30 protein-coding genes are annotated in these 41,781 nt (G+C 73.7%); 8 read left to right on the top strand and 22 right to left on the bottom strand.

Features of this window, described 5'->3' with window-relative positions; translation table 11 throughout:
• A partial coding sequence (locus HCN56_RS25720; RefSeq protein ID WP_209312363.1) for a hypothetical protein occupies positions 1-202 on the bottom strand: 202 nt, incomplete at its 3' end.
• Between HCN56_RS25720 and HCN56_RS04865 the strand changes: the two genes are divergently transcribed.
• Positions 188-469 (top strand): HPr family phosphocarrier protein, encoded by a 282-nt coding sequence (locus HCN56_RS04865; protein WP_167968222.1) that lies wholly within the window; start codon positions 188-190, stop codon positions 467-469. The genes HCN56_RS25720 and HCN56_RS04865 overlap by 15 nt on opposite strands.
• A gap of 355 nt (positions 470-824) precedes the next feature.
• Here HCN56_RS04865 and HCN56_RS04860 read toward each other — a convergent pair whose 3' ends face one another.
• From HCN56_RS04860 to HCN56_RS04850, 3 genes are all read right to left on the bottom strand, one after another.
• Positions 825-1,523: a GntR family transcriptional regulator gene (locus tag HCN56_RS04860; RefSeq protein ID WP_167968226.1), complete on the bottom strand. Its 699-nt coding sequence runs from the start codon at positions 1,521-1,523 to the stop codon at positions 825-827.
• A 428-nt stretch (positions 1,524-1,951) separates the two neighbouring features.
• Positions 1,952-3,319: a M16 family metallopeptidase gene (locus HCN56_RS04855; protein ID WP_209312362.1), complete on the bottom strand. Its 1,368-nt coding sequence runs from the start codon at positions 3,317-3,319 to the stop codon at positions 1,952-1,954.
• Between the two features lie 20 nt (positions 3,320-3,339).
• Positions 3,340-4,704, bottom strand: coding sequence for a M16 family metallopeptidase (locus tag HCN56_RS04850; RefSeq protein WP_167968220.1), 1,365 nt, complete (start codon positions 4,702-4,704; stop codon positions 3,340-3,342).
• Positions 4,705-4,944: 240 nt separating this feature from the next.
• Between HCN56_RS04850 and HCN56_RS04845 the strand changes: the two genes are divergently transcribed.
• Positions 4,945-7,386, top strand: a complete 2,442-nt coding sequence (locus HCN56_RS04845; protein WP_167968219.1) for a DNA gyrase/topoisomerase IV subunit A — start codon at positions 4,945-4,947, stop codon at positions 7,384-7,386.
• Between the two features lie 65 nt (positions 7,387-7,451).
• On the opposite strand, the gene HCN56_RS04840 is transcribed toward HCN56_RS04845, so the two are convergent.
• Complete coding sequence (locus HCN56_RS04840; RefSeq protein WP_312871054.1) at positions 7,452-8,681, bottom strand: CobW family GTP-binding protein; 1,230 nt, start codon at positions 8,679-8,681, stop codon at positions 7,452-7,454.
• A gap of 206 nt (positions 8,682-8,887) precedes the next feature.
• Complete coding sequence (locus tag HCN56_RS04835; protein WP_167968217.1) at positions 8,888-10,030, bottom strand: citrate synthase/methylcitrate synthase; 1,143 nt, start codon at positions 10,028-10,030, stop codon at positions 8,888-8,890.
• A 145-nt stretch (positions 10,031-10,175) separates the two neighbouring features.
• Between HCN56_RS04835 and HCN56_RS04830 the strand changes: the two genes are divergently transcribed.
• A complete protein-coding gene (locus HCN56_RS04830) occupies positions 10,176-11,429 on the top strand; it encodes a citrate synthase (RefSeq protein WP_167968216.1) in 1,254 nt (417 codons plus the stop codon).
• 97 nt (positions 11,430-11,526) lie between these two features.
• Positions 11,527-12,477 carry a ferredoxin family protein gene (locus HCN56_RS04825; protein ID WP_167968215.1) on the top strand — a complete coding sequence of 317 codons (951 nt, stop codon included), beginning with the start codon at positions 11,527-11,529 and terminating at the stop codon, positions 12,475-12,477.
• Between the two features lie 95 nt (positions 12,478-12,572).
• On the opposite strand, the gene HCN56_RS04820 is transcribed toward HCN56_RS04825, so the two are convergent.
• Complete coding sequence (locus HCN56_RS04820) at positions 12,573-14,696, bottom strand: DNA gyrase/topoisomerase IV subunit B (RefSeq protein ID WP_167968214.1); 2,124 nt, start codon at positions 14,694-14,696, stop codon at positions 12,573-12,575.
• A gap of 487 nt (positions 14,697-15,183) precedes the next feature.
• Between HCN56_RS04820 and HCN56_RS04815 the strand changes: the two genes are divergently transcribed.
• Complete coding sequence (locus HCN56_RS04815; RefSeq protein ID WP_167968213.1) at positions 15,184-15,414, top strand: DUF7455 domain-containing protein; 231 nt, start codon at positions 15,184-15,186, stop codon at positions 15,412-15,414.
• 207 nt (positions 15,415-15,621) lie between these two features.
• Here the strand turns inward: HCN56_RS04815 and HCN56_RS04810 are convergent, their stop codons facing one another.
• The 5 genes from HCN56_RS04810 to HCN56_RS04790 all read right to left on the bottom strand — a co-directional run bounded on the left by HCN56_RS04810 (position 15,622) and on the right by HCN56_RS04790 (position 21,882).
• A complete protein-coding gene (locus tag HCN56_RS04810; RefSeq protein ID WP_167968212.1) occupies positions 15,622-16,458 on the bottom strand; it encodes a serine protease in 837 nt (278 codons plus the stop codon).
• 416 nt (positions 16,459-16,874) lie between these two features.
• Positions 16,875-18,419 carry an RNA polymerase sigma factor gene (locus HCN56_RS04805; protein ID WP_312871053.1) on the bottom strand — a complete coding sequence of 515 codons (1,545 nt, stop codon included), beginning with the start codon at positions 18,417-18,419 and terminating at the stop codon, positions 16,875-16,877.
• Between the two features lie 309 nt (positions 18,420-18,728).
• On the bottom strand, positions 18,729-19,685 hold the full coding sequence (locus tag HCN56_RS04800; protein ID WP_167968210.1) for a FadR/GntR family transcriptional regulator: 957 nt from the start codon (positions 19,683-19,685) through the stop codon (positions 18,729-18,731).
• Positions 19,686-19,866: 181 nt separating this feature from the next.
• Positions 19,867-20,622 carry an NUDIX hydrolase gene (locus tag HCN56_RS04795; protein WP_167968209.1) on the bottom strand — a complete coding sequence of 252 codons (756 nt, stop codon included), beginning with the start codon at positions 20,620-20,622 and terminating at the stop codon, positions 19,867-19,869.
• A gap of 30 nt (positions 20,623-20,652) precedes the next feature.
• On the bottom strand, positions 20,653-21,882 hold the full coding sequence (locus tag HCN56_RS04790) for a DUF4192 domain-containing protein (protein WP_167968208.1): 1,230 nt from the start codon (positions 21,880-21,882) through the stop codon (positions 20,653-20,655).
• A 142-nt stretch (positions 21,883-22,024) separates the two neighbouring features.
• Here HCN56_RS04790 and HCN56_RS04785 point away from each other — a divergent pair, with 142 nt between their 5' ends.
• The gene (locus HCN56_RS04785) at positions 22,025-24,199 is read left to right on the top strand and encodes a RecQ family ATP-dependent DNA helicase (RefSeq protein ID WP_167968207.1); all 2,175 of its coding nucleotides are present in this window, start codon (positions 22,025-22,027) and stop codon (positions 24,197-24,199) included.
• A gap of 80 nt (positions 24,200-24,279) precedes the next feature.
• Here the strand turns inward: HCN56_RS04785 and rnhB are convergent, their stop codons facing one another.
• The 4 genes from rnhB to nrdR all read right to left on the bottom strand — a co-directional run bounded on the left by rnhB (position 24,280) and on the right by nrdR (position 29,414).
• Entirely contained in the window at positions 24,280-24,990 is a 711-nt protein-coding gene (rnhB, locus tag HCN56_RS04780; protein ID WP_167968206.1) for a ribonuclease HII, read from the bottom strand.
• A 91-nt stretch (positions 24,991-25,081) separates the two neighbouring features.
• Complete coding sequence (locus HCN56_RS04775) at positions 25,082-25,690, bottom strand: YdbC family protein (protein ID WP_167968205.1); 609 nt, start codon at positions 25,688-25,690, stop codon at positions 25,082-25,084.
• Between the two features lie 201 nt (positions 25,691-25,891).
• A complete protein-coding gene (locus tag HCN56_RS04770; RefSeq protein WP_167968204.1) occupies positions 25,892-28,774 on the bottom strand; it encodes a vitamin B12-dependent ribonucleotide reductase in 2,883 nt (960 codons plus the stop codon).
• A gap of 139 nt (positions 28,775-28,913) precedes the next feature.
• Positions 28,914-29,414 (bottom strand): transcriptional regulator NrdR, encoded by a 501-nt coding sequence (gene nrdR, locus HCN56_RS04765; protein WP_167968203.1) that lies wholly within the window; start codon positions 29,412-29,414, stop codon positions 28,914-28,916.
• A 491-nt stretch (positions 29,415-29,905) separates the two neighbouring features.
• Here nrdR and lexA point away from each other — a divergent pair, with 491 nt between their 5' ends.
• Positions 29,906-30,568, top strand: a complete 663-nt coding sequence (lexA, locus tag HCN56_RS04760) for a transcriptional repressor LexA (protein WP_245245915.1) — start codon at positions 29,906-29,908, stop codon at positions 30,566-30,568.
• A gap of 85 nt (positions 30,569-30,653) precedes the next feature.
• On the opposite strand, the gene HCN56_RS04755 is transcribed toward lexA, so the two are convergent.
• The 4 genes from HCN56_RS04755 to HCN56_RS04740 form a co-directional block, all read right to left on the bottom strand.
• Positions 30,654-32,684: an ATP-dependent DNA helicase gene (locus tag HCN56_RS04755; protein ID WP_167968201.1), complete on the bottom strand. Its 2,031-nt coding sequence runs from the start codon at positions 32,682-32,684 to the stop codon at positions 30,654-30,656.
• Between the two features lie 74 nt (positions 32,685-32,758).
• Positions 32,759-34,561 (bottom strand): IucA/IucC family protein, encoded by a 1,803-nt coding sequence (locus HCN56_RS04750; protein ID WP_312871052.1) that lies wholly within the window; start codon positions 34,559-34,561, stop codon positions 32,759-32,761.
• Between the two features lie 130 nt (positions 34,562-34,691).
• Entirely contained in the window at positions 34,692-35,504 is an 813-nt protein-coding gene (locus HCN56_RS04745; protein ID WP_245245914.1) for a GNAT family N-acetyltransferase, read from the bottom strand.
• Positions 35,396-37,390, bottom strand: a complete 1,995-nt coding sequence (locus HCN56_RS04740; protein ID WP_167968200.1) for an IucA/IucC family protein — start codon at positions 37,388-37,390, stop codon at positions 35,396-35,398. Before HCN56_RS04740 ends, HCN56_RS04745 begins: the two co-directional genes overlap by 109 nt.
• A gap of 328 nt (positions 37,391-37,718) precedes the next feature.
• Here HCN56_RS04740 and HCN56_RS04735 point away from each other — a divergent pair, with 328 nt between their 5' ends.
• Positions 37,719-38,939: a trypsin-like serine peptidase gene (locus HCN56_RS04735; RefSeq protein WP_167968199.1), complete on the top strand. Its 1,221-nt coding sequence runs from the start codon at positions 37,719-37,721 to the stop codon at positions 38,937-38,939.
• A 173-nt stretch (positions 38,940-39,112) separates the two neighbouring features.
• Here HCN56_RS04735 and panD read toward each other — a convergent pair whose 3' ends face one another.
• Positions 39,113-39,529, bottom strand: coding sequence for an aspartate 1-decarboxylase (gene panD, locus HCN56_RS04730; protein ID WP_167968198.1), 417 nt, complete (start codon positions 39,527-39,529; stop codon positions 39,113-39,115).
• Positions 39,530-39,983: 454 nt separating this feature from the next.
• Positions 39,984-41,468: a GTPase HflX gene (gene hflX / locus HCN56_RS04725; protein ID WP_245245913.1), complete on the bottom strand. Its 1,485-nt coding sequence runs from the start codon at positions 41,466-41,468 to the stop codon at positions 39,984-39,986.
• Between the last annotated feature and the right edge of the window lie 313 nt (positions 41,469-41,781).

Genomic DNA, 41,781 nt, shown 5'->3' with positions numbered 1-41,781 from the left:
TCAGCAGCGGGGCGCCGCTGTGGGTGACGGCCGCTCGCTGCTGCTCGTTGAGCCCGGTGAGCAGCTGCTCGGGGTCGATCACGGGCCGGGCGGGGTCTCGTGCGAGAGTGGCAGCGGACGAATCGCCCGAACCCGCGTGCGGACCTGCTCGGCACGCGGCCCCCACCCGCACCGGAGGACACAGATCATGGCTGAGCGCCACGTCACCATCGGCTGGCCCGAGGGCCTGCACGCCCGCCCCGCTTCGGTCTTCGTGCGCGCCGTCACCGCGTCCGGCGCCGCGGTGACCATCGCCAAGGGCGACAACCCGCCCGTGAACGCCGCCTCCATGCTGGCGGTGCTCGGCCTGGGGGCCGAGGCCGGTCAGGAAGTGGTGCTCGCCTCCGCCGACGAGGGTGCGGAGGTGGCCCTGGACCGGCTGGCGCGGCTGGTCTCCGAGGGCCTGGAGGAGCTGCCCGAGGCGGTGTGACCGCTTCGGCGCGCCTGCGGCGCCCACACCGGCGGCCGGCCCTCGCAACTTTGCGGTGGTCGGCCGTCGTCGTGCCGGGCGGCGCCCTGCGCCGGGGTCGGGACGGGGAGCCGCGGGCGGTGGGCGCGTTCCGTGACGACGCCGGCTCCCTCTCGGAGCGTCACGGGCGGCCCCTCACCCGCCGGCGGGCCGTCCCCGGAAAAGCCAGGCGGAAATCCCGGGTCGGTTCACGACCGAAGGGCTCTGCACCGTGCGCATGCGAGCGCGGGACCCCGGCCGGAATACCGGGAAAGCAGAAAGCGAATGCGGCGACAAATCCGCGGTTCTCCGCCACGGAAACAATAGGGCCGTCGCGTTACGAACGGCCGCGCGCCGTGTTGACGGGAGGTTTCCGGGGTGCCGGCGGCCGCCCCGCCCGCATCTCCGCCTCGAAGGCGCGGAGGTCCGCGCTGCCCGGCGCGCGGTCGAGCTGCGCGAGAACGACGGCGCGCGCCCGCTCCGCGTCACCGCGGGCGATCGCGTCCACCAGGGCGCCTCGCTCCTGCCAGCTCTCCTCGTCGCGCGCGGCCGGGTCCGGCGGGTGCAGCCAGCGGATCTTCCGCCGGTTCTGCACCAGCAGCGCCGCGAGCGGCGGGCTGCCGGTGGCCTGCGCGACCGTCTCGTGGAACCACTCCGCAAGGGACCGCAGGTCGCCGTCCTGCCCCTGCCCCGCGCGCTGCCGGCCCAGCCGCACCAGGCCGCGCATCACCTTCAGGTGGGCCTCGGTGCGTCGTTGTGCGGCGCGGGCGGCGCCCAGCGGCTCCAGCAGGGCGCGGATGTCCAGCAGATCGGCGGCCTCGCGCTCGTCGGGACGGGCGACACAGGCGCCGGCGTGCCTGCGCGAGACGACGAACCCCTCGGACTCCAGGGTCCGCAGCGCCTCGCGGACCGGTACGCGGGAGACGCCGTACCGCTGCGCGAGCTGCTCTTCCGCCAGTCTCGCTCCGCGGGGGAGCACACCCGCCACGATGTCGTCGCGAATCGCCGCACACACCGACTGCGCCGAAATTCGCATCACAACCCCCATGGCCGGGACGTCCCGGCGCAGGTTCCACCGCCGAGTCACCACCGAACTGTATGACATTCATTCGGGAATTCCGACCGGGCCTCCGGCCACCGCATTCTTTTCGGCCTTCGCCTCCGGAGAGCGGCGTCGCGTCGCACCGGCCCGGCAGGGGCGGGCCGCCGAGCGGTCGGAGGCGGTCGGAGGCGGGGGTCGGGCGCTACGCCGCGTAACCCCGGAACGGCTGGTTCCGGCCCGGGCGGTCCGCGGCGCGGCGCCTGCGGCAGCGGGTCAGGGCGGCGCACCGCGGTCAACGGGGGCGGCTGGAAGCACGCGGCACGCGGCGTCGCCCGGGAGGAAGAAGAGGGCCCGGGGGCGGCGTCGGTGCGCCGTCCCCGGGCCCCGGGGGGCGTATCGGTGCCTTCGCTGGTGACCGGCCCTCAGGCCGTCACCACCGTGACCTCGCCGATACCCAGCTCCTTCATCGGCCCGGCGATCTGGCCGGCGTCGCCGACCAGGACCGTGACCAGCCGGTCCGCGGGGAACGCGTTGACCGCGGCGGCAGTAGCCTCCACGGTCCCGGTCTCCGCGAGCCGCGCGTACAGCGTCGCCTGGAAGTCGTCCGGCAGCTGCTGGTCGACCTGGTCGGCGACGGTGGACGCCACCGCCGCCGCGGTCTCGAACCGCAGCGGCGCCACCCCGACCAGGTTGCGGACCGCGACATCCCTCTCGTCGTCGGTCAGCCCCGACTCCGCAAGGGTACGCAGTACCTGCCAGAGATCGGCCATCGCCGGGCCGGTGACGTCCGTGGCGACGGACCCGCTGATGGCGAGCATCGCCGCACCGTCGCCGGCCGCCGAGGACCGCAGCACCTGGGCGAGGGCCCTCATCCCGTAGGTGTAGCCCTTCTCCTCGCGCAGCACCCGGTCGATCCGGGAAGTGAGCGTACCGCCGAGGCAGTACACGCCCAACGTCTGGGCCGGCCAGACCGAGTCGTGGCGGTCCGGGCCGACCCGCCCGATCAGTACCTGGGTCTGCACCGACCCCGGACGGTCCACGATCACGACCCGGCCGGTGTCGTCGGCGACCACGGGCGGCAGCGGCGCCGAGGCCGCCGCCTCGCCCGTCCACCGGCCGAGCGTCGCGGCGAGCAGCGCGTCCAGGTCCGCACCGGCGAAGTCGCCGACCAGCACCACGGAGGCCCCGGTCGGGTGGACCCAGGCGGCGTAGTACTCCCGGACGGCGGGCGGGTCGATCCGGGCCACCGACTCGGCGGAGCCCTGACGCGGGCGCGAGAGCCGGGAGTCGGCAGGGAAGAGCTCCGCCGAGAGCGCCATCGCGGCGCGGCGGCCCGGGCTCGCCAGCTCGTGCGGGATCTCGTCGAGCCGGTTGCGGACCAGCCGCTCGACCTCCGCGTCGGCGAGCGCCGGCGACGACAGTGCCTCCGCCAGCAGGTCGAGGCCGCGCTCCAGCCGGGAGGCCGGGACCTCCAGCGAGACCCGGATCGAGTCGTGGTCCGCGTGCGCGTCCAGGTTGGCGCCGCAGCGCTCCAGTTCCGCGGCGAACTCCTCGGCCGGGTGGTTCTGCGTCCCCTCCCCCAGGGCGCGCGCCATCAGAGCGGCCACACCTTCCAGGTGCTCGGGCTCCGCCGTCAGCGGGACGGGCAGGCACACCTCGACGGCGATGACCTGCTGGCCGGGCCGGTCCACCCGCAGCACCCGCAGGCCGTTGGGCAGTTCGGAGCGCTCGGGCGCCGGGAAGGCCCACGGCACCGGCTCGCCGCCGACGGGGCGGGGGTGGAGGTCCATCGCGGGGGTGATGGCGTCGGTCACAGCTGCTCCTTCGCGTCGTCGCCGGCCTCGGTGCCGTCCTCGGCACCGGTGGGCTCGTACACCAGCGCGGCCCGGTTGTCGGACCGCAGTCGGGCCGCGGCGATCTGCCGCACCTCCTCGGCGGTGACGTCCAGCAGCCGGTCCACGGCGGTCAGTGCCAGCTTCGGGTCGCCGAAGAGCACCGCGTACCGGCAGAACTCGTCGGCCCGGCCGGCGGCGGTGGAGAGCCGGTCCAGCCACTCGCGCTCCAACTGCGCCTGGGCACGCTCCATCTCGCGCTCGGTGGGGCCGTCCTCGGCGAAGCGGCGGAGCTCCTCCGCGACGGCGGCCTCGATCGCGGGGATCTCCGCGTCGCCGGACGCCTTCACGTCCAGGAAGGCGAAGGAGGGTGCGCCCGCGAGCCGCATCATGCCGAACCCCGCGGTCACCGCGGTGCCGTCACGGCGGACCAGCCGGTTGTACAGGCGGGAGGACTCGCCCCCGCCGAGGACGGTGAGCGCCACGTCGGCGGCGTCCGCCTCGCGGGTGCCGTCGTGGGGCAGCCGGTAGGCGGCGATCAGCGCTCGGGAGGGGACGTCCTCCTCGACGACCTCGCGGAGGTCCGCGCCGATGACGTCGGGCAGCGAGCCGTCGCGCGGCGGCTGCTTGCCGTCGTGCGCGGGGATCGAGCCGAAGTACTTCTCGATCCAGGCCAGCGTCCGCTCGGTGTCGAGGTCGCCGACGACCGAGAGCACCGCGTTGCCCGGGGCGTAGTAGGTGCGGAAGAACGCGCGGGCGTCCTCCAGCGAGGCCGCGTCCAGGTCGGCCATGGAGCCGATCGGCGTGTGGTGGTACGGGTGGCCGTCGGGGTAGACCATGGCGGTCAGCCGCTCGAAGGCGGTGCCGTAGGGCACGTTGTCGTACCGCTGCCGCCGCTCGTTCTTCACCACGTCGCGCTGGTTCTCCATGGACTCGTCGTCCAGCGCGGTGAGCAGCGTGCCCATGCGGTCGGCCTCCAGCCAGAGCGCGAGCTCCAGCTCGTGGGCGGGCATGGTCTCGAAGTAGTTGGTGCGCTCGAAGCTGGTGGTGCCGTTCAGGGAACCGCCCGCGGACTGCACCAGCTCGAAGTGCCCGTTGCCCGGGACCTGCGCCGACCCCTGGAACATCAGGTGCTCGAAGAGGTGCGCGAGGCCGGTGCGCCCGGGGACCTCGTGGCGGGAACCGACGTCGTACCAGAGGCAGACTGCGGCGACCGGGGTCTGGTGGTCCTCGGAGAGGACGACCCGCAGACCGTTGGCGAGCCGGTGTTCGGTCACCGCCGGCGGAGCGGGGGCGTTCTCCCGCCCGTCCGCGGCGTGTTGGTCGGTGGCCGTGTGGCCCATAGGTGTGGGGTCCCTTCGTTCGGTCGGTCGATCCTCCTGGCTCGCTGTCACTGTATGCGTGCCGACGGCCGATGTGGGCCACGTCGCGGTACCCGTCGACCTGCGCGGAAGAACCGCGCAACCGGGTCCCGGCGCCCCGCTGTCCGCGCGGCGGTCCACAATGGTCCGCAGCACCGCGCCGGTCGACGGGCCGGCGGTGGTGCGCCCGCCCACCCATGCCCCCGAAGGAGCCGCGCCGCGATGGCCCGCCGCAGCACGAAGACCCCGCCAGCAGACGACTTCGACGAGCGCATCCTCGACATCGACGTCGTCGACGAGATGCAGGGCTCGTTCCTGGAGTACGCCTACTCGGTGATCTACTCGCGCGCGCTGCCCGACGCCCGCGACGGGCTGAAGCCGGTGCACCGACGCATCCTGTACCAGATGCACGACATGGGGTTGCGCCCGGAGCGCGCACACGTGAAGTGCGCGCGGGTGGTCGGCGAGGTGATGGGCAAGCTCCACCCGCACGGCGACGGTGCCATCTACGACGCACTCGTCCGGATGGCCCAGCCGTTCTCCATGCGGGTCCCGCTGGTCGACGGCCACGGCAACTTCGGCTCGCTCGGCAACGACGACCCGCCGGCCGCCATGCGGTACACCGAGTGCCGGTCCACCCCGGTGGCGGGGCTGATGGTCGCCTCCATCGACGAGGACACCGTCGACTTCGCGCCGAACTACGACGGCAGCGAGCAGGAACCGGTCACCCTGCCCGCCGCCTACCCGAACCTGCTGGTCAACGGCGCCTCCGGGATCGCGGTCGGCATGGCGACCAACATGCCGCCGCACAACCTCACCGAGGTGATCGCCGCCGCCAAGTACCTGATCAAGCACCCGGGGGCCGACCTGGCGACCCTGATGCGGTTCGTGCCGGGGCCCGACCTCCCGACCGGCGGGCAGATCGTCGGCCTCGACGGCATCCGCGACGCCTACACCAAGGGGCGCGGCACTTTCCGCATCCGCGCGACCGTCGCGGTGGAGCAGGTGACCCCGCGCCGCAAGGGCCTGGTGGTGACCGAACTCCCGTTCGCGGTGGGGCCGGAGAAGGTCGTCTCCAAGATCAAGGACCTCGTCAACGCCAAGAAGCTCCAGGGCATCGCCGACGTCAAGGACCTCACCGACCGGGCGCACGGCCTGCGGCTCGTCATCGAGGTGAAGAACGGCTTCCACCCCGAGGCAATCCTGGCGCAGCTGTACAAACTGACGCCGATGGAGGAGTCGTTCGGCGTCAACAACGTCGCCCTGGTCGACGGACAGCCGCTCACCCTCGGGCTCAAGGAGCTGCTCCAGGTCTATCTCGACCACCGGTTCGAGGTGGTACGCCGGCGGAGCGAGTTCCGCCGCACCCGCCGCCGGAACCGGCTGCACCTGGTCGAGGGGCTGCTCGTCGCGCTGCTCGACATCGACGAGGTCATCCGGATCATCCGCGCCAGCGACAACGCGGCCGCGGCGAAGGACGGGCTGATCGAGCGGTTCGGCCTCTCCGAGATCCAGACCCAGTACATCCTGGACACCCCGCTGCGACGGCTGACCCGGTTCGACCGGATCGAGCTGGAGAGCGAGCGGGACCAGCTGACCGCCGAGATCGCGGAACTGACGGGAATTCTGGAGTCCGACGCGGAACTGCGCAAGCTCGTCTCCTCCGAACTCACGGAGATCTCCCGCAAGTACGGCACCCCGCGGCGCAGCGTGCTGGCCGACGCGGAGGGCGCCGTGATCGCCGACGTGCCGCTGGAGGTGCCCGACGACCCCTGCCGCGTGCTGCTCTCCTCGACGGGGCTGGTGGCGCGCACCGTCGACCCCGGCGGCGCGCTCCGCGACGGCGGTCGGCGCGTCAAGCACGACGTGGTCGCCTCGGCCGTCCTCGCCACGGTCCGCGGCGAGGTCGGCGCCGTCACCTCCACCGGTCGGCTGCTGCGGCTGTCCGTGGTCGACCTGCCGCTGCTGCCGCCGGAGGGCTTCTCCGACCTGTCGGCCGGCGCCCCGCTGGCGGAGTTCCTCTCGCTGGCAGACGGGGAGCGGGTCGTCTGCCTGACCACCCTCTCGGAGTCCTCGCCCGGTCTCGCGCTCGGCACCGAACAGGGCGTCGTCAAGCGGGTGGTGCCCGACTACCCCCTCACCAAGGACGAGTTGGAGGTCATCACCCTCAAGGAGGGCGACCGCATCGTCGGCGGGGCCGAACTGCGCACCGGCGAGGAGGACCTCGTCTTCATCACCGACGAGGCGCAGCTGCTGCGCTACCAGGCCGGGCAGGTCCGGCCGCAGGGCCGGCCCGCCGCGGGCATGGCGGGCATCAAGCTCGCCGACGACGTGAAGGTGATCTCGTTCACCGTGGTGGACCCGGGCAGCGAGGCGGTGGTGGTGACGGTCGCGAACAGCGACGAGACCCTCGACGAGGGCGGCGGCGCCAAGATGACGCCGTTCGACCAGTTCCCGCGCAAGGGCCGGGCCACCGGCGGCGTGCGCTGCCAGCGGTTCCTGAAGGGCGAGAGCGGGTTGGAGTTCGCCTGGGCGGGATCGCTGCCGGCCCGGGCGGCCGGTCCCGGGGGCACGGCGGCCGAACTCCCCGCCGCCGACCCGCGCCGTGACGGCTCGGGCACGCCGCTGGCGAAGCCGATCGAGGTCATCGGCGGGGCTTCCTGACCGCCTCGGCACCGGTGCGGGCGGAGCCGCGGCGCTCCGCCCGCACCGCGGGTGCGCGGCCGGGGCTACCGCCCCCGGGCCTCGCCGACGGGCAGGCCCGGGTGGTGCGGGCCCTCCTCGAACTCGGGCGGGTCCTCGAACTCGGGTGCGTCTCCGAGCTCCGGCGGGTCCTCGAAATCCGGCGGGTCCTCGAAATCCGGAACGGCGACGCCGCCCGGTTCCGGGCCCGCGCCGGGCGGCGGTCCCCCGACGCCCGGCTCCCCCGCCGCCACGTGCGGTGCCGTTGTCCGCTCGGTGAAGCGGAGCACCCCGTACAACGCCGCCGGCCCCGTCTCGTCCGGGTCGGGGCCGACGCAGGCGGCAAGCTGGGCGCGCAAGGCGTCGGCGTCGATACCGCTCCCGATCAGCACCAGCCGTGTCGCCGCCGCCTCGTCCCGCCGCCACCGCTCGGGGTGGAAGCGGAGGAAGCCGCCGACTGCGTGGAGGTCCCACCGCCGGTCCTCGCCGCCCGCGCCCAGGTGCACCGCCCCCTTGATCCGGTAGAGACCGGGGGGACGGGTGTCCAGGAAGGCCGTCAACCGGCGCGGACTCAGCGGCTCGGCGGCGGTGAACTCCACGCTCTGGTAGGCGGCGTGCGGGTGAGCGGTGCGGTCGTCCGGGGCGAGGAGGTCCTCGAAGGAGAGCTGCCCGTCGTGGTGGCTGCGGGCACGGCCCGCCTCCCGGTCGAAGAACAGACCGGGGTCGACGCGCGCGTGCCGGGTGGTGACGACGGGGGCCGGCCCGGCCAGTTCCCGCACGAGGCGCAGGAGTCCGTCCCGCTCGGCCTCCGGGGTGCGGTCGGTCTTGTTGAGGACGACGAGGTCCGCGACGGCCAGGTGCCGGTCGAGCTCGGGGTGTCGGCGGCGGGTGTCGGCGAACTCGGCGCCGTCGACGACCTCCACCAGGCCGCCGTAGACGATCCGCCGGTCGGCGCTGGCGAGGATGGTGCGGATGAGGGTCTGCGGCTCCGCGAGCCCGCTCGCCTCGACGACCACCAGGTCGATGCGGGCGGCGGGATCGGCCAGCCGGGCGAGCGCGGTGTCCAGCTCCGCCGGGTCGACCGCGCAGCAGAGGCAGCCGTTGCCGAACGAGACCATGGCGTCGACCTGTCCCGCGACCGCCATCGCGTCGACCTCGATGGCGCCGAAGTCGTTGACGACGGCACCGATGCGGATGCCCTCGCGGTTGTGCAGCAGATGGTTGAGCAGGGTCGTCTTGCCGGCGCCGAGGAACCCGGCGAGCACCAGGACCGGGATGCGGCCCCCGGTGGTGGCCGCGGCCGGGCCACCGGGGTCGGCTGCCTCCCGGTCGTCCCCGGGGTGGTGGTGGGGGCCGTCCTGCGACACGTGGCGTCCTTCCTCGGCGGCGGCCCGGCCGGGGCGGCGGGCGGGAGCCAGCTTAGGCAACGCACGGGCATCGCGCGGCAGCCCGCCCACCGGCCGGCAGGGCGGGCCCCGCCGCCTCAGCGCACGGGCACCGGCTGCGGCGGAGTGGGGCCCGTGTAGCGCGCGGCCGGTCGGATGATCTTCCCGTCCTGCGCCTGCTCGAGGATGTTGGCACTCCAGCCGACCACCCGCGCCGTGGCGAAGGTGGGGGTGAACATCTCCCGCGGCAGCCCGCAGAGTTCCATGACGACGCCCGCGTAGAACTCGACGTTGGTGTGCAGGGCGCGTCCGGGCTTCAGCTCGGCGAGCACCGCCTCGACCCGCTGCTCCACGGCGACCGCCAGGTCGACGAGGTCGCCGCCGAACTCCTGCGCGATCTCCCGCAGCATCCGGGACCGGGGGTCCTCGGTGCGGTAGACGGGGTGGCCGAAACCCATGATGCGGCCGCCGGCGAGCACCTGCTCGCGCACCCAGGCGTCGGCGCGGGAGGGGTCCCCGATGGCGTCCAGGGTGTCCAGGGCGCGGCTGGGGGCCCCGCCGTGCAGCGGCCCCGAGAGGGCGCCCACGGCGCCGGTCAGGCAGGCGGCGAGGTCGGCGCCGGTGGAGGCGATGACCCGCGCGGTGAAGGTCGAGGCGTTGAAGCCGTGGTCGACGGTCGAGACGAGGTAGCTCTCCACCGCTCGCGCGTGGCGCGGGTCGGGCTCCCGCCCGGTCAGCATGTACAGGTAGTTCGCCGCGTGGGAGAGGTCACCGCGGGGCTCGACCGGCCCGAGGCCCTGCTGCAGCCGGTGGAGCGCGGTGAGCAGGGTCGGCACCACGGCGCAGAGGCGCAGCGCGTCCTCGGCGCGCTCCTGCGGGGAGAGGTCGTAGACCGGCCGCAGCCCGAGGGCCGCGCCGGTCACGGAGAGCGCGGAGCGCAGGCCGGCGAGCGGCCCGCCGCCCGTCGCGGCCAGCGCGGGCAGCACCTCCCGCACCGGGGGCGGGAGTTCGCGCGCGGCCGCGGTACGGCGGGTGAAGGCGGCGGCGTGGTCGGCGTCGGGGAGGTGGCCGTGGACCATCAGGTACCAGACGTCCTCGAAGCTCCGCTGCCGCGCGAGGTCGACGGCCGAGTACTGGCGGTAGTGGTAGAAGCCTTCGTTGCCGCGGACGTCGCCGATCGCCGTGTCCGTGACGACGACGCCGGCCAGCCCGCGGGGGACGTCGGTGTGTGCGGTGGTCATGGCTGCTCCCGGCGGTGAGGGGGTGGGGCCCGACACGTCGGCCGGGTCGAGGACACGGTCGACACGGACCGCCCTTGATCCGACTGTCAACCATTGATCTCTCTACTGTCAATATTGATTGAATCAGTGTTGAGAGGATGGCGTCATGACCGACGACGCGGGAACCGAGCGACTCACCACCCGGCAGGCGGCGGACCGCCTGGGGGTGAAGCCCGAGACCGTCTACGCCTACGTCAGTCGCGGGCTGCTCCGGCGGCACCGCTCCCCCAGCGGTCGCGGCAGCACCTTCGACGCGGCCGAGGTCGACCGGCTCTCGCAGCGGTCGGGCAGGCGCCCGGCGGCGACCGGCCCGGTGGCGGCCCCGCTGGCGACGGGCATCACCCTGATCGAGGGCGACCGGTGCTACTACCGCGGCGTGGACAGCTCCGCCCTCGCGGCGCGCCACGGCTACGAGGAGGTGGCGCAGTGGCTGTGGACCGGTGAGCCGGCGCCGGGGGTGCGGTTCACGGCGCCACCCGGGCAGATCGCCCACGCCCGCGCCGCCGTCGCCGCGCTGCCCGCCACGGGCACCGCCGAGGACCGCCTCCACGCCGCCACGGTCGCCGCGTCCGCGGGCGACCCGCTGCGCTCGGACCTGACACCGGCCACCGTGCACGCCACCGCCCGCGCCCTCGTCGCGACCCTGGTGGAGGCGCAGCCGGTGCTCGGCCCGCCCCCGGCGGCGGGAGCGCCGCTGGCAGCGCGGCTGTGGCCCCGGCTCACCGCCCGGCCGCCGTCCGAGGCCGGCCTGCGCGCGCTCGACGCGGCGCTGGTGCTGCTGCTCGACCACGACATGGCCGTCTCCACCCTCGCCGCGCGCGTCGCCGCGACCGCGCGCGCCCACCCGTACGCCGTGACCCTCGCCGGGCTCGGCGCCCTCGACGGGCCGCTGCACGGCGCGGCCGCGGCGCCGGCCCACCGCATGGTGCGGGAGGCGGTGGAACGCGACGGGGCCCCCGGAGCCGCGGACGGCGCTGCCGCGGTGGTCGGCGCCCGGCTGCGTGAGGGCTCCCGCGTCCCGGGCATCGGCCACCTGCTCTACACCGGCAGCGACCCCCGGGCCGAGACTCTCTTCGAACTGCTGGCCGCCGTACCGGAGGCCGCCGCGGCACTGGACGCGTCCCGGAGGATCGTGGCGGCCGCCGGCCGCCACCGCGCCGCGTTCGGCAACGTCGACCTCGCCCTGGCCACCCTCTCGGTGGGCTGCGGCATGCAGCCCGAGGCAGGGCAGGTCGTCTTCGCCGTCGCCCGCACCAGCGGCTGGGTGGCGCACGCGCTGGAGGAGTACGCCGAGCCCGCCATGCGGCTGCGTCCCACCGGCCACTACCGGGGCCCCCGGCCGCCGCGGCCCGTGCCCTGAGCCGGCGGGCCCCGGCGGGGGCGCCGCCGGGCCCCCCGGAGCGGGCGCGGCTAGGCTCGACGGTGTACCACCCCCGTACCGACAGGCGGCCCCCTCCGTGACGTTCTGCGCCGACGCCTCGCGCGACCAGGCCGAGTCCCTCGCCGGGACCGCCGCCACCGCCCGCACCTGGCTGCTGCTGGAACAACCGGGCCCCTGGGGCGCCAAGGCGCTCACCCAGAGCCGACTCGACCCCGCGCTGGGGCGGTTCCTGGAGTCGGCACCGGAGAGCGGCGTCCGGGCGGCGCTGATCCGCCGCCCCGGGCGGGACGCCCGCCTCGGCGGCGCGCGCCGTGTCCTCCTCGCCCACACGCCTCCCGGCCGGGCCTGGGTCCGCACCGCCCTGATCGACGACCCCGAGGAGCTGCGCGCCCTGGACCTGGCGGCGTTGGCCGCCGGAGACCACGGCGGCTTCGGTGAGCCTCACCCGGGCGGGCCGGTCGCGCTGGTCTGCACCAACGGCCGACGCGACCGGTGCTGCGCGATGCTGGGACGGCCGCTGGCCGCCGAGCTGGCCGCCGCGGGGCATGACGTCTGGGAGACCACCCACATCGGCGGCCACCGGTTCTCGCCGACCCTGCTGACCCTGCCCCACGGCTACGCCTGGGGCCGGATGTCGGCAGCGACCGCGCGACACGTCCTCGCGGAGCTGGGCGAGGGCCGCACCGTCGTCGACGGCTGCCGGGGGCGCAGCTGCTGGCCGCGCCCGGCGCAGGCCGCCGAGCTGGCCGTCCGACGGTACGGGGCCGACCCGCACGCCGACGCCCTGGAGGTCGTCGACGTGGTCGACACGGCCGGGGACGACACGGTCGGCACTGCCGGCGAACCGCGGCCCGGTCGGTGGCGGGTGACGGTCGCCCGGCTCGACGGCCGGCAGCACTGGGAGGCGACCGTGGCGGAGAAGGCCACCCTGCCCGCCTCCCCGGCGAGCTGCGGCGCCGCCGCTCTCCCCCAGTCGCGCATGGAAGTCCTCGCCGTCCGGCCGCTGCTGCCGGCGTCGGCCGACTGACCCGGCCGCGGGCCACGGGATGCCGACGAACCGGCGGGGGCCGGGCAGCCTCGGGCTGCCCGGCCCCCGCCGGCTGTGTGCGGTGCGCGCCGTGGTCAGGTGTCGATGCGCGAGCGGTCCAGCGTCGCGGCCGAGTTGGTGATGAACTCGCGTCGCGGCGCGACCTCGTTGCCCATCAGCAGGGCGAACGACTGCTCCGCCGCCTCCAGGTCGCTGATGTTGATGCGGCGCAGGGTCCGGTACCGCGGGTCCATGGTCGTCTCCGCGAGCTGGTCGGCGTCCATCTCCCCGAGGCCCTTGTACCGCTGCACGGACTCCTTGTAGCGGACGCCCTCCTGCTCCAGCCGCAGCAGGGTGTCGCGCAGCTCCCGGTCGGAGTAGGTGTAGACGTACTTGTCCTGCCCCTTGCGGGGATGCGTCAGCTCGATGCGGTGCAGCGGCGGGACCGCGGAGAAGACCCTGCCCTCCTCGACCATGGGGCGCATGTAGCGCTGGAACAACGTCAGCAGCAGGCAGCGGATGTGGGCGCCGTCGACGTCCGCGTCGGCGAGGAAGATCACCTTGCCGTAGCGCGCCTGGTCGATGTCGAAGGTCCGCCCGGAACCGGCCCCTATGACCTGGATGATCGCGCTGCACTCGGCGTTCTTCAGCATGTCGGAGACCGAGGACTTCTGGACGTTGAGGATCTTGCCCCGGATCGGCAGCAGCGCCTGGAACTCGGAGTTCCGGGCGAGCTTCGCGGTGCCCAGCGCGCTGTCGCCCTCGACGATGAACAGCTCGCTGCGCTCGACGTCGTCGCTACGGCAGTCCGCGAGCTTGGCGGGGAGTGCGGAGGACTCCAGCGCGGTCTTCCGGCGCTGCGCCTCCTTGTGCTGGCGGGCCGCGATCCGGGTCCGGGCGGCGGCGACCGCCTTCTCCAGCACCGTGCGGGCCTGCTGCTTGTCGTCCCGCTTGGTCGAGGTGAGGAACGCCTTGAGCTCCTTCGCCACGACCTGGCCGACGATCCGGGTGGCGGCCGAGGTGCCGAGCACCTCCTTGGTCTGGCCCTCGAACTGCGGTTCGGCGAGCCGGACCGTCACGACGGAGGTCAGCCCCTCCAGGGCGTCGTCCTTGACGACGTCGTCCTCGGCGACGCGCAGCAGCTTGGCGGAGCGCAGCACCTCGTTGACGGTGCGGGTGACCGCCCGCTCGAAGCCGGCGACGTGGGTGCCGCCCTTGGGGGTGGCGATGATGTTGACGAACGACTTGAGCGTGCTGTCGTAGCCGGTGCCCCACCGCATCGCCACATCCACCTCCAGCTCGCGGCGGACCTCGGTGGGGATCATGTGGCCGCGGTCGTCCAGGACCGGCACGGTCTCCTTGAAGGTGCCCGAGCCGCGCAGGCGGAGCACGTCGCTGATCGGCTTGTCCGGCGCGAGGAACTCGCAGAACTCGCTGATGCCGCCCTCGTAGTGGAAGGTCTCGGTCGTGACCCCGGCCCCGTCCTCCCCCGGCTGCCGCTCGTCGCGCACCACGATGGTCAGCCCCGGCACCAGGAAGGCGGTCTGCCGGGCGCGGCCGTACAGCGTGTCGAGGGAGAGCCGGGCGTCCCGCAAAAAGATCTGGCGGTCCGCCCAGTACCGGACCCGGGTGCCGGTGCGGCTCTTCGCGATCTTGCGGCCCGCGACCAGCCCGCCCGCCGGGTCGAAGGGCGCGTCGGGGCCCTGCTGGGTGAAGATGCCGGGGGTGCCCCGGCGGAAGCTGACGGAGTGGGTGCGGCCCCCGCGGTCCACCTCGACGTCGAGGCGGGCGGAGAGCGCGTTCACCACCGAGGCGCCGACGCCGTGCAGACCGCCGGAGGCGGCGTAGGAGCCGCCGCCGAACTTGCCGCCGGCGTGCAGCTTGGTCATGACGACCTCGACGCCCGAGAGCCCCGTCTTCGGCTCGACGTCGACGGGGATGCCGCGCCCGTTGTCGCGCACCTCCACCGAGCCGTCCTCGCGCAGCAGCACCTCGATGTGGTTGCAGTGGCCGCCCAGCGCCTCGTCGACGGAGTTGTCGATGATCTCCCAGAGGCAGTGCATGAGGCCGCGGCTGTCGGTGGAGCCGATGTACATGCCGGGGCGCTTCCGGACCGCCTCCAGCCCCTCCAGGACGAGCAGGTGCCGCGCGGTGTAGTTGCTCCCGGTGTCACCGCCGGTTAGCAGTGCGGTCGTCGGGGCGGATGTGTCGGCGGTCACGCAGTTCGCTCCTCGCTGAATTCTGCTGGGGTGGCGGGTTCGCCGCTCAGAGGGTACCGAGGCTTGGTAGCGCTGGTGAGCAGGCCACCCGAGAGCGCGATCAGGGTACCCCAGAGTGGTACAGGCGTTCGAAAACTCGATCGGGTGACGTGGACATCGCGTTCCCTTCGAGGCATGAACCATTTAGGCTCCGGGCACGTCCTTGTTCACGAGGACGATGCCGGCAGCGGCAAGTACGGCGCCGCCGGCATCAGCACCGCAGGACCGAAAGACCGGAAAGACCCTCTCACCGTGTTTCGACACGGCTGACACGGAGCACCCAACGCACATACGGCTCTTTCGCCGCCACCCGGCAGCGTTCAGCCGCTTCGGGAGGTATCAGTCGATGCGAGAAGTCCCCGAAGAAAAAGCCGCGAGCGGGAACGTTTTCGGCCTGGTTGGATGTTGACCCTGGTACGACAGCTCGTCGAGCTAGAGAAGAGGCGACGTGACTACTGTTCTGACACCCGCGACCCCGCTGACGGCCGCTGACCGCTGCGACCGCTGCGGCGCCCAGGCGTACCTGCGCGTCGTGCTCGTGAGCGGCGGGGAGCTGCTGTTCTGCGCCCACCACGGCCGTAAGTTCTCCCCCGAGCTCCAGAAGATCGCCGCGGAAATACAGGATGAGACGGAGAAGCTCACCGCGACTCCCGAGACCGCGAACGACGAGGAGCGCTGATCCGGCGGCCTGCCGCACCCACGGGGCCGACGCAACGCGTCCCGACCCACCCGACGGGCTGAGCATCAGGGCGGGCGGTGGCACCCCTCCCCGGGGTTGTCACCGCCCGCTTTGGCATGCCGGGAGGCCACCCGGCCGCCCCTCACGGCGGGGCGGGTGACGTCCGACACAGCCGCTCCCCCGCCACGCGCGGTCGGAATGCCCCGGTCACTCCCGTGCGGCTGCCTGCTGGTCCGCCAGAGCCTCGGCGACCAGCGACCCCCTCGTGTAGACCCCGGGCCGCTCCGGCAGCGCACAGCCGCTTCCCCACGAGACCAGCCCGACCAGCAGCCCGTCCGCCACCAGCGGCCCGCCACTGTCTCCCTGGCAGGCGTCTGCGCCGCCCTCGGCGAGGCCGGCGCAGACCATCACCGACCCCTCGAAGCGCGGACTCCCCGAGGGATAGGCGGCAGCGCAGTCGTCGTCCGAGACCATCAGCACGTCGGCACCGAGCAGGTAGCGGGAGTAGTCGCCCTCCCCGCTGGTGTCGCCCCAGCCGTAGACCTGGGCGTCGTTGCCCTCGCGGTACGCCTCGTGGCCCCGCGGCGCCGCACGGATCACGGAGGACTCCGGCAGGTCGGACTCCAGCGTGAGCAACGCCAGGTCGTGGGTCTGCCGGTTGTCGTCGTACTCCGGGTGAATCCAGGCCGAGGCGACTGCCACCTCCTCACCCACCGCGTCTCCCCCGCGCCCGAGGTCGCTGCGGCCGGCGATGACGGAGAGGTCGGCGGGCAGCTCCGCCTCCGCTTGGCCGCCCGCCCCCAGGCAGTGGGCGGCGGTGGCGACGGTACGGGGAGCGACCACCACGCCCCCGCAGAACTGGCCGGACCGATCCGGTCCGAACTGGTCACGGCTGCTGAGCGCGACCGTCCACGGATGGTCCTCGGCGCGGACGGGCTGGCCGCCCACGACCAGCTCGCCCGCCGATACGGGCGCCCCGGGCAGCAGGGTGAGGGGCAACGACAGCGCGGACGCGGCGAGTAGCAGTCTGGGCAGACGACGCATGCATTCTCCTGACCGAGCGGGTTTGTCTGATCACCCAGGGTCGTCCACTGCTCGGCGCGGCGCATCCCGGATACCCGATCGGGCGAACCACAGCACCGTCCCCGGTCCGCTCACCCGGGACGTCGGTGAGCTCTTCCCCGTCCGGCTCCACGGGCCCGGCGGGGCCACCCCGAACCCGCCACCGCGGTCCCGCCTGTCGCCCCGCCGACGGGCACCGTCACCCGTTCGACGCAGCCGGCCTCGGCGTTCCACCCATCTCACCCGGTCGGCGCACCGTACCCGCCACCATGCGACCCCCGACCCGGCGCTCGGCGGGCGAGCCGCAGCGGGCACGGCGAAGGCCGCCGCCCCGGAGTTCGGGGCGGCGGCCTTCGAATCGGACCGCCACGGGAGTGCGAGGACCCCGCCGCGCGGCGTCAGTCGAGGTAGTCGCGGAGCACCTGCGACCGCGAGGGGTGCCGCAGCTTCGACATGGTCTTGGACTCGATCTGCCGGATGCGCTCACGGGTCACCCCGTAGACCTTGCCGATCTCGTCGAGCGTCTTGGGCTGACCGTCGGTGAGGCCGAACCGCATCGAGACGACTCCGGCCTCCCGCTCGCTGAGCGTGTCGAGCACCGAGTGCAGCTGCTCCTGCAGCAGGGTGAAGCTCACCGCGTCGGCCGGGACCACGGCCTCGGAGTCCTCGATGAGGTCACCGAACTCGCTGTCGCCGTCCTCGCCGAGCGGCGTGTGCAGCGAGATCGGCTCGCGACCGTACTTCTGGACCTCGACGACCTTCTCGGGCGTCATGTCGAGTTCCTTGGCCAGCTCCTCCGGCGTCGGCTCACGGCCGAGGTCCTGGAGCATCTGACGCTGCACGCGGGCGAGCTTGTTGATGACCTCGACCATGTGCACCGGGATGCGGATGGTGCGCGCCTGGTCGGCCATGGCGCGGGTGATCGCCTGGCGGATCCACCACGTCGCGTACGTCGAGAACTTGTAGCCCTTGGTGTAGTCGAACTTCTCGACCGCGCGGATCAGACCGAGGTTGCCCTCCTGGATGAGGTCCAGGAACAGCATGCCCCGCCCGGTGTACCGCTTGGCGAGGGAGACCACCAGGCGGAGGTTGGCCTCCAGCAGGTGGTTCTTGGCGCGCCGGCCGTCCTCGGCGATGATCTCCAGCTCGCGCTTGAGCTTCGGCGCGATCTTGTCGGCGGTGGCGAGTTTGTCCTCCGCGAAGAGGCCGGCCTCGATGCGCTTGGCGAGCTCGACCTCCTGCTCGGCGTTGAGCAGCGGGACCTTGCCGATCTGCTTGAGGTAGTCCTTGACCGGGTCGGCGGTGGCACCGGCCGCCGCGACCTGCTGCGCGGGCGCGTCGTCCTCGTCCTCGTCCGACAGGACGAAGCCCTCGGCCTCCTTGCCCTCGCCCTCGACCTTGCCGTCGGCGCCCTTGCCGCGCGGCGGGACCTCGGCGAGCTCCGCCTCGTCCGGCAGGTCCACGTCGTCCGCGGTCCGCTTGGCCGCGGTCTTCTTGGCGGTGGCCTTCTTCGCTGTCGTCTTCTTGGCGGTGGCCTTCTTCGCCGTCGTCTTCTTGGCGGTGGCCTTCTTCGCAGCGGCGCGCTCGCCCTCGGCGCCGTCGCCCACGGAGGCGGTGGCAGTCTGGGGAGCGGAGACCGTCTTGGCGGCGACCGTCCTGGTGGTGGTCCGCTTCGACGCCGACTTGGCGGCGACGCTCTTGCGGGAGCGCTTCGGCGACTCGGCCGCGCTCACCATCAGCGTCACCCCTTCCTCGTCCAGGATCTGGTTGAGGCCGCGGAGGACGTTCTTCCACTGGGAGGGCGGGATCTGATCGGCTTCGAAAGCCCGGCGGATGTCGTCACCAGCGACCTGCCCTTCGGCCTTGCCCCGCTCGATGAGCGCCATCACAGAACCGGCTTCGGCGATCTCGGCAGGGATCGTACGGGGAGTGCTGGCCGACACGAACAACCTCTCGGAACTTTGGGAACGGCTTCGGCGCCGCCCGGGAGAGCGGCACCGCGACCGGCAGGCCGGACGGCCACCGGATTCGGTGAGCGGCTCGGGCGGCGGCGTCGGAGCGGCTCCGGCGCCGGTCGTCCCGGCTGCTACCTATGAGTCATCGCGCTGCTCCCCGAAGTGTTACGCCGCATTTCGCGTGTCCCGAGTCACACCGCTCTTCCGACTGTAGCGGGCGGGCGACGGGTGTGGCGGGGGGGGGGGGCGGCCCCCCCCCCCCCCCCCCCCCCCCCCCCCCCCCCCCCCCGCGGCGCTTCAGTGCTCACGCGGAGCGGGCACCACGTGCTCCTGGCCCGCCCCGGTGAAAGCCACCTCCGGGCTGGGTGCCAGCAGCTGCCGCACAGCGACCTCGGCGGCGGCCGGCTCGGCGGCGCCCACGGCGTCGACGATCCGCTGATGGTGGCCGACCGAGATCTCGGTCGGGTGCTCACAGGCGGCGGGCCCACCGCCGGAGACCTGGAGCGCGGCGCCCACGATGCCGGAGAGGTGCTCGAGCATCTTGTTGCCGGCGGCCTGGAGCAGCAGCGTGTGGAACTCCGCGTCGGCGCGGGAGAACGTCAGCCCGTCCCCCTGGGCGAGGGCGTGGTTCATGATGTCCACCATGTCGCCGAGGCGCTGCCGGACCTCCTCGTCGCTGTGCCCGGCCGCGAGGCGGGCCGCGAGCGGCTCGATCGTCCAGCGGAGCTCGCACAGCTCACGTCGCTGGTCCTCACGCTGCGGGCCGAAGGCGCGCCACTCGATGATGTCGGGGTCGAGCAGGTTCCAGTCCGCGACGGGGCGGACGCGGGTGCCCACGTTCGGCCGCGCACTCACCAGCCCCTTGGCCTCCAGCACGCGCAGCGACTCGCGCACCACGGTGCGGGAGACCTCGAAACGCTGGCCGATCTCCTCAGGAACGAGGGGCCGGTCGGCGCCGAGGTCGCCGGAGACGATCATCTGCCCCAACTGCTGGACCAGCTGACCGTGCAGCCCGCGCCCCCGGTTGCCCGGCGCCCGGCGCCCCATCCGCCCCATGTCCGAGTCGGCGCCGTCCCACGCGGGGGCGCTGGTGGTGCGTGCGGAGCCGGTGGACTCGGCGTAGGAGTAGCGGTCGAACTCACCCGAACCGGCGACGGAGGGGCGAGCGGCGTTCATCATGGTCTGCGCAAGGGTAGTCACGCATCCTTTGTCGGCGGTGCTCGCCGCTCGCTTGAGGTCTTTGGTGAAAAGCACACGAAAGGGTGATGTTCACCGACCGTATAATTGACGACTAATTACCCCAAAGCGGACAAATATTGCGTGGCGCGCGGTAGTTGCCCCCGCGAGGGGGCGGCGGCGCGGCGGGCGGGCCCGCGCCCGCCGCTCACCGGAGCGGAGCCTCGCGGCCACCCCCGCGGGGCCCGACCCGGGTGGGTCAGACCTCGGGGCGCAGCATCGGCGGGTTCAGCACGGTGGCGGCGCCGGCTCGGAAGAGCTGCGCCGGCCGGCCGCCCTGCCGCGTGGTCGTGCCCCCGGTGGGGACGAGGAAACCGGGGGTCCCCGTCACCTTGCGGTGGAAGTTCCGCGGGTCGAGCACGACACCCCAGACCGCCTCGTAGACGCGCCGCAGCTCGCCCACGGTGAACTCGGGCCCGCAGAAGGCCGCCGCCAGCGCGCTGTACTCCAGCTTGGCGCGCGCGCGTTCGACGCCGTCCGCGAGGATGCGGTCGTGGTCGAAGGCGAGCGGCTCGCGGCCGTCACGCTCGGCGGCGGCCACCCCGGCCCCGTCGAGGAGTTGGTCGACCCGCATCCACGAGGCGCCGCCGGCGTCGCCCCCGGCGACCGGGGCCGGGAGGTCCGGGGCGAGGACGAGGTGCGCGACGCTGACGACCCGCATCCGCGGATCGCGCCCCGGCTCGCCATAGGTGGCCAGCTGCTCGAGGTGGACGCCGGCGTCCCCGCTGTCGGGGCCGTACGCCTGCAGGCCCGTCTCCTCCGCCAGCTCACGCGCCGCCGCCGAGCCGAGGTCCTCGTCCTCCAGGACGAAGCCCCCGGGCAGCCCCCACCAGCCGCGGTACGGTTCCTCGCCCCGGCGGACGACCAGCGCGGAGAGCGCGTGGCGCCGCACGGTGAGCACGACCAGATCCACGGTGACAGCGAACGGCGGATAGTCTGACGGCTCGTAGGGCATGCGGTGATCATAGTTGTCCGCGGGGCGCTGTCAGGGCGTCGCGGGCGTTCCTCCCTCCCGCATGCAGCGCCGCAGCGGCTCGGGGTCCATGCCGTCGTTGACCGCGTGGTGCAGGAGTCGCGCGAAGGTGTAGTCGGGGTCCAGTTCGAGCGCGCGGCCGATCGCGACGCGGGCGGCGGCGTCCTCCCCCAGCGACCAGGCCGTCCACCCGGCCAGCGTCAGCGGAGCCGGTGCGTGCCCCTCGAACGCGCCCACGCACCGCCGGGCGAGGGCACGCCACAGCCTGGCCGCCTCCCGGCCCCGCTCGCCCTCCATCCATCGGGCGGCGCGGTCGCGGGTCACGCGGTCCTGCAGCCCGAGGACCAGTGCCGCCGCCTCGTGCGAGGTGAGCAGCGAGTCGTCACGGGCGTCCGCGGCCGGCTGGTCCGTGCCCCCGAGACCACCGCGGCGGTAACGGGTCAGGACCCGCTCGGCGACGGCCAGGGTCTCGGACCGGACCGCCTCCGCGGCGCCACCGCGTCCGAGCATGCGCGGGACCAGCGTCCGGGCCGTGACGTCGAAGGCGTGGAGCTGCCTGCCGGCGATCGGCTCGCCCAGCGGCCCGACCCGTCGCTCGAGCTCCTTCAGGGAGCCCTGGACCCGTACCCCCGCGTAGGCCGCGGCCGCGGCGATTGTCGGAGTTTCCCCTTCCCGGAGCGGGAAGCCGTCAGGCGGACAGCAGGCGCCCTGCGGGCAGCAGTAGGAGAAGTAGCGGCCGCCGCTGACGCACAGGGCCTCCAGGACGGGTACGTCGCGGGCGCCGCAGGTGGTGCGGACGAGCTGTGCCAGCGGACGCAGCCGTTCCATGACCTGGCCCGGGGTCTCATCGGCCCGGGGGTCCTGGCAGAGGTAGAGCACCATGGCGGTGGGCTGACCGGTGCGGGCGGCGCTGCCCTCCGAGAGGCAGGCCACCATCTCGCGGACGGTGTCGTCCCAGGAGTCCGGGGAGGCCGGCAGGGCGGTGCGGACGCGGCCTCCGACGCGATGGCGGGGTCCGTGGAGCGCGACGAGCACGATCGAGTCGTCCGGGTGGTAGCCGAGCAGGTAGGGCAGGGCGTCGGCGAGCTCCCCGGGGCCGCGCAGGGTCACCCGGGTGTCGTCGCCGGCGGCCGTGGCCTCGGCCCGGTGCGGGGGCAGGTCGCCGGGGCGGCCGGGGGTGAGAGCGGGGTCGGCGGATGCGGTCTCGACGGTGCTGGGCTCGGTGGCCTCGTTGCGATGCATGTCGTCACCGTGCCCGTTGTCGGCGGCGGGTGCGGAAAGTTGTCCACAGCCGGCGTATATGGTCATACCGATCCGACGAAACGCCCGGTTGTCCACAGGGGCGGTTGGCGTTCCCCCGTGCCGATCCGCTTGCATGGGTGCCATGGACGTTCCAGAGCCGGACCCCGCCGCCACCCCGCACCCCGGAGAGCTGCGCCAGGCAGCCGACGCCGTACTCGCCCGCCTGGTGGGCGCGCCCGGCGCCACCCTGCGGGAGGACCAGTGGCGGGCCGTCGAGGCGCTCGTCGCCGACCGCCGGCGAGCTCTGGTCGTCCAGCGCACCGGCTGGGGGAAGTCCGCCGTCTACTTCGTGGCCACCTCCCTCCTCCGGGCGCGGGGCGGTGGCCCCACCGTGATCGTGTCGCCGCTGCTGGCGCTCATGCGCAACCAGATCGCCGCCGCCCGACAGGCCGGGATCACCGCGCGCACGATCAACTCGGCCAACCCCGAGGAATGGGGAGCCGTCCAGCAGGAGGTCGCCGAGGGCCTCGTCGACGTCCTGCTGGTCAGCCCGGAACGACTCAACAACCCCGACTTCCGGGACAACGTCCTGCCCAGCCTGACCGCTGCCACCGGCCTCCTCGTCGTGGACGAGGCGCACTGCATCTCCGACTGGGGCCACGACTTCCGACCCGACTACCGGCGGCTGCGCACGATGCTGCGCGAGCTGCCCGCCGGGGTGCCGGTGCTCGCGACCACCGCCACCGCCAACGCACGGGTGACCGCCGACATCGCCGAGCAGCTGGGAACCCACGAGTCCGGCAGCGCGCTGGTGCTGCGGGGCACCCTGGACCGGGAGAGCCTGCGCCTCTCGGTGCTCGACCTCCCCGACGCCGCGCACCGCCTCGCCTGGCTGGACAACCACCTCGCCGACCTGCCGGGGTCCGGCATCGTCTACGCGCTGACCGTCGCCGCAGCCGAGGAGGTCACCTCCTACCTGCGCGAGCGCGGCCACGCCGTCCTCTCGTACACCGGGCGCACCGAGAACGCCGACCGCGAGTCGGCGGAGGCCGACCTGCTGGCCAACCGCGTCAAGGCCCTGGTCGCCACCTCGGCGCTCGGTATGGGGTTCGACAAACCGGACCTGGGGTTCGTCGTCCACCTCGGCTCGCCCTCCTCCCCCATCGCCTACTACCAGCAGATCGGCCGCGCGGGGCGTGGTGTGCAGCACGCGGAGGTCCTGCTGCTGCCGGGCCGCGAGGACGAGGCGATCTGGAGCTACTTCGCCTCCCTCGCCTTCCCGTCGGAGGAGCAGGTGCGCCGGACGCTGGGCGTGCTCGCGGATGCGGACCGGCCACTGTCGCTGCCCGCGCTGGAGCCGCTGGTGGAGCTGCGCCGGAACCGCCTGGAGATGATGCTCAAGGTGCTGGACGTCGACGGCGCCGTCCGTCGCGTCCGCGGCGGGTGGGAGTCGACCGGCGAGCCGTGGCACTACGACCAGGAGCGCTACGACTGGGTGGCCCGGCAACGCAAGGCCGAGCAGCAGGCCATGCGCGACTACGCCGCCGGTGCCGGCTGCCGCATGGAGTTCCTCAGGCGCCAGTTGGACGACACCGGTGCCGGCCCGTGCGGTCGGTGCGACCGGTGCAGCGGGCACGGCTTCTCCGCCGACGTCTCCGACCAGGCGCTCGACGCCGCCCGCCAGGACCTCGGACGTCCCGGGGTCACCGTCGAGCCCCGCAAGATGTGGCCGACGGGACTGGGCGCGGTCGGTCTCGAACTCAAGGGCAAGATCCCACCCGGTGAGCAGACCGCTCCCGGCCGCGCCCTCGGGCGACTCTCCGACATCGGCTGGGGCAACCGGCTGCGGCCGTTGCTGGCGCCGCACGCGCCGGACCAGGAGGTGCCCGACGACGTGGCCCGCGCGGTGGTGACCGTACTCACCGACTGGGCGCGGGGGCCCGGCGGCTGGGCGTCGGGAGAGGGATCGGTGGCCCGACCGGTCGGCGTCGTCACCGTCGCCTCGCACACCCGGCCGCGGTTGGTGGGGTCGCTCGGTGCTCGCATCGCCGAGGTCGGACGGCTGCCGCTGCTCGGGACGGTGGAGGCCGCGCAGCGGCCCGGTCCGCGGAGCAACAGCGCGCAGCGGCTGCGCGGCCTGCACGACTCCCTGACCGCGGGCCCCGGCCTCACCAAGGCGCTGGCGGAGGCGGCCGGGCCGGTGCTGCTGGTGGACGACTTCACCGACACCGGCTGGACCCTCGCCGTCGCGGGACGCATTCTGCTGCGGGCGGGCGCGACGGCGGTCATGCCGCTGGTGCTGGCCGCCCAGAACTGACCGGGACCGTCGGGCGGTCGTACGCCTCGCCCGGCGGGGCGGCGCCGCCGGCGGGAAGCGCTGCCGCAGGCGAAGCGCGGTCAGAAGAAGCCGAGCTGCCCGCCGTCGTCGTCTGCCGGCTCCGGCGTGCGCCCGGCGCCGCGCGGCGCCGGCAGGCGGAGGTGGCGCCAGCGCGGCAGCGCGTCGAGATACGCCCAGCTCATGCGGTGGTGCTCGGTCGGACCGTGCTCCTCCAGCGCCTGCCGGTGGACGGGCGCCGGGTACCCGGCGTTGCCCTCGAAGCCGAACTCCGGGTGGTGGGCGCCCAGCTCGGCGAGGTGCGCGTCGCGGTGGACCTTGGCGATCACCGACGCCGCCGCCACCGCCACGCACGACTGGTCCCCCTTGATCACCGTCCGCACCTGCCAGGGCCGGCCGAGGTAGTCGTGCTTGCCGTCGAGGATCACGGCGTCGGGACGCTGCGGCAGCGCCTCCAGGGCGCGAACCGCCGCGAGGCGGAGTGCGGCCGTCATCCCGAGGGTGTCGATCTCCTGCGGCGAGGCGTGGCCGAGCCCGAACGCGGTCACCCAGTCGGCCAGTTCCGCCGCGAGGGCGGTGCGCCGGTTGACGGTGAGCAGCTTGGAGTCGGTCAGCCCCTCGGGGGCGCGGCGCAGGCCGGTGACGGCGGCGCAGACGGTGACCGGGCCGGCCCAGGCACCGCGGCCGACCTCGTCCACCCCCGCGACCGTGCGGGCGCCGGTGGTGGCGCGCAGGGATCGTTCGACCGTGTGCGTGGGCGGTTCGTATGGCATGGCGTCCCCACCCTACGCGCGGGCCCGGGCCGCTCCCAGCCGGGCGGCCCGTGACGTCACCGCCGCCCGCGCACGCGGCGCCCCGGTGGCGTCAGACGGTCCAGCGCGGCTCGACGTCGATGACGTCACCCGCGATGCCCTCGATGTCGGCGCCGATCTGGGCGCGCAGCGCCAGCCGTTCGATGCGGTCCCGCCGGTACTTGGCCCGTTCGGCCGCGCTGTCCCACATGGAGAGGACGAGGAACTCCCGGACGCGTTCCGCGGCGGCGAACACACCGCGGAGCATGCCGGGCGAGCCGGCCATCGCGGGGTTCCAGACCTTGGCCTGCATGTGGGCGAAGTGCTCGCCGCGGTCCTCACGCACGAGGCAGTGCGCGACCCGCAGTACGTCGGTGTCGTCGAACCGGGGCTCGAAGCCCAGCTTCACGTCGAAGCGGTACTCGAAGAGCCGGACCTCGGCGTCCCGGAAGCTTCCGCCCTGCGAGGCCGCCAGGCGGTCGTGCGAGCGCGCCATGAACGAGTCGTAGAGCGCGCGACTCTCCCAGAACCCGAAGAGGTGCGCGGTGTCCGGGGCGCCACGGCCCCAACCGCCCCCCTGGCTGCGGAATCCGGGCTCACCGGGCAGCCCGGCCCACTTGCGCTGACCGCGCTCGAACCGGTCCCGGTCCACCACCGAGCACCTCATCCACCTGACCAGCACCGCGCCATCCTATGACCGCCGGGGTCCGCCCGGTACTGGCCGTCCGGAGCCCCGGCCCCCGTCCGGGCGGCCGGGCGCCTGCCGGTGCGGGGCGGCCGCAGCAGCTGCGGGACGGGGCACGGACCCGCCGGACGACTCGCCGCGGCGGGCGGACCTGTCCGGGTCCACCCGCCGCAACCGTGCCGCGAGGTGCCGCGTCGATCAGCTGCAGCCGCTGGTGGAGCCGCAGCCCTCGCAGAGGTAGCAGCTTCCCGCCCGCCGCATCTTGGTGCCGCAGGAGAAGCACAGCGGAGCATCGGCACTCAGACCGAGTCGGATCTCCGCCAGCTCCGTCGAGTTGTGTGCCGCCTGCGGCGCGGCAGCCGGCTCCGCCGCCGGTCGGGCCGCGGCGTTCGGCCGGCCGGGCGCCGTCGGTGCGGACTGGGAGAGGGACTCCACGTCGACCTCCTCCACGCCCGGCTCGTACGAACCGGTGTCGAGGTGGCGCTGCCGCTCCTCCGCCGAGTGGATGCCCAGGGCGGAGCGCGTCTCGAAGGGCAGGAAGTCCAGCGCGAGACGGCGGAAGATGTAGTCGACGATCGACTGGGCCATCCGCACGTCGGGGTCGTCCGTCATACCGGCCGGCTCGAACCGCATGTTGGTGAACTTCGAGACGTAGGTCTCCAGCGGCACCCCGTACTGCAACCCGACCGAGACCGCGATGGAGAAGGCGTCCATCATCCCCGCGAGGGTCGAGCCCTGCTTGGACATCTTCAGGAAGACCTCGCCCAGACCGTCGTCCGGGTAGGAGTTCGCGGTCATGTAGCCCTCGGCGCCACCCACGGTGAAGGAGGTGGTGATACCCGGGCGGCCCTTGGGCAGCCGCCGCCGGATCGGCCGGTACTCGATGACCTTCTCGGGGGCCGGGGCCGCCGTGCCGGCGTCGGTCGTGGCGCCGTCCTTCTGCTTGGCGGAGAGCGGCTGTCCGACCTTGCTGTTCTCGACGTAGACGGCCAGCGCCTTGACGCCCAGCTCCCAGCCCTTGACGTAGATCTCCTCCACGTCGTCCACGGTCGAGGAGGCCGGCATGTTGACGGTCTTCGAGATGGCGCCGGAGAGGAACGGCTGCGCCGCGGCCATCATCCGCACGTGCCCCATCGGCGAGATGGAGCGCTCGCCCATGGCGCAGTCGAACACCTCGTAGTGCTCCGGCTTGAGGCCGGGCGCGTCGACCACGTTGCCGTGGTCGGCGATGTGGGCGACGATCGCCTCGACCTGCTCGTCCTGGTATCCCAGCCGCTTCAGCGCCTTGGGGACGGTGTTGTTGACGATCTGCATCGAGCCGCCGCCGACCAGCTTCTTGAACTTGACCAGGGCGAGGTCGGGTTCGACGCCGGTGGTGTCGCAGTCCATCATCAGCCCGATGGTGCCGGTCGGCGCCAGCACGCTGGCCTGCGCGTTGCGGAAACCGTGCTCCTCGCCCAGCCGGAGGACGTCGGCCCACGCCTCGGTGGCGGCCGCCCAGACCGGGGTGTCGAGGTCGTCGCCCCGCTGCGCGATGCCGTTGGCGTCGGCGTGCTGCGCCATGACCCGCCGGTGCGCCTCACTGTTGCGGTCGTAGCCGTCGTAGGGGCCGACGACGCCGGCGAGCTCGGCCGAGCGCCGGTACGCGGTGCCGGTCATCAGCGAGGTGATGGAGCCGGCCAGCGCGCGCCCGCCGTCGGAGTCGTAGGCGTGGCCGGTCGCCATCAGCAGCGCGCCCAGGTTGGCGTAGCCGATGCCGAGCTGGCGGAAGGCGCGGGTGTTCTCGGCGATCTTCTCGGTCGGGAAGTCGGCGAAGCAGATGGAGATGTCCATCGCGGTGATGATCAGCTCGGTGACCTGCGCGAACCGCTCCGCGTCGAAGGACTGGCGGCCCTGGTCGTCGTCGCGGAGGAACTTCAGCAGGTTGATCGAGGCAAGGTTGCAGGAGGTGTCGTCGAGGTGCATGTACTCGCTGCACGGGTTCGACGCCGAGATGCGGCCGGACTCCGGGCAGGTGTGCCACCGGTTGATGGTGTCGTCGTACTGGATGCCGGGGTCGGCGCAGACGTGGGCGGCCTCCGCCATGCGGCGCAGCAGGCCGCGGGCGTCGACCTCCTCGATGACCTCGCCCGTCATCCGGGCGCGCAGCCCGAACCGGCCGCCGTCCCGCGCGGCACGCATGAACGTGTCGTTGACCCGGACGGAATTGTTGGCGTTCTGGTACTGCACGGAGGTGATGTCGTCCCCGCCGAGGTCCATGTCGAACCCGGCGTCGCGCAGCGCGCGGATCTTCTCCTCCTCCTTCACCTTGGTGTCGATGAAGGCCTCGATGTCGGGGTGGTCGACGTCCAGGACGACCATCTTCGCGGCCCGGCGGGTCGCACCGCCGGACTTGATCGTCCCGGCGGAGGCGTCGGCGCCGCGCATGAAGGAGACCGGGCCGGAGGCGTTGCCACCGGAGGAGAGCAGTTCGCGCGAGGAGCGGATGCGCGAGAGGTTGAGTCCCGCCCCTGAGCCGCCCTTGAAGATCATCCCCTCCTCCTTGTACCAGTCGAGGATCGACTCCATGGAGTCGTCGACGGAGAGGATGAAGCAGGCGCTGACCTGCTGGGGCTGGCGGGTGCCGACGTTGAACCAGACCGGCGAGTTGAACGCGAAGATCTGGTGGAGCACGGCGTACGCGAGCTCGTGCTCGAAGACCTCCGCGTCCTCGGCGGTGGCGAAGTAGCCGTGCTGCTCGCCCGCCGCGCGGTAGGTGGTGACGACGCGGTCGATCAGCTGCCGCAGGCTGGTCTCCCGCTGCGGGGTGCCGACAGCGCCGCGGAAGTACTTGCTGGTGACGATGTTGACGGCGTTGACCGACCAGAAGTCGGGGAACTCCACCCCGCGCTGCTCGAAGTTGACGCTGCCGTCGCGCCAGTTGGTCATCACGACGTCCCGGCGCTGCCAGGTGACCTCGTCGTAGGGGTGCACGCCGGGGGTGGTGTGGACGCGTTCGATCCGCAGGCCCTTGCCCGACCTGGCCTTCTTGCCGCCCTTGGTACGGGAACCCCGTGCCGGACCGCTCGTCGTCTCTGTCATGCCGCCTCCCAATCGGGCGTGGAACGCCCCGATGTGCCCCGTGCGCCGCGTGGGACGGGCGGGGCACCGCTCTGTTCTGTCAGCGCGCCGCGGCCAAGGGGCCGGAGCGCGGTGGTGTGGTGCCGGACCCGGGTCCGGCTCAGTCGGCCCGCGTCGCGCGGTCGCATTCGGCATCGGCCGGCTCCGGGGCCGCGTCGCGGGTGGACCGCAGTTCCGCGACCGCTGCCTCGAAGTCCTCCAGGCTGTCGAACGCCCGGTAGACGGAGGCGAACCGCAGATAGGCGACCAGGTCGAGTTCCCGCAGCGGGCCCAGTATCGCCAGCCCGACGTCGTGGGCGGAGAGCTCGGCGCTCCCCGTCGCGCGCAGCGCCTCCTCGACGCGCTGCCCCAGGAGCGCGAGCGCGTCCTCGGTGACCGGACGGCCCTGGCAGGCCTTGCGGACCCCGGCGATGACCTTGTCGCGGCTGAAGGGCTCGGTGACCCCGCTGCGCTTGATGACCATCAGCGCCGCGGTCTCCAGGGTCGTGAAGCGCCGGGAGCAGTGCGGGCACTGCCGGCGGCGGCGGATGGTGGTGCCGTCGTCAGCCGTGCGACTGTCCACGACCCGGCTGTCGCTGTGCCGGCAGAAGGGACAGTGCATGGGTCCGGTCTCCTCGGTTCGGAGCGGCCGTTTCGCTGCCGACCGGTGCCGGCCGCGGGGCCGCCGCGCTCGTTCCCAGCATAGGCGATCGACCGGGGCACCGAACCCCGGGGACCACTAATTGTGGGTGACGCCTCCTTGCTCGACCACTAGATCTTGGGTCGAGCCACCGAATCGGGCTCCCGGCGAGCCGGGGCGGAGTGGGAGGGGCCGTGCCGAGCATAAGGGAGTCGGCCCCGCCGGGCGCGCGGGCCTCGCCGGGGCGTGCCGCAGCAGGACCCATACACCGACCGGCATGATCAAATGAGCAGATCAATGGAATATCACTCGAACGTGTGTTTGGCGCAACCTTTCGATAGCAACTACCGTTGTCTGGCCAGGGAGTAACAGTCGAGAGGGGCGAGATGACCACCGCAGCAGAAGACACGATCACGGCTCCGCTGGCCCGCGGCGGCGGCGGACACGCGGGCGACCCGCCCGCGGCGCGTTCGATGCCGGGGCGACCTCCCGGCATCCGGGCGGACAGCTCGGGGCTCACCGACCGGCAGCGCCGCGTGATCGAGGTCATCCGCGACTCCGTCCAGCGGCGCGGGTACCCGCCGTCGATGCGCGAGATCGGTCAGGCCGTCGGCCTCTCCTCGACCTCCTCCGTCGCGCACCAGCTGATGGCGCTGGAGCGCAAGGGCTTCCTGCGACGCGACCCGCACCGGCCCCGCGCCTACGAGGTGCGCGGTGCCGAGACGCCGACGCCGCAGCCGGCCGACGCCGGCGGCAAGCCCGCGGCCTCCTACGTCCCGCTGGTGGGCCGGATCGCCGCCGGTGGTCCGATCCTGGCCGAGGAGTCCGTCGAGGACGTCTTCCCGCTGCCGAGGCAGCTCGTCGGCGACGGCGAGCTCTTCGTCCTGAAGGTCGTGGGCGACTCCATGATCGAGGCCGCCATCTGCGACGGCGACTGGGTCACCGTCCGCCGGCAGCCGGTCGCCGAGAACGGTGACATCGTCGCCGCCATGCTGGACGGCGAGGCGACCGTGAAGCGCTTCAAGCGGGAGGACGGCCAGATCTGGCTGCTGCCCCACAACTCCGCCTACCAGCCGATCCCGGGCGGCGACGCCACCATCCTCGGCAAGGTCGTCGCCGTCATGCGCCGCATCTGAACGCCGGCCCGCGCTGCGGGCGCGCCCGGGCCGAACGGCCCGGCGCCCGCCTCCGCCGACCCCGCTGCGGCAGCCGCGGGGTGTCTCAGCTGCCGCCTCCGCCGGGGGTGTTGATGGCGGCCAGCGAGCGCCGCACCACCGCGCCGTCGGCCGTGAACCAGAAGTCCGGCATCGAGGCGCGCAGGAAGCTGCCGTACCGAGCGGTCGCCACCCGGGGGTCGAGCACGGCGACGACGCCCCGGTCCCCCGTGGCCCGCACCAGCCGCCCGGCCCCCTGCGCCATCAACAGCGCCGCGTGTGTGGCCGCCACGGCCATGAAGCCGTTGCCGCCCGCCTTCTCCACGGCACGCTGCCGCGCGCTCATCAGCGGATCGTCCGGCCGGGGGAACGGCACCCGGTCCATCACCACGAGCTGGCAGGCGGGACCGGGCACGTCCACCCCCTGCCAGAGCGAGAGCGTGCCGAACAGGCAGGTGGCCTCGTCGTCGGCGAAGGCACGGATGAGTTCGCCGAGCGTCTCCTCGCCCTGCAGCAGGACGGGGACGTCCAAACGGCCGCGCATCGCCTCGGCGGCGGCGCGGGCGCCCCGCATCGAGGAGAACAGCCCCAGGGTGCGGCCGCCGGCCGCCTCGATGAGCTCGGCCAGCTCGTCCAGCATGTCGGTGCGGTCGCCCTCCCGCCCGGGGGGCGACAGCGTGCGCGCGACGTAGAGGATGCCCTGCTTGCGGTAGTCGAACGGCGACCCCACGTCCAGCCCGCGCCAGCGCGGCAGTTCGGCGACACCCTCGGCGCCCTGCTCCGGCGCGCCCCCTTCCGGCAGCACCGCCTCGCGACGCAGCCCCACCGAGGCGGCCACACCGTGGAAGTCTCCGCCGAGCTTCAACGTGGCCGAGGTGAGGACGACCGAGCGTTCCGCGAAGAGCTTCTCGCCCAGTTGTTGCGAGACGTTGAGCGGAGCGACCCGGAGCGACGCCCCGTAGCGGTCGTGGCGCTCGTACCAGACGACGTCGTACTCGGAGCCGGCGAGGACGCGTTCGGCCACGTCGTGCACGGTCTCGATGGAAGCGCGGGCCTGGCGGCGCACGGCGTCCTCGTCCTGCGTCCCGGCGTCGCGCGACCCTCCCAGCTCCGTGATCGCGCTGCGCGCGGCGTCCCGCAGCAGGGCCAGGGCGTGGCCGAGTTCCTCCGGGACCTCCTCCAGCCGGCCGGGGAGCGCCAGCTCCATGATGCGTTCGAACTCCTCCCCCGCGGCCATGAGCTGGTCCGCCGCCTTCTCGTCGATCAGCTTCGACGAGCGCCGCACGGCCCGGGAGACGCCGCCCGGGGCGAGCTCGCCGGTGGCGACGCCGGTCACCCGCGAGACGAGTTCGTGCGCCTCGTCGACGATCAGGACCTCGTGCTCGGGCAGCACCGGCGCGCCCTCGAGAGCGTCGATGGCCAGCAGCGCGTGGTTGGTGACGATGACGTCGCTCAGCTTGGCGCGCTCACGCGCCGCCTCGGCGAAGCAGTCGGGGCCGTACGCGCAGCGGGTCGCGCCCAGGCATTCGCGGGAGGAGACGGAGACCTGCGACCACGCCTTGTCGGAGACGCCCGGGGTGAGGGCGTCGCGGTCCCCGGTCTCGGTCTCGTCGGCCCAGTCCCGCATGCGCAGCAGGTCCTTGCCGAGCTTGCTCGACGGACCGGAACCGGCCTCCGCCGCGGCCTCCAGCGGGTCGAAGAGGGCGTCGCCGTCGTCGGAGGGGACGCCTTCGTGCAGCCGGTGCAGACAGAGGTAGTTGGAGCGCCCCTTCAGCGTCGCGAACTCCGGGCGGCGGCGCAGCAGCGGGTGGAGCGCTTCGGTCAGCCGCGGGAGGTCCCGCTCGACCAGCTGGCGTTGGAGCGCCAGCGTCGCGGTGGCGACCACGACACGCTCGCCCTGCGCCAGCGCCGGCACCAGGTAGCCGAGCGACTTCCCGGTGCCGGTGCCGGCCTGGGCCAGCAGATGGGTGCCGTCCGCGATGGCCTCGGCGACGGCACCTGCCATCGCGGTCTGCCCGGGACGTTCGGTGCCGCCGACGGCCCCGACGGCGGCGTTCAGCAGGTCGGAGAGGCTGGGATCGCCCGATGGTGCGCTCATAGGGCAGCCACCCTAGCCGCTGCCACCGACACTCCCCGGCCGTCCGCCACCGCCCTCGGCCGTGCCCGCGGCGCTCAGCCGTGCAGCGGGTTGGGGATGGTGCCGTGGACCGCCGCGTGCGGCCGCTCGGACCGGTCGCGGTACCCGTCGAGGTGGAGGCGGTTGCGGTTCAGGCAGAGCCGGTCGATTCGCGCGGTGAGCATGTCGAACGTGTCGTAGCGCTCCTTGAGTTCGGGGAACCGTTGTTGGTAGCGGAGGATCTCCGCGCGAACCTGTGACCAGAACTCGTCCTCCCTCACCCCGAGATGCTCCTCGCACAGTGGAGCAAGGTAGCGGTAGACGCCGACGAAGAGCCCGGAGTGGATGAACTGGGTGAGGAACGCCGGGGGTTCGGTCAGCAGCACCGCCCGGACGTCCTCGGGCATGTGGTCGAGCTCCGGAAGGGCCTCGGCGCTGATGTTGACGTCGTCGACGAAGTCCTTCACCGCCAGCCGCACGGGCACGTCGTCGGCGTCGAAGACCACGATGGTGTTCTCGCCGTGCGGGGAGAAGACGGTGCCGTAGCGGTAGAGGAAGTGCAGCAGCGGCGGGAGCAGGGCCGCCTGCAGCCGCGCGAGCCACTCCTGGGGCTGCAGCCCGGAGCGGCGGACCAGCTCACCGGTGAGCGGGTCGCCGTGGGCGTCGGTCGACAGCAGCGACGCCAGCGTCCGGGCGCGCTCCCCCGGCTGCAGGTACGGGGCGACCGGCTCGCGCCAGATCGCGCCGAGCAGTTCGCGGTACTGGTAGGGCACACCGGGCAGCGCGTCGTACAGCGGGTGGCGCACCGCGACGGAGGCGGTCTCGCCCAGGAGCACCGGCCGGGTCTCCTCGGCGAGGAAGGGGTCCTCGTCCCGCAGGCGGTGCATCCAGGCGGTGACCGCCGGTGCCGCGAGGGTGCGCTCGGTGGGCAGCCCGCGCCAGACCAGCGTGTTGAGGATCGACAGCGGCAGTTTGACGCTGCGGCCGGTGGGCCGGTCCGCGTTGACGAAGGTGCGGATGGACTGCTGCGCCAGCCGCCGGACACCGTCACTCGGCAGCGGGATGAGCAGCCCCTCGGCTATCTGGCCGGCGAAGAGGGGGGCGATCGTGTTGTCCCACTGCCAGGGGTGGACCGGCAGCCAGAGGTAGTCCCGGGGGTCGGCGCCCGTGGCGCGCACCGTGTCGGCGAACAGCTCCCTGGTCGCCTCCGGCAGTTCGTCGGCGTAGAGCCGGGCGGGGTCGTCGAGCGCGGCCACCCCCCGGTAGGTGGCGAGGTCGCGGTGGACCGCGAGCCACGGCAGCCGGTGGGCGCGGCGGGACTCCGGGGCCCAGTGCGCGGCGTCGGTGGCGGAGAAGCCGACGCGGCCCTTGTTGGCGATCAGCCAGGGGTGGCCGCTCTGGTGGCCCTCCAGCTCACCGTAGCCGAGCTCCGCGAGTTCACCGACGGTGGCGGCGCCGGCTGCCAGCGACGCGTCGGCGCTGAGGGTGGCGGTGAGTTCACGGATGAGGTGCCCGGTGGTGTCGCCGGTCAGGCCGAGGAGGGTGTCGTGCGTGCGGGCCACGAAGGCGAGGGGGTCGGCCTCGGGGCCCAGGGAATCCGGGTCGACCGACCAGTGCCCGTAGGCGCCGCGGCGGGCGCGGAACCGGTAGGGCGGCCCACTGTCGGGGACCGCCAGCTCGTAGCGGTCCTCCCCCAGGGCGACGGGGTGCAGCACCTCCTCGTAGGAGAGCTCGCCGATCATCTTGGCGAGGAGGTGGCGGGCCGCGTTGCGCCACTGGACGGCGGTGGGCGCCGGGGCACCGGGCGCGGCATCGGGCGCGGCGGGGGCGGGAGCGGAGGGGACGGGATCGGGGGGCACGGGCGCTCCTTCGGAGAGGGTGACGGGGACGTCGGGCGGCCGGTGGCGACACGTCCGGCGCGGCCCCGCCGACGAGCGGACGGCGGGGCGCGCGGGGTGCGGGCTTCGGTGCGGTGCGGGCGGGCGCGGGTCAGCTGTCGCGGTCCCGCACCACCAGCGCCGCTCGCTTGTCGGGGAGTTCGCTCTCCTGGAGAGTACGGAATCCGGCGCGGTGGAATGCGGCGATCGAGCGGACGTTCCGAATATCGGGCTCCGCAACGAGACGACCGCACCGCGGACGGTGTTCCAGGACGAGTTCGGCGACCGCGCGCAGCAGCGCCGTGCCCGTGCCGCGCCCCCGGTCGGCCGCGGCGCCGAGGAGCAGGTGGACGCCGGTGTCGTGCGGACGGGCGGGGTAGTGGCGGGCGAGGGGGTCGAGGTCCGCGCGGTAGATCTCCCAGTAGCTCATGGGCCGTCCGTCGAGCGTGCCCAGACACGGCACGCTGCGCCCGTCGCCGTCGAGTTGCGCGCGCAGATGCTCGGCGGTGCGCTCCGCCGGCCCGTCGAGCTCCCAGAACTCGGCGGTGACCGGGTCGTTCATCCACCGGACGAGCAGCGCCAGGTCACGCTCCAACACCACCGGCAGCAGGCGGAACTCGCCGTGCGGCGTGGCCGCCGGGCCCCAGCGGTGGACGGCGTCCAGTAGTTCCGAGCCGGCGGGCTCGGGGGCCGGCATCGGCAGGCCGGGCGCCCGCCCGGGGGTGGGCGGGAGCTCCACCGTGTCGTCCTCGGCGCGGCCGGCCGGCCGCCCTTCCGCCGGTACCGGCCCGGTGCCGCCGGGTGGCGCGGGGACGGTCACCGGGTCACCACCGGGTTGGGGAGGGTGACGTACACCGACTGGCCGTCGACCGGGCCCTCCAGCTCGTCCATGCCGTGGAGCCGGGTCAGGAGGTTGGCCTTGCAGCGCAGCACGTCGCGCCCGCCCAGCGCCGCCGCGAAACCGGAGGCCGAGGTGGCACCGTCACCCCGCGCCGGATCGGTCAGGAAGTCGCGGAGGGTGTCCAGCAGCGGCCGCTCGGGCGCGATGGACTGGCTGCCGAAGGCGCCCACCAGTCCGAGGACGTTGTTGATGCCGAGGTAGTAGAGGAACCGTTCGTCGGCGACCTCGTCCGGGACGAAGGTGTCCGACAGGGAGCCGATGCCCAGGAGTTGACCGGAAAGCGCCCGTCGGTGGCTCTCCCGGAAGTAGTAGCCCTGGTTGTCGCGGTACCAACCGCCGTCCGGCAGGCCCTGGGCGTCGAGCCGCACCACGGTGTTCTGCTGGTGCGCCTCCAGTGCGATGCCTCCGACGGCGTCGAGCCACAGCGCCGGGCGGACCACCGTCTCCAGGTAGCGCCCGAACCACTCCACGGCGACGTCGGTGCGGGACCGGCCGGTGGCGAGCGCCCGGTCGGCGACGATGCGGGCGAGCCGGGAGGTGAGACGGCCGGGCTCGGTGTCGGGCCAGGGCCTCGGGGCGGTGAGCGCGGCGACGCACTGGGCATCGGTGGCGGGCCCGAACGGGTTGTCGCGGATCACGAGGTCGAGCCCGGGCACCGGAACGCCGTCCGGGTCGTCGACCGCCGCCCAGGCCGGGTCGCGCAGCACGTCGAACCCGGCGCCCGCCGGCTGCGCGGCGCGCCAGCGTGCGCCGACCCCGGTCTCCAGCAGCCGGTGCACCTCGACCCCCCGGTGCAGTTCCTTGCGGAGGTTCTCCCGGCGGGAGTTGGTGATGCGCAGCCCGAGGGACAACTTCAACATCACCGGCGAGCCCTCGCGGTGCACGGTGCGCACCGAGGAGGTGGGCGACCAGGGCGCTCCCAGCGGACCGAGGTCGTGCAGCAGCCCCGCGCGCAGCAGCCGCGCCACCCCGGGGCGCCGCACGACGTCCCGCGCCTGCCACGGATGGAGGGCCAGCGGCAGGGTGTCGGGCGGGAGCGGGAGGGCGGCGCCGGCGGCGTGCGCGAGGAGTTCCCCGGCGCCGATCGGGGTGCCGGCCGGGGCGGTGAGCGCGCTGTCGCTCGCATACGCCGAGCGGTGGACGGCGAACCAGTGGAGCGGGAGCGCGCCGCGCAGCTCCGGGGAGCTGTCCGCGGCTTCGTGGCCGGTGAGCCCCTCACGGCTCTTCGGCGTCGGGTGCAGGGGGTGGCCCAGCAGCAGGCTCTGCTCGCCGTCGAGGAAGGGAACCGTCCCGGGCGGCGCCTCGGGGGCTGCCCGGCGCGCGGCGAGGAACTCGCCGACGCGGCGGGTGGAGTCGGCCACCCGGCCGAGCAGCTCGGTGTGCACCACGGCGGGCGGACGGCCACCGGCGTGGTCGGTGCCCTCGCGCACCAGCAGCGCGGCGAGGGTGACGGCGTCCACGGGCGCCGCGCCCGCGGGGGCACCGGTGAGCACGGGCGGGCCGAACCGGTGGTGCCCGGTGGGGGACCAGTAGCGCACGGCCACCGAGAGGGTGGTGCCGCTGGCGGGCAGGGGCACCGTCAGCCGACGCGCGCCGGGGCGCCCGCCGCGGGGCTCGTGGGCCGCGTCGGGGTCGGGGACCAGGCCGGTCTCGCGGACCCAGCAGCGCAGCAGGTTCTCCGTCGCGGCACTGTCCGCGACGCGGTCCGCCTCGGGGTGCTCCAGGGGGTCGGGGCCGTCGGGGTCGGTGGCCGGCGGCGCGGTCGGCGCGGGCGCGACCGGACCGCGCCCTGCGGTCGGCGGCGCGGTCGTGGTGGCGGAGGCGGTTTCCGCGGTGGGAACGACGCCGGAGGGTGCCGGGGCCTCGGGAACGGCCCTGGGGGTGGGTCCCGGCTCGGGGCGTGGGTTCATGGGTGTGCGGCACGGCCGCCGCGCCGGCCCGGGGGCAGAAGTCGGCGGGGCAGTCCGCGCCTCCCTCCTTCGTCGACTGGTGGCGTGTGCGCGGACGCAACTGGCCCGTACCCGGCGGGGGACGGTTCAGCCGGGCAAACGACGCTCCCGGCGTCCGAACACGGCCCTCGTCGAAGTTCTTTTCCTGGTGCCGCGGGGGGAAACGGGAACCGGGGACCCGGCTGTGGCCGTCCCCTGGGAGACCGGCATAGTGGGGACATCCCACAGCCGCTGGACCTGCCGCCCGTCGCCAGGTCCTCCACACGTACACCTCAGGGGGAGTTGGCTCATGTCATCGATTCGCAGGGGACCGGGGCGCCGCAGGGCGGCCGGGGCCGCGATCGCCGCGGTGACCGTGCTCGCGCTGACCGCCTCGGCGTGCGGGCCGGGCGACGACTCGAGCGATCAGGGCAAGAACCCGACGGAGGACGCCGCAGGCGAGGGCGCCGGAGGGGGCGACCGGCTCGGCGAGCTGATCGACCGGCTGCCGATCGAGGTCGACGTCGAGCAGTGGAAGGACGGGGCCTGGGCCGACTGGGACTCCGAGAACTGGCTCCGCGAGGCCGGCGAGTACATCGGCATCATCATCGAGGACTTCTGGGACCGCGAGCGCATGGAGGAGGCGGGCGGCCAGGAGAACTCGGTGGACGAGAACGACATCGAGGAGGAGGAGTCCGCCCCCGAGACGGGCGACCCCGCCGAGGACCGCGGCGTCACCGACCCGTTCCCCGCGCCGTACCAGGCCGACCGCGCCGCGACCCCCTACAGCCAGAACAACCCGGGCGTCGGGAAGCTGTTCTTCGAGACCCCCGAGGGCACCGGGGTCTGCTCGGCCGCTGTCGTGCAGGACCCGGACAACCTGGGAGCCTCGAACCTCGTTGCCACCGCCGGTCACTGCGTCCACGCCGGCGTGGAGGGCGGCTGGTTCCGTCAGGTCATGTTCGTGCCCGCCTACAACGACGGCGGTCAGGACTTCGTCGACCAGCCCGCGGAGAACCCGTTCGAGCAGGTCGCGCCGTTCGGTCTGTGGTGGGCCGCCGATGTGGCGACCACCAACTACTGGATCGAGAACGGCACCATGGACGGCGGCAACGGCGCTCACCAGGACTTCGCCGTGCTGCGGGTCGAGCAGGAGGAGGGCGACGGCAGCTCCCTGGAGGAGCAGACCGGCGTCGCCTACGAGATCGACTTCGACGCCCCGGCCGTCGCCGGCCTCGGCACCCTGCAGAACTACGGCTACCCGCAGTCCGAGCCGTTCGACGGCGAGGTCATGCACAGCTGCACCGGCGACCCGACGCGGCTGTCGCTGGACGCCGCCGAGCCCGTGATGTACGTGCTGGGCTGCACCATGACCGCGGGCTCCTCCGGCGGGCCGTGGCTTACGGCCGACGGCGGCGAGCCCCGGCTGGTCTCCGTCAACTCCATCGGCCCGGTGACGAGCACCTGGCTGGCCGGGCCGCGGCTGGACGCCTCGGCCGAGGAGGTCTTCGACGTCATCCGCCAGGGCTGACGCCGGGGGCGCACCTCCCAGCGGCGACGGGACGGGCCCGCGACCACCACGTCGGCACGTGGCAGGTCGCGGGCCCGTCCCGTGTGTTGTCCCCTTGGACCGCCCGGACGTCGAGCCGCTGCGTACCGCCACCGGCAACGGCGCTTCGGGCGGTCAGACGCGGGCCGGGGCGGTCAGACGCGGGCGACCGAGAGCGGGCTGCGCTCGGTGCCCTCCGTCGGGGCGGAGGGGTCGGCGCCCAGCTCCACCACCTTGTTGCCCGCGTCGACGTGCACCACGCGGGGGCGCAGCGAGCGCGCCTCCGCGTCGTCGACCTGGGCGTAGCTGATGAGGATCACGAGGTGGCCGGGTTCGACCAGGTGCGCGGCGGCGCCGTTGATGCCGATGACACCGGTGCCCCGCTCCCCCTCGATGACGTAGGTCTCCAGGCGGCTGCCGTTGTCGATGTCGACGATGTGGACGAGTTCCCCCGGCAGCAGGTCCGCGGCGTCCATCAGGTCGGCGTCCACCGTCACCGAGCCCACGTAGTGCAGATCCGCATGGGTCACCGTCGCGCGGTGGATCTTGGACTTGAACATCGTGCGCATCATCGAGGTACTCCTACACCTAGGCTCCCTGCCTGCTCCTTGCAGGTCAGGGGCGATCCGGTCACCCGGCGAGGGCCGGCTCACCCGGGGACGCGCCCCGGGCACCACCCGCGTGGGAACCGCTTGCCGACGTCGTCGGCGCGGGTCCGCCGTGGCCGGGGCCTACTCCCCCGGCCACGGCGGGCCCGTCTCGACGTCGGTGCAAGCCTACGCAAGCGCACCGGGACGCGGCCGTGACCGCCGTCACTCGGGTCCGGACCGGCGCCGGCCGGTGTCAGGGGCACGGCCGCCGGCGGCAGTTGCCGGGGCTGGGAACGGCCCGGGAGGGCGGACCGCGCCGTTCCGCCCCGCCGGCGTCCGGTGGCTCACCGGACGGACGGGGCGGTACCGACAGGGACGGGGGTGCGCCGTGCGTCGCACGGTGCACCCCCGTCTCGCCGGGTGGGTCGGGTCGCCGTCAGACCGGGACGCCCGCCGCGGAGCGGAGCTCCGCGGCCAACTCCTCGTGGACACGGGCCCACAGGCGGGTGCCCTCGCCGGTGTGCTCCTCCTCCAGCACCTCACCCTCGCTGTGCGCGCGGGAGACGAGCGCGCCGGAGGTGTACGGCACCACCAGGTCCAGCTCCACCGCCGGGCGCGGCAGTTCGTCGTCGATCCGGGCCAGCAGTTCCTCGATGCCCGCGCCGCTGTGGGCGGAGATCACCATGGAACGGCGCTCGGCGCGGACCAGCCGCTGGAGGACGAGGGGGTCGGCGGCGTCCGCCTTGTTGATGACCACGATCTCCGGCACCGACTGGGCGCCGACATCCCGGATGACCTCCCGCACGGCGGCGAGCTGCTCCTCCGGCGCCGGGTGCGAGCCGTCCACCACGTGCAGGATCAGGTCGGAGTCGCCGACCTCCTCCATGGTGGAGCGGAAAGCCTCGACGAGGTGGTGCGGCAGGTGCCGCACGAACCCGACGGTGTCGGCCAGCGTGTACTGGCGTCCGCTGGGCGTCTCCGCCCGGCGGACGGTGGGGTCCAGGGTCGCGAACAGCGCGTTCTCGACCAGGACGCCCGCGCCGGTCAACCGGTTGAGCAGCGAGGACTTGCCGGCGTTGGTGTACCCGGCGATGGCCACCGACGGCACCTTGTTGCGGCGCCGCTCCTGCCGCTTGACGTCCCGGCCGGTCTTCATCTCGGCGATCTCGCGGCGGAGCTTGGCCATCTTCTCGCGGATGCGCCGGCGGTCGGTCTCGATCTTGGTCTCACCGGGGCCGCGGGTCGCCATGCCGCCGCCGGAGGAACCGGAGCCGCCGCCGCCCATCTGCCGGGAGAGCGACTGACCCCAGCCGCGGAGCCGCGGCATCATGTACTGCATCTGCGCGAGCGCCACCTGCGCCTTGCCCTCACGGGACTTGGCGTGCTGCGCGAAGATGTCGAGGATCAGGGCGGTGCGGTCCACCACCTTGACCTTGACGACGTCCTCCAGGTGGATGAGCTGGCCGGGGCTCAGCTCACCGTCGCAGACGACCGTGTCGGCGGCGTGCTCCGCCACGATGTCGCGGAGCTCCTGCGCCTTGCCGGACCCGATGTAGGTCGCGGCGTCCGGCTTGTCGCGGCGCTGGGTCACACCGGCGAGGACCATCGCGCCGGCCGTCTCGGCGAGCGCCGCCAGCTCCGCGAGGGAGTTGTCGGCGTCCGCGGCCGTACCGGAGGTCCACACGCCGACGAGGACGACGCGCTCCAGCCGGAGCTGCCGGTACTCGACCTCGGTGACGTCCTCCAGCTCGGTGGACAGTCCCGCGACGCGGCGCAGCGCGGCGCGCTCCTCGCGGTCGAACTGGTCGCCGTCGCGTTCGGCGGTCAGTGCGCTCCAGGAGACGTCCTCCTCCATCAGGGCGTCGGCCCGGCGGTCCGTGGTGCGGGGCTGGTTCTCCTGAGGGGCTGAAGAGTGGGTCAACGGGGTCCTTTCGTCCGGTCGAGCCACGCCCCGTCGGCCCTGGCGGGCCGACGTGCGGGGGCGCGGTCTCAGTGACAACGCGTGGCCGGTCGGTGGGATTCCCCGGGCGGCCTCGGATTCCATGGTGGCACGGCGCCGATCGCCCGTCACCCGGTTTCCCCCATGGCGGACGGGCGAACGCCGGGGTCCCGCGCCGCGCGGCGACGCGTGGCCGGCAGTGCTGCCGTCCCGGGGTCGGGCGGTCGCGATCGCCCGCCGCCACCCTGGGTCACCGTGGCGGCGACTGGCACCCGCGCGCCGCGCCCCGCGGCGA

The sequence above is a fragment of the Streptomyces lonarensis genome (assembly GCF_012033735.1).
GTDB lineage: Bacteria > Actinomycetota > Actinomycetes > Streptomycetales > Streptomycetaceae > Streptomyces > Streptomyces lonarensis.
The sequence above is the reverse complement of the archived record's forward strand: the minus strand, read 5'-3'. Positions and strand labels throughout refer to the sequence as shown.

Coding starts and splice junctions, on each gene's coding strand:
- HCN56_RS04785 (WP_167968207.1), top strand. CDS start 22,025: ATGGACGTTCCAGAGCCGGACCCCGCCGCCACCCCGCACCCCGGAGAG.
- HCN56_RS04810 (WP_167968212.1), bottom strand. CDS start 16,458: ATGCGTCGTCTGCCCAGACTGCTACTCGCCGCGTCCGCGCTGTCGTTG.
- rnhB (WP_167968206.1), bottom strand. CDS start 24,990: ATGCCATACGAACCGCCCACGCACACGGTCGAACGATCCCTGCGCGCC.
- HCN56_RS04845 (WP_167968219.1), top strand. CDS start 4,945: ATGGCCCGCCGCAGCACGAAGACCCCGCCAGCAGACGACTTCGACGAG.
- HCN56_RS04790 (WP_167968208.1), bottom strand. CDS start 21,882: ATGCATCGCAACGAGGCCACCGAGCCCAGCACCGTCGAGACCGCATCC.
- panD (WP_167968198.1), bottom strand. CDS start 39,529: ATGATGCGCACGATGTTCAAGTCCAAGATCCACCGCGCGACGGTGACC.
- HCN56_RS04860 (WP_167968226.1), bottom strand. CDS start 1,523: ATGCGAATTTCGGCGCAGTCGGTGTGTGCGGCGATTCGCGACGACATC.
- HCN56_RS04865 (WP_167968222.1), top strand. CDS start 188: ATGGCTGAGCGCCACGTCACCATCGGCTGGCCCGAGGGCCTGCACGCC.
- HCN56_RS04830 (WP_167968216.1), top strand. CDS start 10,176: ATGACCGACGACGCGGGAACCGAGCGACTCACCACCCGGCAGGCGGCG.
- nrdR (WP_167968203.1), bottom strand. CDS start 29,414: ATGCACTGTCCCTTCTGCCGGCACAGCGACAGCCGGGTCGTGGACAGT.
- HCN56_RS04835 (WP_167968217.1), bottom strand. CDS start 10,030: ATGACCACCGCACACACCGACGTCCCCCGCGGGCTGGCCGGCGTCGTC.
- HCN56_RS04795 (WP_167968209.1), bottom strand. CDS start 20,622: ATGCCCTACGAGCCGTCAGACTATCCGCCGTTCGCTGTCACCGTGGAT.
- HCN56_RS04755 (WP_167968201.1), bottom strand. CDS start 32,684: ATGAGCGCACCATCGGGCGATCCCAGCCTCTCCGACCTGCTGAACGCC.
- HCN56_RS04770 (WP_167968204.1), bottom strand. CDS start 28,774: ATGACAGAGACGACGAGCGGTCCGGCACGGGGTTCCCGTACCAAGGGC.
- HCN56_RS04735 (WP_167968199.1), top strand. CDS start 37,719: ATGTCATCGATTCGCAGGGGACCGGGGCGCCGCAGGGCGGCCGGGGCC.
- HCN56_RS04850 (WP_167968220.1), bottom strand. CDS start 4,704: ATGGGCCACACGGCCACCGACCAACACGCCGCGGACGGGCGGGAGAAC.
- HCN56_RS04740 (WP_167968200.1), bottom strand. CDS start 37,390: ATGAACCCACGCCCCGAGCCGGGACCCACCCCCAGGGCCGTTCCCGAG.
- HCN56_RS04855 (WP_209312362.1), bottom strand. CDS start 3,319: ATGGACCTCCACCCCCGCCCCGTCGGCGGCGAGCCGGTGCCGTGGGCC.
- lexA (WP_245245915.1), top strand. CDS start 29,906: ATGCCGGGGCGACCTCCCGGCATCCGGGCGGACAGCTCGGGGCTCACC.